The sequence below is a fragment of the Sediminibacillus sp. JSM 1682029 genome, assembly GCF_041366435.1.
In the GTDB taxonomy this organism is placed as follows: Bacteria; Bacillota; Bacilli; order Bacillales; family Amphibacillaceae; genus Sediminibacillus; species Sediminibacillus terrae.
In genome coordinates this window covers 1-57,671 of sequence record NZ_JBEWYY010000003.1, presented here as the reverse complement: position 1 = coordinate 57,671, position 57,671 = coordinate 1, and the positions used below count along the sequence as shown (strand labels likewise).

General features: G+C 44.6%; 52 protein-coding genes, 2 tRNA genes, 1 rRNA gene, 1 other RNA gene and 1 other annotated feature (1 of these 57 running past the window's edge). Of the genes, 33 read left to right on the top strand and 23 right to left on the bottom strand.

The features are described 5' to 3' along the window. Nucleotides 1–239: the final stretch of a spore protease YyaC gene (gene yyaC / locus ABVF09_RS06625; protein ID WP_153461459.1), read on the top strand. The gene continues 352 nt to the left of window position 1, outside the view; only the last 239 of its 591 coding nucleotides appear in the window; its start codon lies beyond the left edge, outside the window; the stop codon is at nt 237–239. Nucleotides 240–368: 129 nt separating this feature from the next. Here yyaC and ABVF09_RS06620 read toward each other — a convergent pair whose 3' ends face one another. The 8 genes from ABVF09_RS06620 to mnmE form a co-directional block, all read right to left on the bottom strand. Further along, nucleotides 369–1,082 carry a DUF554 domain-containing protein gene (locus tag ABVF09_RS06620; RefSeq protein ID WP_371068809.1) on the bottom strand — a complete coding sequence of 238 codons (714 nt, stop codon included), beginning with the start codon at nt 1,080–1,082 and terminating at the stop codon, nt 369–371. A 123-nt stretch (nt 1,083–1,205) separates the two neighbouring features. Next, nucleotides 1,206–2,042 (bottom strand): ParB/RepB/Spo0J family partition protein, encoded by an 837-nt coding sequence (locus tag ABVF09_RS06615; protein ID WP_026568911.1) that lies wholly within the window; start codon nt 2,040–2,042, stop codon nt 1,206–1,208. Further along, nucleotides 2,014–2,796: a ParA family protein gene (locus ABVF09_RS06610; RefSeq protein WP_026568912.1), complete on the bottom strand. Its 783-nt coding sequence runs from the start codon at nt 2,794–2,796 to the stop codon at nt 2,014–2,016. Before ABVF09_RS06610 ends, ABVF09_RS06615 begins: the two co-directional genes overlap by 29 nt. Nucleotides 2,797–3,002: 206 nt before the next feature. Beyond that, nucleotides 3,003–3,866 carry a nucleoid occlusion protein gene (noc, locus tag ABVF09_RS06605; RefSeq protein ID WP_026568913.1) on the bottom strand — a complete coding sequence of 288 codons (864 nt, stop codon included), beginning with the start codon at nt 3,864–3,866 and terminating at the stop codon, nt 3,003–3,005. Nucleotides 3,867–4,449: 583 nt separating this feature from the next. After that, nucleotides 4,450–5,496, bottom strand: a complete 1,047-nt coding sequence (locus ABVF09_RS06600) for an ATP-grasp domain-containing protein (protein WP_153461464.1) — start codon at nt 5,494–5,496, stop codon at nt 4,450–4,452. Nucleotides 5,497–6,239: 743 nt separating this feature from the next. Continuing rightward, nucleotides 6,240–6,956, bottom strand: a complete 717-nt coding sequence (gene rsmG, locus ABVF09_RS06595; protein WP_371068808.1) for a 16S rRNA (guanine(527)-N(7))-methyltransferase RsmG — start codon at nt 6,954–6,956, stop codon at nt 6,240–6,242. 26 nt (nt 6,957–6,982) lie between these two features. Further along, entirely contained in the window at nt 6,983–8,872 is a 1,890-nt protein-coding gene (gene mnmG / locus ABVF09_RS06590; protein WP_371068807.1) for a tRNA uridine-5-carboxymethylaminomethyl(34) synthesis enzyme MnmG, read from the bottom strand. A gap of 51 nt (nt 8,873–8,923) precedes the next feature. Then, a complete protein-coding gene (mnmE, locus tag ABVF09_RS06585; RefSeq protein ID WP_371068806.1) occupies nt 8,924–10,300 on the bottom strand; it encodes a tRNA uridine-5-carboxymethylaminomethyl(34) synthesis GTPase MnmE in 1,377 nt (458 codons plus the stop codon). Between the two features lie 302 nt (nt 10,301–10,602). Here mnmE and ABVF09_RS06580 point away from each other — a divergent pair, with 302 nt between their 5' ends. Continuing rightward, nucleotides 10,603–10,770: a hypothetical protein gene (locus tag ABVF09_RS06580; protein WP_371068805.1), complete on the top strand. Its 168-nt coding sequence runs from the start codon at nt 10,603–10,605 to the stop codon at nt 10,768–10,770. On the opposite strand, the gene jag is transcribed toward ABVF09_RS06580, so the two are convergent. The 4 genes from jag to rpmH form a co-directional block, all read right to left on the bottom strand. Next, a complete protein-coding gene (gene jag / locus ABVF09_RS06575) occupies nt 10,759–11,382 on the bottom strand; it encodes an RNA-binding cell elongation regulator Jag/EloR (RefSeq protein ID WP_371068804.1) in 624 nt (207 codons plus the stop codon). The two genes, ABVF09_RS06580 and jag, sit on opposite strands and share 12 nt — an antisense overlap. Further along, on the bottom strand, nt 11,382–12,164 hold the full coding sequence (gene spoIIIJ / locus ABVF09_RS06570; protein WP_153461473.1) for a YidC family membrane integrase SpoIIIJ: 783 nt from the start codon (nt 12,162–12,164) through the stop codon (nt 11,382–11,384). Before spoIIIJ ends, jag begins: the two co-directional genes overlap by 1 nt. A gap of 96 nt (nt 12,165–12,260) precedes the next feature. After that, on the bottom strand, nt 12,261–12,602 hold the full coding sequence (gene rnpA, locus ABVF09_RS06565; protein ID WP_026568921.1) for a ribonuclease P protein component: 342 nt from the start codon (nt 12,600–12,602) through the stop codon (nt 12,261–12,263). 310 nt (nt 12,603–12,912) lie between these two features. Beyond that, a complete protein-coding gene (rpmH, locus tag ABVF09_RS06560) occupies nt 12,913–13,047 on the bottom strand; it encodes a 50S ribosomal protein L34 (RefSeq protein ID WP_019377820.1) in 135 nt (44 codons plus the stop codon). A 1,447-nt stretch (nt 13,048–14,494) separates the two neighbouring features. On the opposite strand from rpmH, the gene dnaA reads away from it, so the two are divergent. The 8 genes from dnaA to ABVF09_RS06520 all read left to right on the top strand — a co-directional run bounded on the left by dnaA (nt 14,495) and on the right by ABVF09_RS06520 (nt 24,913). Beyond that, nucleotides 14,495–15,847, top strand: coding sequence for a chromosomal replication initiator protein DnaA (gene dnaA / locus ABVF09_RS06555; protein ID WP_026772081.1), 1,353 nt, complete (start codon nt 14,495–14,497; stop codon nt 15,845–15,847). Nucleotides 15,848–16,076: 229 nt separating this feature from the next. Next, complete coding sequence (dnaN, locus tag ABVF09_RS06550) at nt 16,077–17,219, top strand: DNA polymerase III subunit beta (protein ID WP_026772082.1); 1,143 nt, start codon at nt 16,077–16,079, stop codon at nt 17,217–17,219. Nucleotides 17,220–17,417: 198 nt separating this feature from the next. After that, nucleotides 17,418–17,639, top strand: coding sequence for a S4 domain-containing protein YaaA (yaaA, locus tag ABVF09_RS06545; RefSeq protein WP_026568924.1), 222 nt, complete (start codon nt 17,418–17,420; stop codon nt 17,637–17,639). 40 nt (nt 17,640–17,679) lie between these two features. Continuing rightward, nucleotides 17,680–18,792 (top strand): DNA replication/repair protein RecF, encoded by a 1,113-nt coding sequence (gene recF, locus ABVF09_RS06540; RefSeq protein ID WP_026568925.1) that lies wholly within the window; start codon nt 17,680–17,682, stop codon nt 18,790–18,792. Nucleotides 18,793–18,807: 15 nt separating this feature from the next. Beyond that, a complete protein-coding gene (gene remB / locus ABVF09_RS06535; RefSeq protein WP_026568926.1) occupies nt 18,808–19,092 on the top strand; it encodes an extracellular matrix regulator RemB in 285 nt (94 codons plus the stop codon). A gap of 41 nt (nt 19,093–19,133) precedes the next feature. Further along, the gene (gene gyrB / locus ABVF09_RS06530; protein WP_026568927.1) at nt 19,134–21,050 is read left to right on the top strand and encodes a DNA topoisomerase (ATP-hydrolyzing) subunit B; all 1,917 of its coding nucleotides are present in this window, start codon (nt 19,134–19,136) and stop codon (nt 21,048–21,050) included. Between the two features lie 129 nt (nt 21,051–21,179). Continuing rightward, nucleotides 21,180–23,723, top strand: coding sequence for a DNA gyrase subunit A (gyrA, locus tag ABVF09_RS06525; RefSeq protein WP_035426417.1), 2,544 nt, complete (start codon nt 21,180–21,182; stop codon nt 23,721–23,723). Between the two features lie 104 nt (nt 23,724–23,827). After that, on the top strand, nt 23,828–24,913 hold the full coding sequence (locus ABVF09_RS06520; RefSeq protein WP_026568928.1) for an HD-GYP domain-containing protein: 1,086 nt from the start codon (nt 23,828–23,830) through the stop codon (nt 24,911–24,913). A 44-nt stretch (nt 24,914–24,957) separates the two neighbouring features. Here ABVF09_RS06520 and ABVF09_RS06515 read toward each other — a convergent pair whose 3' ends face one another. After that, complete coding sequence (locus tag ABVF09_RS06515; RefSeq protein ID WP_026568929.1) at nt 24,958–25,914, bottom strand: YaaC family protein; 957 nt, start codon at nt 25,912–25,914, stop codon at nt 24,958–24,960. A gap of 236 nt (nt 25,915–26,150) precedes the next feature. Here ABVF09_RS06515 and guaB point away from each other — a divergent pair, with 236 nt between their 5' ends. The 11 genes from guaB to proC all read left to right on the top strand — a co-directional run bounded on the left by guaB (nt 26,151) and on the right by proC (nt 39,487). Continuing rightward, entirely contained in the window at nt 26,151–27,620 is a 1,470-nt protein-coding gene (gene guaB, locus ABVF09_RS06510; RefSeq protein WP_026568930.1) for an IMP dehydrogenase, read from the top strand. A 423-nt stretch (nt 27,621–28,043) separates the two neighbouring features. Beyond that, the gene (locus ABVF09_RS06505) at nt 28,044–29,054 is read left to right on the top strand and encodes a TAXI family TRAP transporter solute-binding subunit (protein ID WP_026568931.1); all 1,011 of its coding nucleotides are present in this window, start codon (nt 28,044–28,046) and stop codon (nt 29,052–29,054) included. Nucleotides 29,055–29,210: 156 nt separating this feature from the next. Continuing rightward, nucleotides 29,211–29,735 (top strand): DUF1850 domain-containing protein, encoded by a 525-nt coding sequence (locus tag ABVF09_RS06500; protein WP_371068803.1) that lies wholly within the window; start codon nt 29,211–29,213, stop codon nt 29,733–29,735. Beyond that, the gene (locus tag ABVF09_RS06495) at nt 29,722–31,818 is read left to right on the top strand and encodes a TRAP transporter permease (protein WP_371068802.1); all 2,097 of its coding nucleotides are present in this window, start codon (nt 29,722–29,724) and stop codon (nt 31,816–31,818) included. Before ABVF09_RS06500 ends, ABVF09_RS06495 begins: the two co-directional genes overlap by 14 nt. Before the next feature lie 384 nt (nt 31,819–32,202). After that, a complete protein-coding gene (locus tag ABVF09_RS06490) occupies nt 32,203–32,886 on the top strand; it encodes a uracil-DNA glycosylase (protein ID WP_371068801.1) in 684 nt (227 codons plus the stop codon). A gap of 178 nt (nt 32,887–33,064) precedes the next feature. Beyond that, nucleotides 33,065–34,402 carry a serine hydrolase gene (locus tag ABVF09_RS06485; protein ID WP_026568935.1) on the top strand — a complete coding sequence of 446 codons (1,338 nt, stop codon included), beginning with the start codon at nt 33,065–33,067 and terminating at the stop codon, nt 34,400–34,402. Between the two features lie 108 nt (nt 34,403–34,510). Next, on the top strand, nt 34,511–35,395 hold the full coding sequence (gene pdxS / locus ABVF09_RS06480; RefSeq protein ID WP_026568936.1) for a pyridoxal 5'-phosphate synthase lyase subunit PdxS: 885 nt from the start codon (nt 34,511–34,513) through the stop codon (nt 35,393–35,395). A gap of 128 nt (nt 35,396–35,523) precedes the next feature. Further along, nucleotides 35,524–36,114, top strand: coding sequence for a pyridoxal 5'-phosphate synthase glutaminase subunit PdxT (gene pdxT, locus ABVF09_RS06475; RefSeq protein WP_026568937.1), 591 nt, complete (start codon nt 35,524–35,526; stop codon nt 36,112–36,114). A 30-nt stretch (nt 36,115–36,144) separates the two neighbouring features. Beyond that, nucleotides 36,145–36,353 (top strand) — a binding site (T-box leader). Between the two features lie 280 nt (nt 36,354–36,633). Then, the gene (serS, locus tag ABVF09_RS06470) at nt 36,634–37,908 is read left to right on the top strand and encodes a serine--tRNA ligase (protein WP_371068800.1); all 1,275 of its coding nucleotides are present in this window, start codon (nt 36,634–36,636) and stop codon (nt 37,906–37,908) included. Between the two features lie 117 nt (nt 37,909–38,025). Beyond that, a tRNA-Ser gene (locus tag ABVF09_RS06465) sits at nt 38,026–38,118 on the top strand. Nucleotides 38,119–38,644: 526 nt separating this feature from the next. Then, nucleotides 38,645–39,487 carry a pyrroline-5-carboxylate reductase gene (gene proC, locus ABVF09_RS06460; protein WP_371068799.1) on the top strand — a complete coding sequence of 281 codons (843 nt, stop codon included), beginning with the start codon at nt 38,645–38,647 and terminating at the stop codon, nt 39,485–39,487. Nucleotides 39,488–39,831: 344 nt separating this feature from the next. Here the strand turns inward: proC and ABVF09_RS06455 are convergent, their stop codons facing one another. Both ABVF09_RS06455 and ABVF09_RS06450 read right to left on the bottom strand, forming a co-directional pair. Further along, the gene (locus ABVF09_RS06455) at nt 39,832–40,512 is read right to left on the bottom strand and encodes a deoxynucleoside kinase (protein ID WP_026568940.1); all 681 of its coding nucleotides are present in this window, start codon (nt 40,510–40,512) and stop codon (nt 39,832–39,834) included. After that, nucleotides 40,509–41,150, bottom strand: a complete 642-nt coding sequence (locus ABVF09_RS06450; RefSeq protein ID WP_371068798.1) for a deoxynucleoside kinase — start codon at nt 41,148–41,150, stop codon at nt 40,509–40,511. The genes ABVF09_RS06455 and ABVF09_RS06450 overlap by 4 nt, the downstream gene beginning before the upstream one ends. A gap of 216 nt (nt 41,151–41,366) precedes the next feature. On the opposite strand from ABVF09_RS06450, the gene ABVF09_RS06445 reads away from it, so the two are divergent. Beyond that, nucleotides 41,367–41,439: transfer RNA gene (locus ABVF09_RS06445), tRNA-Arg, on the top strand. A 47-nt stretch (nt 41,440–41,486) separates the two neighbouring features. On the opposite strand, the gene ABVF09_RS06440 is transcribed toward ABVF09_RS06445, so the two are convergent. The 5 genes from ABVF09_RS06440 to ABVF09_RS06420 form a co-directional block, all read right to left on the bottom strand. Next, nucleotides 41,487–41,648 (bottom strand): hypothetical protein, encoded by a 162-nt coding sequence (locus ABVF09_RS06440; RefSeq protein ID WP_153461486.1) that lies wholly within the window; start codon nt 41,646–41,648, stop codon nt 41,487–41,489. Between the two features lies 1 nt (nt 41,649). After that, nucleotides 41,650–42,900, bottom strand: coding sequence for a Ger(x)C family spore germination protein (locus ABVF09_RS06435; RefSeq protein ID WP_153461487.1), 1,251 nt, complete (start codon nt 42,898–42,900; stop codon nt 41,650–41,652). Then, nucleotides 42,897–43,994, bottom strand: coding sequence for a GerAB/ArcD/ProY family transporter (locus ABVF09_RS06430; RefSeq protein ID WP_237648566.1), 1,098 nt, complete (start codon nt 43,992–43,994; stop codon nt 42,897–42,899). The genes ABVF09_RS06435 and ABVF09_RS06430 overlap by 4 nt, the downstream gene beginning before the upstream one ends. 8 nt (nt 43,995–44,002) lie before the next feature. Then, entirely contained in the window at nt 44,003–45,478 is a 1,476-nt protein-coding gene (locus ABVF09_RS06425; protein ID WP_371068797.1) for a spore germination protein, read from the bottom strand. 314 nt (nt 45,479–45,792) lie between these two features. After that, on the bottom strand, nt 45,793–46,326 hold the full coding sequence (locus ABVF09_RS06420) for a YceI family protein (protein WP_371068796.1): 534 nt from the start codon (nt 46,324–46,326) through the stop codon (nt 45,793–45,795). A 345-nt stretch (nt 46,327–46,671) separates the two neighbouring features. Here ABVF09_RS06420 and acsA point away from each other — a divergent pair, with 345 nt between their 5' ends. The 3 genes from acsA (at nt 46,672) to ABVF09_RS06405 (ending at nt 50,070) form a co-directional block, all read left to right on the top strand. After that, nucleotides 46,672–48,387: an acetate--CoA ligase gene (gene acsA / locus ABVF09_RS06415; protein WP_371068795.1), complete on the top strand. Its 1,716-nt coding sequence runs from the start codon at nt 46,672–46,674 to the stop codon at nt 48,385–48,387. A 330-nt stretch (nt 48,388–48,717) separates the two neighbouring features. Then, the gene (locus ABVF09_RS06410) at nt 48,718–49,230 is read left to right on the top strand and encodes a type 1 glutamine amidotransferase domain-containing protein (protein WP_026568946.1); all 513 of its coding nucleotides are present in this window, start codon (nt 48,718–48,720) and stop codon (nt 49,228–49,230) included. An 81-nt stretch (nt 49,231–49,311) separates the two neighbouring features. Continuing rightward, entirely contained in the window at nt 49,312–50,070 is a 759-nt protein-coding gene (locus tag ABVF09_RS06405) for a DUF3891 family protein (protein WP_051382166.1), read from the top strand. Nucleotide 50,071: 1 nt separating this feature from the next. Here the strand turns inward: ABVF09_RS06405 and ABVF09_RS06400 are convergent, their stop codons facing one another. From ABVF09_RS06400 to ABVF09_RS06390, 3 genes are all read right to left on the bottom strand, one after another. Continuing rightward, nucleotides 50,072–50,689, bottom strand: coding sequence for a DUF421 domain-containing protein (locus ABVF09_RS06400; RefSeq protein WP_371068794.1), 618 nt, complete (start codon nt 50,687–50,689; stop codon nt 50,072–50,074). A gap of 125 nt (nt 50,690–50,814) precedes the next feature. After that, entirely contained in the window at nt 50,815–52,104 is a 1,290-nt protein-coding gene (locus tag ABVF09_RS06395; protein WP_026772094.1) for a glycoside hydrolase family 18 protein, read from the bottom strand. 71 nt (nt 52,105–52,175) lie between these two features. After that, a complete protein-coding gene (locus ABVF09_RS06390; RefSeq protein WP_026772095.1) occupies nt 52,176–52,709 on the bottom strand; it encodes a cysteine hydrolase family protein in 534 nt (177 codons plus the stop codon). A 76-nt stretch (nt 52,710–52,785) separates the two neighbouring features. On the opposite strand from ABVF09_RS06390, the gene tadA reads away from it, so the two are divergent. The 8 genes from tadA to ABVF09_RS06350 all read left to right on the top strand — a co-directional run. Beyond that, on the top strand, nt 52,786–53,262 hold the full coding sequence (gene tadA, locus ABVF09_RS06385; protein ID WP_026568949.1) for a tRNA adenosine(34) deaminase TadA: 477 nt from the start codon (nt 52,786–52,788) through the stop codon (nt 53,260–53,262). A 94-nt stretch (nt 53,263–53,356) separates the two neighbouring features. Next, an RNA gene (gene ffs, locus ABVF09_RS06380) (signal recognition particle sRNA large type) lies at nt 53,357–53,622 on the top strand. 128 nt (nt 53,623–53,750) lie between these two features. Next, entirely contained in the window at nt 53,751–55,442 is a 1,692-nt protein-coding gene (dnaX, locus tag ABVF09_RS06375; protein ID WP_026568950.1) for a DNA polymerase III subunit gamma/tau, read from the top strand. Between the two features lie 15 nt (nt 55,443–55,457). Continuing rightward, the gene (locus ABVF09_RS06370) at nt 55,458–55,781 is read left to right on the top strand and encodes a YbaB/EbfC family nucleoid-associated protein (protein WP_026568951.1); all 324 of its coding nucleotides are present in this window, start codon (nt 55,458–55,460) and stop codon (nt 55,779–55,781) included. Between the two features lie 12 nt (nt 55,782–55,793). Further along, nucleotides 55,794–56,390 carry a recombination mediator RecR gene (recR, locus tag ABVF09_RS06365; protein WP_026568952.1) on the top strand — a complete coding sequence of 199 codons (597 nt, stop codon included), beginning with the start codon at nt 55,794–55,796 and terminating at the stop codon, nt 56,388–56,390. A 53-nt stretch (nt 56,391–56,443) separates the two neighbouring features. Continuing rightward, nucleotides 56,444–56,668: a YaaL family protein gene (locus tag ABVF09_RS06360; RefSeq protein WP_321172120.1), complete on the top strand. Its 225-nt coding sequence runs from the start codon at nt 56,444–56,446 to the stop codon at nt 56,666–56,668. Nucleotides 56,669–56,737: 69 nt separating this feature from the next. After that, nucleotides 56,738–57,001, top strand: coding sequence for a pro-sigmaK processing inhibitor BofA family protein (locus tag ABVF09_RS06355; RefSeq protein WP_026568954.1), 264 nt, complete (start codon nt 56,738–56,740; stop codon nt 56,999–57,001). Between the two features lie 330 nt (nt 57,002–57,331). Then, a 16S ribosomal RNA gene (locus ABVF09_RS06350) occupies nt 57,332–57,671 on the top strand; the annotation flags it as partial.

Genomic DNA, 57,671 nt, shown 5'->3' with positions numbered 1-57,671 from the left:
CGGTAACCCTATCCCCTGGACCGTTAAAACCGGGAGCGGCTTTAAAAAAGCCCCTGCCGGATGTTGGAGATATACATCTGACAGGAGTAGTCAATATCAGCGGTTACATGGAGTTTTTAGTTTTGCAAAACACGAGACTGAACATTGTAATGCAAATGGCAAGAAAAATAACCGATTCCCTTCATCTTTTAGATTTGGAACTGTCAAAGCAGCAGGCTGTGCCCTTCCGAGTTAAGTAAGAACGATACTTAACATAGGGAAAAGCAAAGAAACCCGTCCTTCATAAACCGTGGACGGGTTTCTTTGCGATTCAATTGTCATTCAAAAAATAAATCTCACAACCGCTTGACTGTATCGAGTGCGTCCATTCATCCTGCAATCAATCCATAAATGTAATATACAACGCCTACAGTCACCAGGGCAGGCAGCAGGTTGGCGACACGGATTTTTGTTAGTTTAAGCAGGTTCAAACCAATAGCAACAATCATCAGTCCTCCCACTGCCGTCATTTCAATGATAAATCCATCGAAAAACGATTGAGGGAACCAGCTGTCGATTTGTGTTGCCAAAAGCGCAATTCCTCCTTCATAAAACAAAACAGGTAAAACGGAAAATATGACACCCAACCCCATTGTAGTGGTCAGCACTAATGCGACAAATCCATCAATGAATGCTTTCGTGATCAATACGCCATGATCACCGCGTATGCCACTGTCCAATGCCCCGATGACAGACATGGCTCCGATGACAAATATCAAGGATGCGGTGATGAAGCCTTGTGCTACACTAGTCTTCCCCTTACCTTTTCCAGCAAACTTCCTTTCAATCCAGTAACCGGCATTGTTCAATTTTTCCTCAAGGTGCAGGGCTTCCCCTGCAATGGCCCCAGTAAGGAGTCCCAACAGGACCACGACAATGTTTTCGGAAGTCAAGGCCATTTGCATCCCGATTAACAGGACCGCCAAGCCGATTCCATGCATGACGGTTTCTTTATATCTTTCAGGTATGTTCGCGAAAAACAAACCGATAAGTGATCCTATGATAATACAAATTACGTTTATCATCGTTCCAAGCAAAACCATATGTCCATCTCCACTCTTTTCCCTTGCGCTTCTTCTTTTTACCTTGTTTCACGTGAAACAAGATAAAAAATAAGCCCGGCCGTCAGGATGGGTATCCTGCTGGACCAGGCCTTGTTGGCACTGTTATTGAAATTTGCCAAGAATTCGATCTAAATCCTCATTCGAGAAAAATTCGATTTCTATTTTCCCTTTCCGCTTGCCACGGTGTATGGTGACACCTGTTCCCAAGTGGTCACGCAATTGGCTCTCCCTCTCCGAAATAAATATATCCTTTTTCGGCTTTTCCTTTTTCTTCTGGGGTGCCTTTTCGTTCAACTGGATAATCAGTTGTTCCACCTGCCGGACGTTTAAGCCTTCTTTTCGGATTTTATCAACCAGTGGATTCAGTTTTTGTTTATCCTTCAGGCCTAGTAAAGCACGTCCATGCCCCATTGTCAGTTCTCCATTGTTGATCAATGCGCTGATCTGGTCTGGCAAGCTTAACAGGCGGACCAAATTCGCAATGTGTGGCCTGCTTTTACCCAGCCTCCGAGCCAACTCTTCTTGGGTAATGTTTAATTCTTTCATCAAATTTGCATAAGCTGAAGCTTCTTCAATCGGAGATAAATCTTCCCGCTGCAGGTTTTCCAGAAGTGCCAGCTCCATCATTTTATCATCTGTCAACTCTTTGATGATGACAGGGATTGTTTTCAAGCCTGCTTCTTTGGCAGCCCGGAATCTCCTTTCGCCAACCACAATTTCATAGCCTTTGATGCTTTTTCTAACAATTAATGGCTGGAGAATACCATACTCCAAAATGGAATCCTTCAATTCTTCAATCGCATCTGCATGGAATGTTTTCCTTGGCTGATATGGATTCGGCCTGCATTCTTTCACCGAAATTTCCTGAACAGATTCCTCTTCCTTTGTTTCCAACTCAGGAAAAAAAGCATTAATACCTTTCCCCAACCCTCTCGCCATTAGCGATCACTTCCTTTGCTAAGTCTAGATAAACATCTGCGCCTCTAGATTTGGGATCATAAATGATAATCGGTTGTCCATGGCTGGGCGCTTCTCCAAGCCTGATATTTCTTGGAATGATGGATTGATAAACTTTATCCTGAAAGTACTTTTTGACTTCTTCGATTACCTGGATACCTAAATTTGTTCTGGCATCAAGCATCGTCAACAATACACCTTCGATCATCAGTTCCTTGTTCAAATGTTTTTGTACAAGTCTGATGGTGTTTAACAGCTGACTTAAACCTTCCAAGGCATAATACTCACACTGTACAGGAATAAGGACAGTATCTGCTGCTGTCAGTGAGTTAATCGTCAATAATCCTAGAGATGGCGGGCAATCGATAATCACGTAATCATATTCATCCTTGACACTGTCGATTGCCTTTTTCAATCTGACTTCCCTGGATATAGTCGGTACCAGCTCTATTTCAGCGCCGGCAAGTTGTATGGTCGCGGGTATGATATCTAAATTTTCTACGGTTGTAGGAACACATACTTTTTCAGCTTCTAAATCTTCCACCAGCACATTATAGATGCACTGCTCCATATCCGCTTTATTTATTCCTACGCCACTCGTTGCGTTTCCTTGCGGGTCAATATCGACAAGCAGGACTTTATGGTTTAAGTATGCGAGACATGCACTAAGATTCACTGCTGATGTAGTTTTTCCTACGCCACCCTTCTGATTAGCAATGGCGATTACTTTTCCCATGGTGTCACCTACCTACTCTAAAACTTCTAACTCTTTTATTTTATCACTTATTTTACTCTATGAATGCGAAAAAAAGATAGTTTTTTAAAATGTTAGCTTTTTGTAATCATCTTATGAATCGCCGCATCAACGATTCAACCGCCTGCGGTGTTCCACATGGAACAAAAGAGTGCTAAAAAACACCCATCTTTATTAAAAAGATGGGACTAGCCTTGATTATTCTTTTTCGGAATTTTAATCGTGATTTGATAGTAATTCTCATGGTCTTCTTCATCGGTTTCTAAATCGATTCCGGTATCTGAAACCATGGTCAGTGATTGGCGAATCGTATTCATTGCAATTCGCATATCTTTATTCACGCCTTTTAATTTTGCTTTCTTTTGCTTCGGTTTGTCGGCAGATAGTTTGGCGATCCGCTCTTCTGTTTGCTTGACATTCAAATCCTTTTCCAGGATTTCAGCGAGGATTTTTTCCTGTTTTTCAGGATCCTTTAAAACGATTAAGGCGCGTGCATGCCTTTCGGTGATATGTTTTTCAAGTAATGCCTGCTGAACGGATTCAGGCAGTTTCAACAGACGCATTTTGTTGGCTACAGTCGATTGGCTTTTCCCCAGGCGTTGGGCAAGCGCTTCCTGGGTAAGTCCATGCAACTCCAATAAGCGCTGATAAGCCATCGCTTCCTCGATGACAGTCAGCTCTTCTCTTTGTAAATTTTCTATTAAAGCAACAGAGGCTGTTTCTGTATCGTTCATTTCTCTAATGATGGCAGGAACATTTTCCCATTGTAAGTACTGTACCGCCCGCCATCTTCTTTCTCCCGCAATTAGCTCGTACCCTTCCTCTTCCTTGTCCAGTTTACGGACGACGATTGGTTGAATCATCCCGTGTGTATGTATCGTTTGGGCTAATTCTTCAATCTTTTCCTGTGTGAAAATGGATCTCGGCTGATAGCGGTTCGGTTCTATCTGATTGACAGGAATCTGGATTACTTCATCCGGATGATATTCCTCTTGGACTTCTGAGTCTGATTTCTCACCTAGGCCAAATATACGGCTGAACGGGTGTAACATAGTCAGACACACCACCTTTACTAAACGGTCATTGGCTATATCGTATCGATTCTATTTGCGATGTTCCACGTGAAACAGAGAAAAATAGAAAACAGAAAATGCGCTGCAGTGAGAAGCTGCTGCGCATTGATAGCCATTTCAGTTTCCAATTATTATTTTATCATAGATTTGGCAAGAAAAGTATCGTTCTGGATTGTTTATTTTATAAAAATTGTCTATTTGCCGGCTTATCGTCATAAACACGGGGCCGAGACAAAAGCATGGCCATCAAAACAAAAACCGAGCGAATTTGACTGATCAATCAAATTCGCTCGGTTTTTAATAGTTGTGTTTCTTAGAAAGACTTCTTATTACCCTGTTGTTTGATGCGTACTTGTATGTTACGGCAAGGTAAGCAGACTCCAGCGGTATTTAGCTGAAGCCATGCCCGCGGAAAGCGAAGTACCTTGCCGGAGTGGAGTGTGCTCTTTAGACAAGTGAATGTTAGAACGGTTTACTTTTTTAAACCAAAAAAACCGAACGAATGATGGAATCGTTCGGTTCTTGTGTTGACCACGATACGTTTGTCCCAACCACGCTTCCTTTACTCTGCCTGGTTATGCAGTTTTTCTTCATTGATTTTGGTGACCAAGTCATAACGTGCCAGTTCCATTTCCGGAGTCGATGTCAACCACTCAAAGTCAACCGGCTTTCCTGCTGCCAGAGCGATAAAGGCCGCCGGAATGTCGGCTCCCGCAGCGTGTGAAAAAGCATAACCGCCGCCGAACCGCGGGTTGATGTCAATGATATAATAATCCTTTCCATCATAAAACACATCGGTATTCAAATAGCCTTTATGCTTAAAGTGGTCTCCGATCTTTTTACCGATTTCCACCAAAGGCTTATCATGGCTGGTAATCGTACGATCGACATCTCCCCCACGCATAGCCAGCTGTTTTCTTGCCAGTGAAGTAAGGAATTTTCCTTCTAAATCGTTGACAATATCCAGACTGTATTTTTCTCCTTCAATGACTTCCTGGATGATGACATTGTCTTCCGGATCCTTTTCTGTATCGAAACGAAGCGGTGATTGCTCTATTTTATGGACTGCCAATTGGTATGCTGACTTCAACTCCTCCATATTGTTGACGATCTCTATCCCGATAGACGCAGAGCCATTGCGTGGTTTTACAATAAATGGAAAGTAGCTTTCCCCGTTATTTACACCTGCTTGGACGTCTTCAATCGTAAAGTATGAAACCGGGGCTTTTAAACCGATTTCGCCCAGCAGTTCTTGATATCTTCCTTTGTCCCTTACCTTGGTCACTACTTCAAGATCCGGGATGAACAACTTCACTCCTAGTTCATCAAAAGCAGCCTTGTTCTCAGCTAATTTCGGAACCTCCCAGTCATTCAAAGGAATCAACATTTCAATTTTATCTTCCTTGCAAATTTCCAGTATTTTTTCGGCATATTTATCATCGGTCTGATGCGGAATGATATAGGAACGGTCCGCTACCTGCAGCGATGGTGCGTTATAGTCCGGGTCTGCAACAATCACATTCCCCAGAATCCCCGCTTCTTTCAGTGCTTCTTGAAAAAAACCGATAAAATCTATTCTTCTCGCACCGGATGTCAGTAAAATATTCATATTTGCTCCTCCAAATCGCTGTATTTTTCTGCTTTCCATGGTGAGTAGTTGTTATATGCCCAGATAAGCCGCAGGACAAACCTATGTAACGTAATAGTTAATAAATTGTATTACTTTGGGATTGCCACCAAAACAAAAAAACCGAACGGATTCCAAAATCATTCGGTATGCTTGCCCCCTTGCCTTTGTCACAGCTACTGCATTATCCGTTGCTACTTTTCTTTTTATCCTTTTTATCAAACCACCAAAAGAGCAACGCAAAAACAAGGGCTATAATGCTGGTATAGGTGGTCAACTCCTCTCCTCCTGTAACTGTAAAGCAAAGCATTAGTATAGCGAAAAAAATCACTGTGAATTGGAAAATCCGTGTTGTAGTTGAAATGAAAATCACCTTCTTTTTTCTTTTGAGGGAGAGAGATAATTCATTTTGGTAGACGTTACTACAATGAATTTCTTCACATTTTCGTATTCTTCATTAGGTGATATTTCTCCTTTTTAAGAGTCAATCATTTTTCCCGGATTACGTTTCCTCTACTTTTTTAAGATGAAGAAAGACCGAGCGTTTAGACACAAAAAAGCTGTCCACAGCAAAGGGACAGCTTTTTTCAACAGAATGGAAACTATAAATTTCTGTGAGAGTCTGATTACAATGCCCTCCCCCTTGAGGTCTAAAGCAAAGCCTCTGTGGGGCAAAGACAGCCATCACGAGGTTTTGCTTAAAGCTTGGAGGGGCACCCTATTTTTCAGGAAATAGGAGTTCTGTTCGGAACCCCTGGCTTCCTCGGGTATTTGTTCGGCGTTTTTCTTTTCTTTTGAATAATGGCGATATTCCGTTCGCCATTGTCACCAGGTAATGCAAATGTATGCGTATCGACCGGTTCCCCGCCAAGTACCGTAATGGCCGTTCCCGCATCCGACATTTCCTCGGTCAGCTGAGGCCCCTTCATGGCAAGGAACGTACCACCCGTTTTGCAAAGCGGGAGGCACAACTCTGCCAATACCGACATACGTGCCACTGCCCTTGCTGTTACGACATCATACTGACCGCGGAACTTATCGTTTTTCCCGAATGTTTCCGCCCGCTCATGATAAAATGCCACATCGTTTAAACCGAGTTGGCTTGCCAAGTGGTTCAAAAAAGTTATCCGCTTTTTCAACGAGTCGACGATGGTCACTTTCAATTCCGGAAAACATATTTTTAACGGCAGGCTCGGGAAACCTGCGCCGGCCCCGACATCACAAACGTGGAGCGGGCCAGTAAAGTCGTGGTAGAAAGCGGCGGAAATGGAATCAAAAAAGTGCTTTGCATATACCTCTTCCCGGTCTGTAATGGCCGTCAGGTTCATTTTTTCATTCCATTCCACCAGCATTTTAAAATACGTGTCAAATTGATCGATTTGACGATCGTTTAGCGTTATTCCATGTTTTTTTAATTCTGTTAGAAAGGTTTCCTGATTCATCGATAAATCCTTTCTTTTCCTATATTTTATTGATTGGCAACGCGGGAAACATTTCCTTGCTCGATATAGACTAGCAAGATGGAAACGTCAGCTGGGTTGACTCCGGAAATACGGGAAGCCTGACCGACAGACAATGGTTTGACGCGCTTCAGTTTTTCTCTCGCTTCCGTCGCTATACCGCTGATCGCATCATAATCGATATTTTCCGGTATTTTTTTATTTTCCATTTTTCTCATCCGCTCAACTTGTTGATTGGATTTGTCAATATAGCCTTGATACTTGGTCTGGATTTCGACTTGTTCTTTCACACCAGCCGGCAATTCTATGGCTGCAGGCGTTATTTTTTCCAACAGTTCGTACTTCATTTCCGGGCGTTTCAACAGATCAGCAGCTTTGACTGCCTCTTTTAAAGCAGTACCGCCCGCTTCCTCGATAATCTCCTGTACTTCTGCTTCTGGTTTTAAAATAACTTTGGACAGGCGTTTTCTTTCCTGTTCGATCAACTGCTTTTTCTCTGTGAATCGGTCATAGCGCTCCTGCTTGATGGTCCCTAGCTTATAGCCGATTTCCGTCAACCGCAAATCAGCGTTGTCATGACGGAGCAGAAGTCGATACTCTGCCCGGGAAGTCAACAGGCGGTAAGGCTCGTTTGTACCTTTTGTCACCAAATCATCGATCATGACACCGATATAAGCTTGTGACCGATCGAGAATCAATGAATCGATATCAAGTGCTTTGGCTGCCGCATTGATACCAGCCATGATTCCTTGCCCGGAAGCTTCTTCATAACCGGACGTACCATTGATTTGCCCAGCGGTGAACAATCCTGGAACAGCTTTGAGTTCCAGTGTCGGCCACAACTGTGTCGGTACGACTGCATCGTATTCAATGGCATAACCGGCCCGCATGATTTCCGCATTTTCCAAACCAGGAATGGTTTGCAGCATTTCTTTTTGAACGTATTCTGGAAGGGAAGTCGACAGTCCTTGGACATACACTTCTTCGGTGCTTCTTCCTTCCGGCTCCAGGAAAATCTGATGGCGCGGTTTGTCGTGGAAACGCACGACCTTGTCTTCAATGGACGGACAGTAGCGCGGACCTGTACCTTTGATCATTCCTGAGTACATGGCCGACAGACTTAAATTATCATCGATGACCTTATGGGTGAACTCATTCGTATAAGTCAACCAGCATGGAATTTGGTCGGTAATGATTTCTGTCGTTTCATAAGAAAAGCTTTGCGGGTTCTCATCCCCTGGCTGAATTTCCGTTTTCGAGTAATCGATCGAATGGCTGTTCACCCTTGGAGGGGTTCCTGTTTTGAAACGTACCAGTTCGATCCCGAGTTCTTCTAAATGCTCGGACAAAGATACAGAGGCACGCTGGTTGTTCGGTCCGCTTTCATAGGATAAATCCCCGATAATCACTCTTCCGCGCATGAACGTACCTGTCGTGATAACGACCGATTTCGCATAATAAGCTGCCTTGGTTTCGGTGATGACTCCCTTGCACTCGCCATCTTCGATGATCACTTTTTCGACCATGCCTTGGCGCATCGTCAGGTTTTCCTCATTTTCCAACATCCATTTCATTTCCTGAATATACAGCGGTTTATCCGCTTGAGCACGTAGAGCCCGTACTGCCGGTCCTTTTCCAGTATTCAACATACGCATTTGAATATATGTTTTATCGATGACCTGTCCCATTACACCTCCGAGGGCGTCGACTTCTCTCACCACTACACCTTTGGCAGGTCCGCCGACCGAAGGGTTGCAGGGCATGAAGGCAACCATGTCCAGGTTCATCGAAAGCATCAGGGTCTTTGCTCCCCGTCTCGCCGAAGCAATCGCAGCTTCACATCCCGCATGGCCGGCTCCTACAACGATCACATCATAATGTCCAGCATCATATGTCATTTGCTGTCTCTCCTTTTATAAAAAGCTGTCAGTACCAGCTATCTTTTATCATTATTTACCTAAGCAGAATTGGGAAAACAATTGGTCGATCAAGCTGTCATGGACAGTATCCCCGATTATCTCTCCAAGAATCTCCCACGTCCTCGTAACATCAATCTGGACCAAATCTATCGGCATTTGATCTTCCATGCCGTCCATCGCATCGGACAATGCTTGCAACGCTTGTTTAAGCAGCTGAATATGCCTTACATTGGACACATAAGTCAAATCGCCTGCATCCAAATCGCCTTCAAAGAACGTATCCGAAATTGCTTTTTCCAGATCATCGATGCCTTTTTCTTCTATCAAGGCTGTCGTAATCACAGAATGATCCTTCGCCAATTCTTTTACTTTCTCTACATCGATTTTTTGCGGCAAGTCGGTTTTATTTACAATCACGACAACTTCCAGACCTTCTACGGCTTTGAATAAATTGAGATCCTCCTGGGTCAGTTCTTCCCCATTGTTTAGCACAAGCAGAATCAAATCCGATTCTTTTAAAACCTGCCTTGATTTTTCCACCCCGATCCGCTCGACGATATCTTCTGTTTCCCGGATTCCCGCTGTGTCGACCAGACGCAAAGGAACTCCGCGTACGTTGACATATTCCTCGATGACATCCCTGGTCGTACCGGGGATTTCGGTAACGATTGCCTTATTTTCGTGGACCAGCGCATTCATCAACGAGGATTTACCGACATTCGGCCGACCGATGATAGCAGTCGACAAACCCTCACGTAAAATTTTGCCCTGCTTGGCAACTTCCAGCAGGCGCTCGATTTCACGAAATACCTCTTTCGTTTTGCTGATCATCATTTGATGCGACATTTCTTCCACATCGTCATATTCAGGATAATCGATGTTCACTTCTACATGCGCCACCGTTTCCAGCAGTTCCTGGCGCAGTTTTTGAATCAGCTGGGACAGACGACCATCCATTTGTTTGAGGGCCACGTTCATCGCTCTGTCGGTTTTTGCTCTGATTAAGTCCATCACCGCTTCTGCCTGTGACAAATCGATCCGGCCATTCAAGAAGGCGCGTTTAGTAAACTCTCCCGGTTCAGCAAGGCGTGCACCTTGGGCCAGGACTATTTCTAGCAAGCGATTCACCGAAACCAAGCCACCATGACAGTTAATCTCCACGACATCTTCCCTGGTAAATGTTTTGGGTCCTTTCATGACAGTCACCATTACTTCTTCTGCAACTTCGTTGGTAGACGGTTCGATGATTTTCCCGTAATGGATCGTATGGGACTCCACTTCAGTGAGTGGTTTTCCATCGAACAATTTGTTCGCAATCCCTATCGCTTCCGGTCCGCTCAATCGGACGATAGCGATGGCACCTTCCCCGATCGGTGTCGATATCGCGGTAATCGTATCTGTTTCCATCCGTTTCACCTCCAACTATTCTAAATTCCATCTATATATAGTGCCCATTAAATTTATCACCAATTAGCGACCGATTATTGCTGTAGTCACTAACTTATTAGCATATCATAATCTGACACATTTGAAAATATCCACAAGCGTTTTTCTCCACTTCGGTTATCCACATGTGTATAATTTCATTTTCTTCCGGCGTTGTGTTTTCTATCCACAGCCTTTTCCGAAAGCTTATTTTAACACTTATTGGGGATAATACCTAGAAGAATGGCTGATTTTCCTCTTATACAATTTATAGATTCCCTTGATTGGCAGTACATCCTCATACGGACGACGGAATTATCGAAAAAGATGGAGTGGCGGCGGATAGAAGGGAACAAGCGGCAAAGAAAGGACGCCGCGTTTATTCCTGCAGGCAGCAAAAAATCCGGCTGTCGATGAAAGTTCCGACAGCCGGATTTGGATTAAGAGTATGATGGTTTGATGACTACGTGCCGGTTTGGTTCCACGCCGGCGGAAGTAGTGTTTACCTTTTTATGTTGTTGCAATGCTGTATGGATGATTTTCCTTTCATAAGATGGCATCGGTTCCAGCGTGACTTCTCTATGAGTATTGATCGCTTTGTCTGCCATTCTTTCAGCAAGATTGATCAACGTTTCTCTACGTCGGCCCCGATATCCTTCCGCATCCACTACAACGGTAAAACGCTTGTCTGCGTAGCGATTCAACACGAGTTGAACCAAATACTGCAATGCATTCAACGTTTGTCCCCGTTTGCCGATTAATATTGCAATCTTATCGCCGGAAAGATCGAAGGTTATCTGTTTGTCTGTGACAATCGTCTCGACTTCTACAGATACTCCTAATTCTGCGATTATCTCCTTTAAATACGCTTCTGTTTTTTGTATCGGATTTTGTGCAACGGATACTTTGACAATTGCCGGTTTAGAACCGAAAATTCCCAGGATTCCTTTTTTTCCTTCATCAATAATATCCAAGTCAACTTGGTCCCTCGAGGTGTTTAACTGCTTCAATGCTGATTGGACCGCATCTTCAACTGTTTGTCCAGTAGCAGTTACTTGTCTCACTATTTCGTTCCTCCTGTTTGAGCATCCTTATCCTTCATCATCGGCTTTCTGATGAAAACTGTCTGGGCTACCATGAAGATGTTACCCACTACCCAGTACAACGCCAGCGCCGACGGGAAGAAAATAGCTACAACCCCAATCATGATCGGCATCATGTAAAGCATCATCGTCATCTGCGGCATCATCGCATTTTGACTTGTATTCGTACCTGCCATCATCAACTTTTGTTGTAGGAAGGTCGCTCCGGCAGCTACGATTGGCAGGATGTAGAAAGGATCCGGTTCGCCTAATTGGAACCAAAGAAAGCTATGCTCTTTGATTTCCGCCGTTCTCATGATCGCCTGGTAAAAGGCAATCAAAATCGGCATTTGGACGATCAACGGCAAACAGCCTGCTAGCGGATTGACGCCGTTTTTCTGGAACAATTCCATAGTCTCCTGCTGCAGCTTCTGCTGCGTATTGGCATCTTTCGAACTGTATTTTTCCCGGATTTTTTGCAATTCCGGCTGGATATCCTGCATCGCTTTCGAGCTTTTCAGCTGCTTGATATTCAGCGGCAGTAAAACCAATCTAATTAAAATAGTAACTAGAACGATCGAAAGACCGTAATTTTCATTAAACATGTTCGCTACATAGGTGATCAGCTGTGACAAAGGCCATACAAACCAGTTATTCCAAAAGCCTTCGCTGTCTGCTGTAATATCCTGGTTTACCTGTGTACAACCAGAAAGCAAGCCTAGTACCAGTGTCAAGGCCATTAGCAATAAGACCTTTTTACGCAATATACTTCCTCCTTACTTCTCTACCATCATCGATGTTAGTTATCTAATTGTATTCTACCATGTATTTTACAGGTGTTCTATATAAAATAGAGCAACCTACCTGGCAAGCAGTCTTGACTTGGACAACACATGCATCAAGCTTTTCTTGATCTGGTGAAAGTCCATGTCCTTCGCAGGTTTGCGGGCAATGACGATGATATCGTAGGTATCCGCCACCTGCTCGTCCAACTCCAAAAATGCCTGCCTCAGATAGCGCTTTATCCGATTGCGAACCACTGCATTACCGATTTTCTTGCTGACAGACAAACCGATGCGGTAATGCTCCTGACCTGTTTTAGCCAGATAATAAATAACCAGCTGCCTATTGGCAAATGATTTTCCTTTTTTAAATACAAGTTGAAATTCTTCATTTTTCTTCAAACGATACGCTTTTTTCATGTGAAATCTCCTCCAACTGAAGGTAAGCACGGTGCAGACCTCAGAGGATCAGTGAAGTAATCGGTAATCTGCAGGCAAATAAAAACTGCTGCCCTTATATGGAAGTGCAGCCGATCCTGTCTCCTATCGTTTCCGGAAAGACGGCAGAAAAAACGTGCTCCACATCATTATTCAGTAAAAGGCCGTGTTTATGTATGGCTAAAAATATCAAAAACAGGTGGTAAAGCCTTTTTTATCTGATTCTATTATAGATAGAGCTACGAATTTTCGGCCAAAAGTGGAAAAAAGACCACTGAAAATCTTCAGTGGCCTATGCAGATAATACTTTTCTTCCTTTACGGCGACGACGAGCTAGAACTTTGCGTCCGTTTTTCGTGCTCATGCGTGTACGAAAGCCGTGAACTTTTTTACGTTTACGATTATTTGGTTGAAATGTACGTTTCATCTATAACACACCTCCCTGAGGATGAAAAAATTCTTCTAATCAAGACAGTCCCATTCATTATACGGAATAGTGGTTTCATCTGTCAACTTGTTTTCAGACAATCCGGCCATCCAACCATTGCCAATTTTTCAAGATCCCCTTCCCCCGCTTTCCTCTCGTTTGAACACCCGCGCATTTAATATAAACTGCGACATAGTTTGGATGCGACTTCCTGAACTTACTTTTGTTGAGTTGGAATTCGACGCTGCGAAAATACCCTGCGCTTTCCGCGGGCGGCTGGTGAGCTTCCTCGAGCTGGCGCTCTGCGGGATCTCACCGAGGCCTTTCCTCCCGCAGGACAGGTGTTTTCGGTGGGACGAGTAATCGCAGTCCCAAGGAAGGCTGCGGCAGCGATGCATCGCACGAAGAAAATGGTTTTGTATTTTCGAGGAGTCTCCAGGTATTTTCTTCGCTAGGAACAGCTTTCTGTTAAAAAATGCGTGTACTAGACATTTTTTATCCATGATACTCCAAGCATCGTATCATCAAAAGATTGCCGGGAAAACAAGTAGAAAGTCCAAGAACAGGATAATAAATGGAACTTCAACTATCTATTTATGAAAAGAAGTACACATTTCCTGACAAAAGCTTTTAAGATGGCTTGTTGGAACTCAAAGAAAAAGTCTCTAGGTTTGCGATAACACCATGCTTCTTAGCGTAGGTAGCATGCGTAGACTCCAGCGGGAACAGCGCGAGCTGAAGATCCACTAGGTAAAGCGGTTTACTTTACCTAGTTAGCTGAAGCCGTGCCCGCGGAAAGCGAAATATGCTACCGAAGCGTTGGTTAGCACGCTTTTTGAATAGAACATTACAGTTACTGCGCATTTTCTATCCACATCAAATTAAGAGCACTCTACTAATATCAACCTAACTGTTATATCACAAGCTGTTATACCACAGCCCTTCTCAACAAAAAACCTTCCGCTCGGTCCCTATCCGAAAACAGACTTTGACAGTTATCCACATAGCCTGTACACTCTTTTTTCATGAACAAATCTTTTTCCACATCGGTTATCGACAAATTAATCACAAAATATAGTGCTGTGGATAGTTTTTGTCTACAACCTGTAGTTTTTGTGGATAACTGTCGAAAAACCATTGCGCCATCCCGATTTATTTGATATTATATTTGTGTTTTAACAGTTGAAAACTGACCGCGCATATTATTTTTATCCACAGATTGTGGATAGCGTGTGGACATTTACACACATGCTTGTTTTTAAAGTTATCAACAACATTGTGGAATACTTCGATAATCGGATCTATCCCCTGCAATGACCGTATCTTTTTATCCACATTTACTTCGTTATAATTCTCATACCTTTCGATCTTTCTCTCGACATAGATCCAAGAAAGATTGCGAGAGGTTTTTTATTTCTCTTAACTTACTGAAAGGGGTGACGACGGGTTGGAGAACATCCAAGAGTTATGGACAAACACGCTGAAATCCATCGAACAAAAAATTAGCAAACCAAGCTATGATACATGGTTGAAAAACACCAAGGCAGACCAACTGGACGATGATACGTTAGTCATTTCGGCCCCTAACGAATTCGCACGGGATTGGCTGGAGAGCCGTTATACCAATTTGATTTCCGATGCTTTATTCGAAGTTACCGGTGCCGAATTAAAAACAAAGTTCATTATTCCAGAAACGGTTCACGAGCCGGACGACGTCAAACCGCCTGTTAAGAAAGTCCCTGATATCAAAAACAACGATAATGGGGAATCACCGAAGTCGATGCTGAATTCGAAATACACTTTCGATACCTTTGTAATCGGATCAGGCAACCGTTTCGCCCATGCTGCTTCCCTCGCTGTGGCGGAAGCACCGGCCAAGGCCTACAACCCGTTATTTATCTACGGTGGTGTCGGATTAGGAAAAACCCACTTGATGCATGCGATCGGCCATTATGTATTGGATCATAATCCAGCAGCCAAAGTGGTCTATTTGTCTTCCGAAAAATTCACGAATGAATTCATCAATTCCATTCGTGACAATAAGGCAGTGAATTTCCGGAACAAGTATCGGAATGTCGATGTGCTATTAATCGATGATATTCAATTCCTGGCCGGAAAAGAACAAACCCAGGAAGAATTTTTCCATACTTTTAATACCTTGCATGAGGAAAGCAAGCAAATTGTCATTTCCAGCGATCGGCCGCCGAAGGAAATCCCGACATTGGAGGATCGTCTTCGTTCCCGATTTGAATGGGGGTTGATCACAGACATTACCCCGCCGGACTTGGAAACCAGAATTGCCATTTTGCGTAAAAAAGCAAAGGCAGAAGGTTTGGATATTCCGAACGAAGTCATGCTTTATATTGCCAATCAAATCGACACCAACATCCGTGAACTGGAAGGTGCCCTAATCAGAGTGGTGGCCTATTCTTCATTGATCAACCAGGATATCGATGCTTCACTGGCTGCCGAGGCGCTGAAAGACATCATTCCGAGCTCGAAGCCCAAGGTCATTACGATTGACGGCATTCAGGAAATTGTAGGAGAACGTTATAACGTCAAGCTTGAAGATTTTGCGGCTAAAAAGCGGACAAAGTCGATTGCCTTTCCTAGACAAATTGCTATGTATTTAACAAGAGAATTGACCGACTATTCTTTGCCTAAAATCGGAGAAGAATTTGGCGGACGAGATCATACCACGGTTATCCATGCCCATGAAAAAATTTCAAAGATGATCAGCCAGGATAACCAGTTGCAAAAAGAAATCGAAGAAATAAAGGAACAGCTAAAATCCCTGTAAACAGCACTCTTCTCTTTTTATTTTCGGAAACGGGGGCTGTCCTTCTGTTTTTTCCACATGTGAATAACGTGAATAACCATACAAACTTACTAACACTCTATCCACAGCCAGATAAGCTTCACTTCCTGGGAAGAATTTGAGTTATCCACATAATCACATGCCCTATTACTATTACTACGATTTTTTATTAAAAAAAATATATAATATACTTCCCCTAGGAGGATTATTGATGAAATTTGTAATTCAGCGTGATGAATTGATGAATAGCGTACAACATGTCATGAAGGCTGTATCTTCCAGAACGACTATCCCGATATTGACAGGAATAAAGGTAGAAGCGGGAGAAGAAGGCATTAAATTGACGGGAAGTGATTCTGATATATCAATCGAATCCTTCATTCCCAAAGAAGAAGACGGAATTGTCTACGTGGAGCAAATAGAACAAGGCAGTGTTGTATTGCAGGCAAAATATTTTCCGGATATCGTCCGTAAACTTCCGGAAAAGACAGTGGAGATCGAAGCGGATGATCACTTGAAAGTCACCATCCGTTCTGGGGGATCGGAATTCCATTTGAACGGGCAAGATGCACAAGAATATCCACAACTGCCCCAACTTCATACGGAAGACAGCTTTGAGTTACCCACAGATTTATTGAAAAACTTGATCAAACAAACTGTTTTCGCAGTATCCACAGTGGAAACCCGTCCGATTTTGACAGGTGTGAACATGAAGGTGGAAGAAGGTCACTTGAATTTTATCGCTACAGACAGTCATCGACTTGCGTCAAGAAGAATACCGCTGGAAGAAGCCAATTCCCAAGTGAAATTTTCCAGTGTCGTCATCCCGGGTAAAAGTTTGATTGAATTGAATAAAATTCTTGAAGGCAGCGAGGACTCGATTCAAATCAGTGTAACGGAAAATCAAGTATTATTCCGGACGAAACATTTGTATTTCCTTTCCCGCCTGTTGGACGGAAATTATCCGGAGACATCCCGATTGATTCCAGAACAAAGCAAAACAGTTGTCCACAGCGCCACTAAAGAACTGCTTCAATCGATTGACCGTGCTTCGCTGTTGGCAAAAGAAAGCAAGAACAATGTGGTTCGGCTCATGACAAAAGAAAACAATCAAGTTGAAATAAGCAGTAACTCCCCTGAGGTAGGAAATGTGACAGAGGAGGTTGCCGCCCAATCCATCGACGGGGAAGAGTTAAAAATCTCCTTCAGTGCCAAATATATGATGGATGCATTAAAAGCAGTCGACAATGAGCAGGTAAGAATCGAGTTCACCGGTGCTATGCGGCCATTCATCATCCGGCCGATCGACGATGACCAGATTCTGCAATTGATTTTGCCTGTAAGAACTTACTAAACGTTGGGAAAACAAACTTTTTAAACTCTTGCCGGAGTGTCCTGGCAAGAGTTTTCCCTTTTATAACAGTTTTTTGGCAGGATATGCTCTGCAAGGAGAAGGAATACTAACTGACAACGCTCTAGCTTTTGGATGGCGCTTTTCATATTCCGAAATGTTTAGTAAAATAAAAAGAAGGCATAAAAGTCAGGTGATAACATGAACGAAGAAATTGAAATCAATACTGCGTATATCCAACTAGGTCAGTTTTTGAAACTGGCCAATATTTTGGAAACCGGCGGTATGGTAAAATTGTTTCTGGCCGAGTATCACGTTTTGGTGAACGGCGAGCCGGAAAATCGCAGGGGTAGAAAACTATATCCCGGCGATACGGTTGAAATAGAGGAAGTTGGTTCTTTTACTGTGGCTAAGCAAAAGTGACGGTTTTTCCTCATGAACCAGGAAAAGAAAGGGAATTCGGATGCATATTAACCAACTAGCCCTTAAGAATTACCGGAATTATGAGCAAATGCAATTAACCTTTGATGATAAAATCAACGTCATAATCGGCGAAAATGCCCAAGGCAAAACGAATTTGATGGAGGCTATCTATGTACTTGCCTTCGCGAAATCACACCGGACGCCGAGAGACAAAGAACTTGTCCAATGGGAGAAAGAATATGCTAAAATAGAGGGGAATGTCTCAAAAAGAAACAGAAGCTTCCCCCTGGAAATCATCATCTCTTCCAAAGGCAAGAAAGCCAAACTGAATCATCTTGAGCAGCGGCGCTTGAGTGACTATATCGGAGCAATGAATGTAGTCATGTTCGCACCTGAAGACTTGAACCTGGTAAAAGGCAGTCCACAGGTCCGCAGGCGCTTTATCGATATGGAAATCGGACAAATTCAGCCCACCTATATCTATCATCTAGTTCAATACCAAAAAATCGTCAAACAACGGAATCATTTGTTGAAAGGTTTACAAAGAAAACAGCAGGCCGACCGGACGATGCTCCAAGTATTGACAGAGCAGCTGATTGAGCATGCTGCCTTTATCATAGAAAAACGATTTACCTTCCTGGAATTGTTAAGGAAGTGGGCGGATCCCATTCACCAGGGAATCAGCCGCGGGATTGAACGACTCGAAATTAACTACCAGGGCACGATTGAGGTATCAGAAGACAGTAATAGGGAAAAAATAACAAGTATGTACCAGCAGCGTTTTGCGGAAGTGGAGAACAAGGAAATCGATAGAGGGACGACGCTTGTCGGACCCCACCGCGACGATCTGCTGTTTCTTGTCAATGGCAAAGATGTGCAGACATATGGATCACAAGGGCAGCAGCGCACCACCGCTCTTTCGTTGAAGCTGGCTGAAATAGAGCTGATTTACAATGAAGTCGGTGAGTATCCTATCCTGCTGCTTGATGATGTGCTTAGCGAACTGGACGATTACCGACAATCTCACTTGCTGAACACGATACAGGGAAAAGTACAAACATTTGTATCGACCACCAGTGTGGACGGCATAAAACACGAAACACTGGAAAAGGCAGAACTATTCCACATAGAAAATGGAAAACTCGTCACGTAGAAATGGGGGAAAACGTTGTTTATTCATATTGGAGATGATAACGTCATTCGTTCAGAGGAAGTGGTCGCTATTATCGATCATCAGCTAGTAGCTTCCTCTACGATCAATGAGCAGATGCTTTTCAATCAGCGCAAAAACAAAAACGTGCTGGACCCCTCGGAGGAAGGGACGAAATCAATAGTCATCACAACAAATCATATTTATTACAGTCCCTTGTCCGTATTGACATTGAAAAAGCGTGCGAGCATGATTTCGACGATTAGTAAATTAGAAGACTATTCGGAGTCTTTTGAAGAATAGAACCCAAAGGATCAAACCCTTGAGAAGTGTAGGTGAAAGAGTTGGCAGATAATATAGTAAATGAGCAAACGTATGACGAAAGCCAAATTCAGGTGTTGGAAGGTTTAGAGGCTGTCAGGAAAAGACCTGGCATGTACATTGGATCCACGAATGAACGCGGCTTGCACCACTTGGTGTGGGAAATCGTCGATAACAGTATCGACGAGGCTCTTGCCGGTTACTGTGATACCATCCAAGTCTTCATTGAGAAGGATAACAGTATTACAGTGACGGATAATGGACGCGGAATTCCAGTCGGGATTCAGGAAAAAACGGGTCGTCCGGCAGTCGAAGTAATCATGACCGTGTTGCATGCCGGAGGAAAATTCGGCGGGGGCGGTTATAAGGTATCGGGCGGTCTCCATGGTGTAGGGGCATCGGTCGTAAATGCCTTGTCGACGGAATTGAATGTGTATGTGCACCGGGACGGTAAAATCCACCATCAAAGTTTCCGTCGCGGCGTACCGAATGGCGACTTGGAAGTTATCGGGGAAACGGAAACAACTGGTACCCGCACCCATTTCAAACCCGATCCGGAAATTTTCGATACTGTCAGATATAACTATGATACGCTGGCTCAGCGCCTTCGTGAATTGGCCTTTTTGAACAAAGGGCTTACCATCACCATCCAGGACAAGCGCGAGGACAGTGAACCGGAAACCTTTTTCTATGAAGGCGGAATAAAATCATATGTAGAGCATTTGAATAGATCCAGAGAAGTATTGCACGAACCTTTCTTTGCGGAAAAAGAAGAAGAAGAAATAACAGTGGAAGTGGCATTGCAATACAACGACGGCTTTGCCAGCAATATTTATTCCTATGCCAATAATATCCACACCTATGAGGGCGGAACCCACGAGTCCGGGTTCAAAACTGGTCTGACACGGGTGATCAACGACTATGCCCGTAAAAACAGCATGTTCAAAGAAAATGATCCGAATTTATCGGGAGATGACGTCAGGGAAGGTCTGACTGCCATCATTTCCATCAAGCACCCCGACCCTCAATTTGAAGGGCAGACGAAAACAAAATTGGGCAATGGCGAGGCAAGGGCGATCACCGACCAGGCCTTCAGCGAAATGTTCTCTAAGTTTTTGTTTGAAAATCCTGATTCAGCAAAGGCGATTGTCGAGAAGGGGCTGATGGCTTCACGAGCCAGAATAGCAGCCAAAAAAGCGAGAGAGCTGACCAGACGTAAAGGGGCGTTGGAAATTTCCAATCTGCCCGGAAAGCTGGCCGACTGCTCTTCTAAGGATGCCTCCATCAGCGAATTATATATCGTAGAGGGGGACTCTGCCGGAGGGTCTGCAAAACAGGGAAGAGATCGTCATTTCCAGGCAATCCTGCCTTTGAGGGGAAAGATCCTCAACGTAGAAAAAGCGCGTCTGGATAAAATCTTATCCAATAATGAAATCCGTACGATCATAACAGCACTTGGAACGGGAATCGGCGAAGACTTCGACATTTCCAAAGCGCGTTATCACAAAATCGTGATCATGACAGATGCAGATGTCGACGGTGCCCATATCCGTACGTTATTATTGACGTTCTTTTATCGTTATATGCGTCCGTTGATTGAAAATGGATATGTTTATATTGCCCAGCCGCCTTTATATAAAATCCAGCAAGGTAAAGCTGCATATTATGCTTACAACGATAAAGAAATGGAGCGTATCCTCAGCGAAATTCCAAAGGCCCCGAAACCTGGATTGCAGCGTTATAAAGGGTTGGGTGAAATGAACGCAACCCAGCTATGGGAAACGACCATGGATCCAGACAGTAGAACATTGCTTCAAGTAGGCTTGGAAGATGCAATGGATGCCGATCAGATTTTTGATGTATTAATGGGGGACAAGGTCGAACCGAGACGGAATTTCATCCAGGACAATGCCCAATACGTCAAGAATCTCGATGTCTGATATTGAACACTTCAGGTAGCCAGATAGAGAAACAATTTGCAGAGACGGATTTGTATTGGAAAGCAGCAACGACTTTTTTGTCTTTCCATATCCAGTCTCTCTTCCTCATTTTGATTAGGAGGTAATCCCATGGTGGATCAACAACGTCCGCAAGTTCAAGAAGTAAATATTAGCCAGGAGATGAGAACCTCATTTTTGGATTATGCCATGAGTGTTATTGTCTCACGCGCCCTTCCCGATGTCCGGGACGGTTTGAAACCAGTACACAGACGTATTTTATATGCGATGAATGATTTAGGCATGCACTCCGACAAGGCTTATAAAAAGTCGGCGAGAATCGTCGGGGAAGTTATCGGTAAGTACCATCCGCATGGTGACTCTGCCGTGTACGAAGCAATGGTAAGAATGGCACAGGATTTCAGCTATCGTTACATGCTCGTAGACGGACACGGCAACTTCGGGTCTGTCGATGGAGACTCTGCAGCTGCCATGCGTTACACAGAAGCAAGGATGTCAAAGATATCGATGGAGTTACTGCGGGATATTAACAAGGATACCATCGACTACAACGACAACTATGATGGATCAGAAAGAGAGCCAGCTGTCTTTCCAGCCCGTTTCCCCAATTTATTGGTAAACGGTGCTTCAGGGATTGCGGTGGGAATGGCGACTAATATCCCTCCCCACCATTTGGGTGAAACAATCGATGCAGTCCTTGCTGTCAGCCAGGATCCCGACATCACAATCGAAGAACTGATGGAAAACCATATATATGGGCCTGATTTTCCGACAGCAGGCCAAATTTTAGGCCGAAGCGGAATCAGAAAAGCATTTGAAACGGGTAAAGGCTCGATCACCATCCGGGCAAAAGCGACAATTGAAGAACATGCAAACGGAAAGTCCGATATTATTGTGACGGAATTGCCATACCAGGTGAACAAAGCCAAGCTGGTCGAAAAAATCGCCGATTTAGTACGAGACAAGCGGTTGGAAGGTATCACCGACCTGCGCGATGAATCCGACCGGACAGGTATGCGTGTTGTCATAGAGCTGCGCCGGGACGCCAATCCGAACGTCATTTTAAACAATCTTTATAAACAGACGGCGCTGCAGACTTCTTTCGGCATCAACATGCTGGCTTTGGTGGATGGCCATCCAAAGGTTCTGAATCTGAAACAAACCCTTCAGCATTACCTGGAACATCAAAAGGTGGTTATCAAGCGCCGGACTGCTTATGAGCTGAAAAAGGCTGAAGCAAGAGCGCACATTTTGGAAGGTTTGCGGGTCGCACTTGATCATCTTGATGAAGTAATTACCCTGATCCGCCAATCTAAAACCACCGATATCGCAAGAGAAGGTTTGATGAATCAGTTCGAACTTACCGAAAAGCAAGCGCAAGCTATTTTGGATATGAGACTCCAGCGTTTGACCGGGCTGGAAAGAGAAAAAATCGAAGAAGAATACCAGGAACTGGTCAAGCTCATCGAAGAGCTGCGGGCAATCCTCGCCGATGATGAGAAAGTGCTGGAAATCATCCGGGAAGAGCTCACAGAAATCAAAGAACGTTTCAGCGATGAAAGACGGACCGAGATTGTTATTGGCGGAACGGATTTCATCGAGGATGAGGATCTCATTCCAGAAGAGAACATCGTCATCACCTTGACGCATCAAGGCTATGTCAAACGCTTGCCATCTTCCACTTACCGTGCACAAAAACGCGGAGGACGAGGCATCCAGGGCATGGGGACAAATGATGATGATTTCGTAGAGCATTTAGTTTCCGCCTCCACCCATAGCCGTATTCTCTTTTTCACGAACAAAGGGAAGGTCTACCGTTCCAAGGGCTATGAAGTCCCTGAATTCGGACGTACTGCCAAAGGAATACCGATCATCAACCTTTTGGAAATCGAAAAAGATGAATGGGTCAATGCTGTCATAACGGTGGATGAATTCAAAGACGATCATTACTTGTTCTTTACGACAAAACAAGGAATATCGAAACGGACCCAGCTGTCCCAATTCGCCAATATCCGGAAAGGCGGTCTGATCGCACTAAACCTACGTGAGGACGACGAATTGATTTCAGTGCGACTGACAGATGGAACGAAGCACATTATGATCGGTACTCAAAATGGATATTTGATCCGTTTTCCAGAAGATCAAATCCGTTCGATGGGCCGTACTGCCTCCGGGGTAAAAGGGATCTCTTTAAGAGGTGACGACAAGGTGGTTTCGATGGAAATCATCGAAGATGGCCTGCATGTCATGAACGTCACCAGCAAGGGATATGGCAAACGTACCCCTGCAGCCGAATACCGGATTACCAACCGGGGAGGAAAGGGTATCTTCACCTCCAACCTTACGGATAAGACCGGCAAGGTGGTAGCTGTCAAAGCGGTGACAGGCGAGGAAGATATTATGATCATCACCGAAGCAGGTGTGTTGATCAGGATGCCTGTCGAAGGAATTTCGATTACTGGACGTAATACACAAGGGGTACGCCTGATCAGAGTGCAGGAGGGCGAAGAAGTGGCGACGGTTGCCCGGATTGAAACAGAAGAAGAAATCGAAGAAGAATTGCCGCCGGAAACCGTCAATGAAAACGAACAAGTGCCGGTAGAGCCCGGTGAAATCGAAGAAGCTTTGGATGAAGCAGAGGAAGAAGAAGAGTAAGACAGGATAAATATAGGCGGAAACGGGCTGACTGATACATACAGATCAGCCCGTTCTGCCAATCAATAGAGTTATATACATACGGATAAAGAGGTGGAGAAAAGGTGAAAGTACACCCGTCTCAGTTGATTCCAGGCTGTGTGGTTGTCAAAGATCTCATCGGAAAAACCGGACGCCCGATCATGCATGGAAAAACTGTTTTAACTGATGATTTGATTGATATTTTACATCGTTTTCTTGTTGAAGAAGTCGAAGTGTTTTCCCGCCTGGAGGATGGAAAACCATATGTTCCCGGCAGGAAAGTAGTCGAGAAGGAACCAACCAGGGAAACTTCCGCTCCTTCTGATCTGCCTTTTACCGAATGTTACATGTGGACGGTCAAGCAATACAAGCAGATGTTCCTTGATTGGAAAAACGGAAAAAATATGCAAATAAACCAAGTAAGAAAGCTGATTGTTCCTCTTCTCGAAAGAGTCGATGAAATCGGTTTGAAGCTTTATAATTTGCACAAGCTTTCTACTGCGAAGGATTATTTTTTCCACCATGCTGTCATGGTGGCACTGCTTTCTGCCTTTTTGGCAAAAAAAAGCAACTATAAGCATGAATGGATTCAAATCGGCATTGCAGGTTTTCTCGCGGACTGCGGCATGGTGAAAATAGACGAACATATTCTTTTTAAAGCAGGTCCACTCAGTTCGGCTGAATACGAAGAAATCAAAAAACATCCAGTATATTCTTACCGCTTTGTAGAACCTGTCTCTTCCGTCTCCCAAGGAACGAAGTTGGCCATTTTGCAGCATCACGAAAGGTTGGACGGCAGTGGCTACCCACTAGGGGTGGGAGGAGAAAAAATCCATCCATATGCCAGGCTGATCGCCATCAGTGATATTTACCATGCAATGACCGCTGAGCGTGCTTACCAAAAGCCACAGTCTCCGTTCAAGGTTATCGAGGAAATGGTGTATGAACAATTCGGTAAATTGGACCATCCTCTCGTGGAGAACTTTGTCAGCAGTTTGACGAACTTCGGAACGGGTACCAAGGTGGTTTTGTCCAATAAGCAAAAGGCAGAAATCGTGTTTATCGAGTCACAGCATCCGACAAGGCCGATGGTACGGCTCCTATCCGGACAGCAGGTCATTTCCTTGAAAGATGACCGATCACTCTACATAGAAGAAATTTTATCCTGAATTTTGAAAGGTTTGAAAGGCTTTCCCGGCTTTTCGAGCCTTTTTTATTGTTGATCATATAAGTACCAGCCTAGCAAAAAAGGTACTTTATCGGCAGTGACTTGTAGAAAATGAACAATAAAAGGATGATCCTCATTTGGGAGAGTATGCAGTAAGTCCCCCCACCACTCCGTTTCATACCGACAAATCATGCTTAAGTTGTAAAGAAGTAAATAATGTGCCATGATTTCATGCCAATCCGTGAAGTGATCTCTGCCAGATGGAAAATAAATCGCCTCCTCTTCCAAATTGAAAAAAACCGGTCCTTGGGAATGTGGCGAAACGGGTCCTGGTAAGTCGACGACCAGGTGGTTTCCGGTCGCTTTTTTTTCGAGGAAAGGCGGAAAAAAGGCGGCCATCTTCGATAAAAAACCGGTTTCTGTCATATGGTACGTATCCAGACAAGAAAGAGGAAAGCGCAGCTGTCGCTTCTCATAATCGCCAATCTTCACCAGGGGGATGTTTCCATGATGATACCGGATCAGTCTGCTTACTTCCGGAATATGTGCGAACAGACGGTGCATGGCAATCTTTCCCGCCTTGAGAGGATCGATATGGAATAAAACCTGGGAAAAATAAGGGAACAACCCGTTATGTTGGATTTTCACCTCGTCGTTCCAAAAAGAATACTGTTGTTTTTTTCTTTTTCTCGTTGACACGCCATGGGCCAGCAAGGTGGTGTTTTCCGGATAGTCCGGTCTTTTGGTAAGCAGGCAGGCCTTTAATAGATGAACCATGCCGTAAAAAAGCAGGATCGGCTTCACCATAAGAGGGGCATTTCTGCTAGTCTCGTAAAAGGTCCGGCCGTGTTCCAAGTAATAAAGAAAACGATAGCAGTTCTGGTAGCTTTTCGCTTCTGCTTGTTCAAGTTGAATGGTTTGATAGCAACGTAGCAAATAGTTTTGAGATGTCTCTGCTGATTTCAGGTACGTAAGAAAGTCATTCACTTCTTTTTTCCACATGAGTAAGACCCTTTCCGACTGCTTTTTAAAAGACTGATTATTTAAACTTTTTCATTTGAAATCCCTTCCTTTTCCGTATCTGCGCTGTTAAGATTTTCCGCTGCCGGATTTTGTTCATAAATGCTTGAAAAAGCAGAAGGGTTGTCGTATTGTAAATAACAATAAGTTTTTGCTGTACGCTTATGATAACCAAATTTTCATAAACAATAAGATGATATCAAAGGGAGGATCCAGCAATGAGGGAGGACAAGTTTGCTAAGGAAGGACTAACGTTCGACGATGTATTGTTAGTGCCTGCCAAATCCGAAGTACTGCCAAGAGACGTATCTTTGGATACCGTATTATCATCCAATATCGAGTTGAAGATGCCGTTGATAAGCGCAGGGATGGATACAGTAACGGAAGCGGCCATGGCTATTTCCATGGCACGACAAGGCGGTTTGGGAGTCATCCATAAAAATATGTCGATCGAGGAACAAGCTGAAAATGTGGATATGGTAAAACGTTCGGAAAGCGGCGTAATCACCAATCCATTTTTCTTGCTTCCCGAGAACCAGGTGTTCGATGCTGAACACTTGATGGGCAAGTTCCGCATCTCCGGCGTTCCGATCGTCAACAACAAAGAGGAGCAAGTCCTTGTCGGTATCATCACGAACAGGGATCTTCGTTTCATCCAGGACTATTCCATCAAGATTTCAGAAGTAATGACGAGCGAGCATCTTGTAACAGCTCCTGTAGGTACGACCCTGACTGAAGCAGAAGAAATCTTGCAAAAGTACAAGATCGAGAAGCTGCCGCTTGTCGATGACCACGGTGTGCTGAAAGGATTGATCACCATCAAAGATATCGAAAAGGTGATCGAATTCCCTAATGCAGCCAAGGACAGCCAAGGCAGACTGCTGGTAGGAGCAGCTGTAGGCGTAACGGCAGACGCAATGACCAGGATAGCCAAGCTCGTCGAAGCGGGTGTCGATGTCCTTGTCATCGATACGGCGCACGGCCATTCAAAAGGTGTGATCGAGCAGGTGCGAAAGGTGAGGGAAAACTATCCGGGTATTGATATTATTGCTGGTAATGTAGCCACTCCTGATGCAACAAAAGAGCTGATTGATGCCGGGGCCAATATCATCAAAGTCGGTATCGGACCAGGTTCTATCTGTACGACTCGTGTCGTAGCCGGTGTCGGGGTTCCGCAAATCACCGCAATCAATGATTGTGCCGAGGAAGCCCATAAGCACGGGGTTCCGGTGATCGCAGATGGAGGAATCAAGTATTCAGGCGATATTGCCAAGGCAATGGCAGCCGGGGCACATGCAGTCATGATCGGCAGTTTGTTTGCCGGTGTCTCGGAAAGCCCGGGTGAAACGGAAATTTTCCAAGGCAGAAGGTATAAAGTTTACCGCGGCATGGGTTCTGTATCCGCCATGAAGTCCGGATCGAAGGATCGTTACTTCCAGGAGAGCGAGGAAACCAAAAAGTTGGTACCCGAAGGAATCGAGGGCCGGGTTGCTTATAAAGGACCGCTGGCCGATACGGTTCACCAGCTGCTCGGCGGATTGCGATCAGGCATGGGGTACTGTGGAGCCGGAAATCTAGAAGTGTTCCGGAACGAAGCCAGGTTCATCCGTATGACAGGTGCCGGTCTTCGGGAAAGCCACCCGCATGACGTGCAAATCACCAAAGAGTCTCCGAATTATTCCGTATAATATCAAAAAGAGGCTGTAAAAAGCATCGAGACCTAAACAAAAACCGAGCGAATTCGTTCGGTTTTTTTGATGAGCAAAAAACAAACTATTCGATGCTATGAAAAGTGCAACGCTCCACTCCGGCAAGGTACTTCGCTTTCCTCGGGCCCGGTAGTATCTTGCCGTAGCGGTTCGAAGCACCCATCAAACAACAGGATATAACAAGAATACGCAACTAAAAAAGAATAGAAAAAAGTAAACCGTTCTTCCCTTCTCTTACTGTGTTCTATCCAGCTGAGATTTTTGCTTCCCCTACTTTATGGAATCGAAGGAGTAGGAAAGGAACCGAGAATAACTTCGAAGTTTGTCGAGGAAACAAATAACATTTGAATTTAAAATATCCTGTTTGCTATAATGAAGTATATTTTATAAGGGGGGAAGACTATGGAAAAGAAAAAATGGTTGCCTATATTGATTTTAACGTTTGCTTTATCCATGCTGTTGGCCGCGTGTGGCGGCGGAGAAGCCGATCCGGATTCCGGCGGCGATAGTGGAGAAGGAGACAGCGCCGACAGTGGCGAAACTCAATTTCTCAGCATTTTGACAGGTGGTACAGAAGGTACATACTACCCGCTTGGCGGTACTTTTGCCCAAATTATCAATGATAATCTTGATAATGCCGAGGCAAACGCACAATCAACGGGTGCTTCTGTCGAGAACATGAAGACAATGAGAGACGGAGATGCCGAGCTTGCCTTCACTCAAACCGACATTGCTGCTTACGCGGCAGAAGGTTCTGTCATGTTCGAGGGTGATCAGATTGATAATATCCAGGCAATTGGAACCCTTTATCCAGAAACGATTCAAATTGTCACCACAGCAGACTCCGGCATTGAAACCGTTGCCGACCTGGAAGGGAAAGTTGTTTCTGTAGGTGCTCCTGGTTCCGGAACGAATGCCAGTGCAACCGATATCTTGGAAGTTTACGGCCTTTCCATGGATGATATCGAAGCACGTGATTTAGACTTTGGTGATTCCACCTCAGGCATTCAGGACGGCACCATCGATGCTGCTTTCATCACTTCCGGTACTCCGACTGGAGCGGTCGAGAGCCTGGCTGCTACGACCGACGTCAACATCGTGCGTTTCGATGAGGAAAAAATCCAGGAATTGATCGATGCGCATCCTTATTATGCAGAGGACACAATCAAAGAAGGGACTTACAGTCTCGAAGAAGATGTGAAAACAGTTGCCGTCCAGGCCATGCTGGTGACCTCTGCCGATTTAAGCGAAGATCTTGTTTATAATGTTACCAAAGCCATTTTTGAAAACACCGATCAAATCAGCCATCCTAAAGGGGAATTTATTTCTGCGGAATCTGCACTTGACGGAGTAGGCATTGATTTGCATCCAGGTGCTAAAAAGTATTTTGATGAAAAAGGAATCGAACAGTAAAACAAGACGATGACGAGTAATGATGAGGATGTCCCGCTCCACAGGCCTGCTTTTTTCTGCAGCGGCCCCAGGCTTTCTGGAAGGCTTGCTGCCCAAGGGGAGAGAAAGCCGGCCTGCGTGGACTCCCTCATCTTTTTATGTTAGAAGGGATAATGTATGCTATTGAAAAAAAGATGGCTATTCACAGGTGGGATTTTCCTGCTTGCCGCAGCTGCCATATTATTGTTTTATCCTTATCGATACGTCCTGGCAATGCAAGATCCATTTACCGATGAAATATTGGCTTATTTCCCTATCAAAGACACCGACCATTTTCAAATAAAGTTTACCCACTCTGTCCATCTTTCCGATGTCATCGAAGAGTATGAAATCAACCATGAAATGATTTATCCCTATCAACTGGTATATGAAGACACTGCCATTGGCATGCCCTCCAATGCAGGCGAAGGGGAAACGTTCGAGATGAAGGATGGGAAATACTATATTTCCGATTTGCAGGGGTCTTTTTCGGAGATCAACCTTGCAGTCGGCCAGGTACGGGCAAATCATACCATCATCTATCAAAACCAAAGCTATTTACTTAAAGACTACGTAGGGGAAGGTACCTCCATTACCATAACCCCCACTCATGAAAGTAACTGGCATCTTTTAAAAGGGGTGAATATTCATGAGCGCCAATAATGAAACGCTTACAGAACAACAACAACAAGAATTGATGCAGCAATATGATCAGGAATCATCTTATCGGTTCCTGACCGGAACGATGGCCAAAGTGGTCTTTTTCGGTCTGTTGGCCTTTTCTTTATATCAAATCTTTGCCACTACTATTTATCCTCTACCTGCGCAAATGCATCGTTCCATCCATATCGGATTCGGCTTAGTGCTCATCTTCCTGTTATTCCCGGCAACAAAAAAAGGAAGAACAAGCGGAAAAGTCGCCTGGTATGATTACATCCTTGCTCTGCTTGGATTTGGAGTAGGGGCCTACTGGCCATTGATGTACGAGGAGATTGTAAGAAGAGCAGGCGATATCAACCAAATGGATATGATTGTCGGAGCGATCGCCGTGATCCTGGTTTTGGAAGCAACCCGACGTTCTGTCGGTCTACCGATCACCATCATTGCGATAGCCTTTTTGGCTTATGCTTACTGGGGACGCCAAATGCCCGGGTTTCTTATCCACCGCGGTGTCAACGTAGATAATCTGGTTCAATCGATGTTTTTCACAACAGAAGGCATTCTCGGTACGCCGATTGCTGTTTCTTCTACGTTCATCTTCCTGTTCCTGTTATTTGGCTCTTTCTTGGTGAAAACGGGGGTCGGCCAATACTTCAACGATCTGGCCGTATCTCTTGCCGGGAAAAGAACCGGCGGGCCTGCTAAAGTGGCGATTTTTTCCAGTGCTTTGCAAGGTACCATCAGTGGAAGTTCGGTTGCCAATGTGGTGACCTCAGGTTCCTTCACCATTCCCATGATGAAGAGACTGGGCTACCGCCGTGAGTTTGCGGGGGGCGTAGAAGCGGCCGCTTCGACAGGCGGTCAGTTGATGCCGCCTATAATGGGTGCTGCGGCCTTCTTGATGATAGAGTTTATCGGAATTGATTACTGGACGATTGCAAAAGCGGCTGCCATCCCAGCCCTGCTTTATTTTACCGGTGTTTGGATCATGACTCATTTTGAAGCGAAGCGGACGGGATTGAAAGGCTTGTCTGATGAAGAAATCCCTGATCGCAAGGAAGTGTTGAAGAAGATCTACCTTCTGCTTCCTATCGTAGCGATTGTCTTTTTCTTAAGCAGCGGTTTAAGTGTCATGCGGGCAGCTATTTATGGAATTTTGACGACGATTTTGGTCGGCGTACTGCGCGAAGACCGTTTTCGTAAAATTTATCCGATCGTATTCGGATCAGTGTTCGTGTTATATCTGATATATGGCTTCATCACAGCCGGACCGTCTGTTGTCCAAAGTCTGATAGCAGCTGCTATCGCCACCATCATCGTGAGCTACTTCTTTGACGGTAATTTCAAAGAGTCAGTCGATGCATTGGTTGACGGGGCACGGACGGCATTGGCTGTAGTGGCAGCAACGGCTGCGGCCGGTATAATCGTCGGTGTCGTGACCAAGACAGGCTTAGGACTGAAGCTTGCCAACAGTCTTGTTTCGTTGGCAAATGAGCAAATTTTGCTGACCCTTTTCTTCACGATGGTGGCGGCAATCATTCTCGGGATGGGGTCGCCTACTACAGCCAACTATGTCATCACATCAACGATCGCTGCACCTGCGATTATTTTGTTAGGGATTGCAGATTTGCCTGCTCATCTGTTTGTGTTTTACTTCGGAATCGTAGCGGACATCACGCCACCCGTGGCGCTGGCAGCTTTTGCCGCGGCGGGGATTGCTTCAGGAGAACCGATACGGACAGGACTCAATGCAGCGAAAATTGCGATTGCTGCTTTCATCATTCCCTATATGTTTGTCTTGCAGCCGGAATTGTTGATGATCGATACAAACATCCTGGAGCTTATCTGGATTCTGTTTACTGCTGTGGCAGGAATGATTGCCATAGGAGCCGGATTGATCGGGTACTGGTATCGGAAAGTTTACTGGCCTGAACGATTGTTTGCTGTAGCAGGCGGGCTGACATTGATTTATCCGGGAACTTATTCCGATGTCATCGGTTTGTCGGTGTTCGGCATCCTGCTGGCATTACAATTTTTCATGAAACGCAACCAGGTAGGTGTACCGGAAACAAAAGCAAAAGCATAAATCAGAAAAACTGTCCCGCCACTTAAGCGGGGCAGTTTTTTTATCGATTGAGGGAAATATCGTCAAATAGGGCAGGACTCACTTCTCAAGTGGCTGGAAATCAGATGGAATTAGAAAGAAGCCGGAGCAGTGAAAAGGAAAAAGAACGTGAAGAACGGACAAATAACCTTCACGGAATTCAAACAGAGGCAAAAGACTGCTAAAATATATTAATCTGCTAGTTCTTCCCGCTTGCTTGGCAAGACTTTTTGCCAAGGGATGTGAACGGGACACTTGCTATCCTTTGTTACACTAAAATAGAATTTTCATAGAGAAAAGTTTGATCCACGTTTTCAAAAAACATGGAGAGGTAATCGTATCACTAAAACATAGAGGAGGAGAAAAATGGCCAAACAAATACTGAAAAATGATTGGAATGAAAAACTACAGGAAGAGTTTGAAAAGGATTATTACCTGGAGCTTCGAGAGTTTTTGAAACAGGAATATGACCAAACAACGGTATACCCTGCCATGGATCACATATACGAAGCACTCCAGTTGACTTCTTATGCGAATACAAAAGTAGTCATCCTCGGACAAGATCCTTATCATGGGCCGAACCAGGCACATGGATTGAGTTTTTCTGTGCAGCCGGGCGTCACGCCTCCCCCTTCCTTGAAAAATATCTTCAAAGAATTGAATGATGACATGGGCTGTCCCATTCCGGAGCATGGTCATTTGAAAAAGTGGGCAGAACAGGGCGTCCTTATGCTGAATACGGTATTGACGGTACGGAAAGGCCAGGCAGCTTCCCATCGTGGAAAAGGGTGGGAACATTTCACCAACAGGGTGATCGAGGTATTGAATGAGCGGGAAAGACCGGTCGTTTTCCTGTTATGGGGTCGTCATGCCCAAGAAAAACAAGCTCTTTTGGATACGGATAAACACCGGGTGATCACCTCTCCCCATCCGAGCCCGTTTTCCGCCAATAAAGGTTTTTTTGGAAGCAAACCGTTTTCTCGGGCCAATTCCTACTTGAAAGAATTGGGTGAAGCGCCAATAGACTGGTGTTTACCGGAGAAGGAGTAAAGACTATCTATCACTTGCAGTAATCGATAGAGAAAAATGGGATAGTCAACCATGTTCATAGGTACATTTGCGCATCTGCCCCATGATTGCCAAAAGGCTTTGGAAAAGCAGTTTCGCTTTCCTTCCACCTGTGATAAAATGTGAAAGATGCATACTATTTTCGTGGAGGTAGAGAAAGTTGAAACATAATTTAAAAGCATCCTTTTTTCTATTAATGGCGGTGCTGCTCGCATGTACTTCGCTGATCGCCAAGCCTGGAAAGGCAAATGCCGCTGAGTCGCTTGATTTGAAAGCAGAGTCTGCGATTCTGGTAGATGCTGAAACGGGGAAGATTTTATATGCGAAACAGCCTGATATAAAATTACCTCCAGCTAGTATGACCAAAATGATGACAGAATATCTTGTATTGGAAGCCATCGACGAAGGTCAAATCAGCTGGGACACGACAACACAGATTAGTGATTACCCTTATGAAATTTCTGCAAGCAGTATATCTTCAGGGGTGGGTCTGACGCAGGATAAAGATTATACAGTGCGAGAGCTGTACGAAGCGATGGCAATCATTTCCGATAATGGAACGACCATTGCGCTCGCAGAGTTGATTGCCGGATCTGAAGGCGAATTCGTAAAAATGATGAATGAAAAAGCAGAGGAAATGGGCTTGCCGGATTATCAGTTCGTGAATGCTACCGGTCTTTCCAACTCCGACTTGGGTGAGAACCATCCGGAAGGTACGGAGCCAGATGCCAATGACTTGCTCTCGGCGGAGTCAACGGCCCTGCTCGCTTACCACTTAGTGAATGACTATCCGGAAGCATTGGATATATCGAGTAAAATGACAACGGAATTTGAAGGAAAGACGCTGGAAAACTTGAACTGGATGCTGCCTTGGGACAATGTCAACTTCAAACAGTTCGGTTTTGAAGGTGTCGATGGATTGAAAACAGGCTGGACAGATCTTGCTGGCTATTGTTTTACAGGTACAGCAGAACGTGACGGCAGAAGGCTTATCTCTGTTGTCATGAAAACAGAAAGCAAGGAAGCCCGTTTTGAAGAAACGGCAAAACTGCTTGATTACGGCTTCTCTAAATTTGAAAACAAAGAAGTATTCGCGGAAGGATATCAGAAGGAAGACCAAAAAAGCCTGCCCGTTACAAAAGGAAAGCAGGATGAGGTAGGAATCGCTTCTAGTGCAGCGATTCAAGCCCCTGTGAAAAATGGGGAAGAAGAGAGCTATGATGTCACCTTGAATGTAGATGAAGACAAGCTGAATGAGGATGGCGAACTGGTTGCTCCGCTTGAAAAAGGTGAAAAAGTAGGGACAATGGAGCTTACTTACAAAGGAGAAGCAGATTATGGTTATATCACCGGAGAAAAACAAGCACAAACCGTTGATGTAGTCACAACCGCTGCTGTTGAAAAAGCCAACTGGTTTTCCTTATCGATGAGTGCTGTCGGCAATTTCTTCAGTAATATTTTTTCTTCTGTATCAGATACTGTGAAGGGTTGGTTCTAATTCTTACCGGTACATTCTGGTTGGGGTTTTCGGGAAAATAAGGTAGAATATTGGATAACCAATGAAAGAAAATAACAAATGAGAGCTTATATATGGGAGGAATACTGAATGTCTAATTTGGGTACTGATCGGGTTAAACGTGGAATGGCAGAAATGCAAAAAGGCGGCGTCATCATGGATGTTGTCAACGCAGAGCAGGCAAAACTTGCGGAAGAAGCCGGTGCTGTAGCAGTCATGGCTTTGGAAAGAGTTCCATCCGACATCCGTGCAGCCGGTGGTGTTGCAAGAATGGCTGACCCTACAATAGTAGAAGAAGTGATGAATGCTGTTTCCATTCCGGTTATGGCAAAAGCAAGAATCGGCCATATCGTCGAAGCACGGGTACTGGAAGCAATGGGAGTAGACTACATCGATGAGAGCGAAGTATTGACTCCAGCAGATGAAGTATTCCACATCAACAAATCAGACTACACAGTTCCTTTCGTTTGTGGCTGCCGTGATTTGGGAGAAGCTACCCGCCGTATCGGGGAAGGTGCTTCCATGCTGCGTACCAAAGGAGAGCCTGGCACTGGCAACATAGTCGAAGCAGTTCGTCATATGCGTGAAGTTCAATCCCAAATTCGTAAACTGATCGGCATGTCGGACGATGAGGTCATGACTTTTGCAAAAGAGCTCGGTGCTCCATACAATGTCTTGCTTGAAATCAAAGAAAAGGGCCGTTTGCCGGTCGTGAACTTTGCAGCCGGCGGTGTCGCCACTCCAGCCGATGCAGCATTGATGATGCAATTGGGAGCGGATGGCGTGTTTGTCGGTTCCGGTATTTTCAAGTCAGATAATCCAGAAAAATATGCCCGTGCCATTGTAGAAGCTACAACACATTACCAGGATTACGAAATGATCGGGAAGATTTCCAAAGGTCTTGGAACTGCCATGAAAGGTATCGAAATTGGAACGCTTGCTCCGGAAAACCGCATGCAGGAGCGCGGCTGGTAAGCAGCAAAATCAAATGTTATGGAGGAGATAGACTGCCGATAGGTGCTTCTACTCCTTTATATTGCCTAAAGGCATGTCAGCAGGCACGGTAACAATAGATAATCAGCCTCTAAAAGGAGAAATGCAGCATGATAAAAATAGGGGTATTAGGCCTTCAAGGTGCAGTAAGGGAACATATTGATTCCATTCAAGCATCTGGAGCCGAAGGCATCATTATCAAGAAAAAAGAACAGCTGGAAGAAATCGATGGCTTGGTTCTACCGGGCGGCGAGAGTACGACAATGCGCCGTCTCATTGATAAATATGACTTTTTTGACGCTTTAGTCGCCTTTGGAAAACAAGGCAAGCCCATTTTTGGCACGTGTGCTGGACTGATTTTATTGGCCGGGGAAGTTGTCGGCCAGGAAAAAGCCCATTTACAGTTGATGGATATGAAGGTAGAACGAAATGCTTTCGGACGACAGAAGGAAAGCTTCGAGGCTGAACTCCCGATTAAAGGGGTAGCAGAGGATTTCAATGCCGTCTTCATCCGCGCGCCGTTCATCCGTGAAGTGGGGGAAGATGTCGAAGTGCTGGCTGTCTATAACGAGGCCATTGTGGCTGCGAGACAGGGACATTTCCTTTGCAGTGCTTTCCATCCTGAACTGACCGATGACCATCGCATGGCGGCTTATTTTGTCACCATGGTGGAAGAATCGATGAAAGAACTTGCATCTTAACGAGTTTTTCGCTATTCTAAACTATAATATTGCAATGTAATGACAGGAAATAGTAACAAGATGTCCTTTCTTCAGAGAGCCGGTGGCTGGTGAAAACCGGTGTGGGTCCTTGTGAATCCATCCTTGAACAGGTATGCCGCAATGCATACCCGGTAAACGCCGTTATCGTAAGTGAGCCGGAAGAAATGTATGTTTCTTCAATAAGGGTGGTATCGCGGGATCAAACTCCCGTCCCTGTAACAAAGCAGGGACGGGAGTTTTTTAATGTTCCGGTTTTTAAAATCATGAACCATTTAACACCTTGTTAAGTGAATGTATGCTAATCGAGCGCTGCGTAAACACCCTGCGCTTTCCGCGGGCGGCTGGTGAGCTTCCTCGAGCTAATGCTCTGCGGGATCTCACATTAGGCCTTTCCTCCCACAGGACCAGGAAGGCTGTGGCAGCGATGCATCTTTGCACAAAAACACAAATCTTTTAACAACACCCATAGCAAATGACTATATGAAGGAGGATTAACTTATGTTGGACATGAAATACTTACGAAACAATTTTGCAGAGGTAAAGGATAAACTGAAACACCGGGGAGAGGATTTATCGGAGTTAGATAAATTCGGTGACCTGGATGCCAGGAGAAGAGAACTGATCGCTGGCACAGAAGAACTGAAAGCAAAGCGGAATGATGTATCGAAGCAAATTGCCGAGCTGAAAAAACAAAAGCAGGATGCAGATCCCTACATCAAAGAAATGCGGGAAGTGGGCGACAAGATCAAAGCCTACGATACAGAACTGAAAGAAGTCGAGGAAAAATTACAATCCTTGTTGCTGTCGATTCCGAACATCCCGCATGAAAGCGTCCCTGTCGGCGAAGATGAAGAAGACAATGTCGAAGACAGAAAGTGGGGCGAGGTACCTTCCTTTGCATTTGACGCAAAGGCGCACTGGGATATTGCCACCGATTTGGACATCCTTGATTTCGAACGGGCGGCAAAGGTGACGGGAAGCCGCTTTGTTTTCTATAAAGGCCTCGGTGCCCGTCTAGAACGTGCGTTGATTAACTTCATGATGGATTTGCATGCAGAAGAGCATGGCTACGAGGAAATGCTTCCTCCATACATGGCCAACCGTACCAGCATGACAGGAACTGGTCAGCTGCCGAAATTCGAAGAAGATGCTTTTAAAGTGGCTGATACCGACTATTTCTTAATCCCGACAGCGGAAGTACCGGTAACGAATTACCATCGGGACGATATTTTGTCGATGGAAGACTTGCCAAGGAAATATGTAGCTTACAGTGCGTCTTTCCGTTCTGAAGCCGGATCTGCCGGAAGGGATACAAGAGGGCTGATCCGTCAACACCAGTTCAACAAGGTGGAATTGGTACAGTTCGTAAAACCGGAAGATTCTTATCAAGTACTGGAAGAACTGACGGGAAATGCTGAAAAAGTGCTGCAGCTGTTGAAGCTTCCATACCGGGTGATGAGCATGTGTACAGGTGACCTCGGTTTTACTGCTGCCAAAAAGTATGACATCGAAGTATGGCTGCCAAGTTATGACGATTACAAAGAAATTTCGTCTTGTTCTAATTTTGAGGACTTTCAAGCAAGAAGAGCCGGCATCCGTTTCAGGAGAGAGGAAAAAGCAAAACCGGAATTCGTCCATACGTTGAACGGATCTGGTCTTGCAATTGGCAGAACCGTTTCAGCCATCCTGGAAAATTACCAGCAGGAAGATGGGACGGTAGTGATTCCGGAAGTATTGCGGCCTTATATGGGCGGAAAAGAAGTAATCCAGTAAGCAGACAATAAGATGCCGGGAAACCGATGGTCAGAAAGGTTTCCCGGCTATAAGCAAAATTCTGTTTTGATGGTTGACATCAATTTAGTCAGATGGTATATTAATTGATGTCGACACGGAGGATTACCCAAGTCTGGCTGAAGGGAGCGGTCTTGAAAACCGCCAGGGGCTTCATCGCCCGCGGGGGTTCGAATCCCTCATCCTCCTCCATAATTACACGCAAACAAATTGGAGATTATACAGAAAAAGTCGTTACAACATGTAACGACTTTTTTATTTTGACCATTTAACAGCAGCGTCGATTGGCATTTTTTTCGGTATGGGTTTGCTCTCTTCTGGGAAGAATACCATTCAGAACAGACCACTTCTCGGCAATCCAAATTTTTGGTTGTAATATACCTTGACAGAAAGCGTTTTTCCAATCATAATACATAAAAATAAACCATTGCGAAGAACAGGCCAGTAAATAGTGACAGGCGTCAGAGATTGGAATCCACCGGCTGAAAGATTCCATCGCTAAGGCATTATTGAAACCTACCTGGGAGCAGTCAGGCTAGAAAACTGACCGTAGCCGGCGTTAACGGTCCGAGCGGGCATTCTGTTTCACATGGAACAATGCCAACCAAGGTGGTACCGCGGATGACAACCCTCATTCCGTCCTTATGATACAGAGGACGGGGCGGGGGTTTTATTATTGGTTAAAATAAAATGGCATTTACTCAAGGAGGAGATAGGCATGTTCAATAAAATTGCGTTCATCGGGGCAGGTTCGATGGCCGAGGCAATCATGACCGGTATATTGGCCAAAGGATTTTTACAAGCGGATCAAATCTGGGTGACCAATAAAGAAAACAAGGAGCGTTTGGAACGGCTGAAAAACGTCTACCATGTCCGTTGTTCCAATGATAAGGAGGAGGTTGTCCAGGGAGCGGATGTCATCATTCTGTCTATGAAACCGAAGGATATCACGGAAGCGCTGGAAGGCATCAAAAAATATGTGACGGATGAACAGATAGTGGTATCTGTGCTGGCAGGTGTTTCGACGGGTTACATCGCGGAACAGTTGGAAAAGAATTGTCCGGTAGTGCGGGCGATGCCGAATACGTCTGCCACCATCGGCTATTCCGCAACAGCCATAGCAGGAGGAGAGCAGGCCGGACAGGAGCACATTCGTTTGGTGAAAACCTTGTTTCAAACAATCGGCACAACGACCGTTGTCGAGGAGGAAGACGATCTCCATACGATAACGGGATTATCCGGAAGCGGCCCGGCATATATTTATTATTTTGTCGAGGCGATGGAGGATGCAGCCGCTGAAGCGGGACTGAAGCCTGAAATTGCCAAGGAATTGATTATCCAGACGCTTGTCGGTGCTGCAGAAATGCTGAAGAATTCAGATGAACAGCCGTCCGCGCTGCGCGAAAAAATCACCAGTCCTGGTGGAACGACACAAGCCGGGCTGGAGACATTGGAAAAGTATAAATATCAAGAAGCATTGATGGCTTGTATCAAACAGGCGGCAGCCCGTTCAATCGAGCTGGGGAGCCCGTATCAGGCAAAAAATGATGCGAATAAATGAAAGTAAAGGGGCTTGCCTTAAAAGAATATAAAATAAAAAGGAGCCTGGGACAAAAGTATCGTGACCAAAATGACGAACGACCCATCACTCGTTCGGTTTTTATGATGAGCAAAAAGCAAAACATTCGATGCTATGAAAAGTGCAACGTTCCACTCCGGCAAGGTACTTCGCTTTCCGCGGGGACGGTAGTAGCTTGCCGTAGCGATCGAGCACGCATCAAACACCTGGATAACAAGAATGCTATCTAAGGAAAACAAAAATTAAAAACCGAACGGATTTGATTTATATATCAAATCCGTTCGGTTATTTGCGGGCATGATTTTTTCCCGGCTACTTTCTTCCATTTAGGTCAATTGCCCTGACTTCCACTTGCGGGACTGCTGGATGAAGTGGCCGATTTTCTCCAGCACAGGTTCGATCGAGCTTTCATCATTCATCAAGTCGTAATCCGCAATGTTGATCCTCAGAATCGGACAGGAATTGAAGTTGTTGATCCAATTTTCATAGCGCTTGAACATTTCTTCCCAATAAGCGATTGGAGTTTGCTGTTCCATCGGGCGACCGCGCTCTTTGATTCTTCCAAGTATGTCATCGAAGGACCCCTCTAGATAGATCAGTAAATCAGGATGCGGGAAGTAAGGCGTCATGACCATCGCGTCAAACAAACTTTTATAGGTCTCATAGTCAACCTGCGACATGGTACCTTTATCATAATGCATCTTTGCAAAAATACCGGTATCTTCATAAATGGAACGGTCTTGGATGAAGCCGCCTCCGTATTCAAATATCCGTTTCTGTTCCTTGAAGCGTTCGGCCAGAAAATAGATTTGTAAATGGAAGCTCCAGCGCTCAAAATCGGCATAAAACTTATCCAGGTATGGGTTGGTATCCACTTTTTCCAAAGACGTCCGGAAATTCAGGGCGTCCGCCAAAGCGTTGGTCATCGTCGATTTTCCCACTCCAACCGTCCCGGCTATCGTAATGACACTGTCATTCGGAATGTTATAACGTTCTCTTAAGTTCATTTGACTACTTCCCCTTTTCTCAAGTGCTCTTCAACTGTATGGATAATCCGGTCCAGATCATGCTGGTATTTTACAAAATCGAGATGGTCCCCATTCAATCGGATGACCGGGATGGACGGATTCATTTTTTCAAACTGATCCATGAAGTCATTGTAATCCTGTGAAAGCTGCTCCAGGTATGCCGGTTGAATATTCTGCTCTACTTCCCGTCCGCGCATTCTTATCCGCTCCAACAAGGTGTCCAGGCTGGCGTCCAGGTAAACCATCATATTTGGCTGCGGCATATCCGCCGTCAAGATATCATAAATTTTCGCATACTTATCAAATTGCTTCTCTTTCAACGTCCGCTTGGCAAAAATCATATTCTTGGAAATATGATAATCAGCGATCACGGGCTTATCCTGGTTTAAGTATTTGGTTTCAATATCCTCCAGTTGTTTGTACCGATTGCATAAGAAAAACATTTCTGTCTGGAAGCTCCATTCTTCTATGTCATCATAAAATTTACCCAGGAATGGATTTTCTTCCACTATTTCTTTCAACAAATGCAACTCGAAATGCGCAGCAAGTTTTTTAGTAAGCGATGTTTTGCCCACCCCGATGGGTCCTTCTACCGCAATAAAAGGAAGTTGTCCCATTTCTCCTCCTCCAATCATCAAGCAAGATGCTCATCTATATTCAGTATAAAAAAGTACACTTTTCATTATCATTCGACAGACAGATACCATTTTATCATATCAGCCACAGTCTGGAATAGTCTTCAGTAAAATTGTCATGTTTTTCCCTTTTCAAGTGGAGAAGTATTTTGTATAATAAGTAGTGCTTTCCTTTTTGGAGAAGCAAATTGAACTTCTGGCTCCATAGCTCAGGGGATAGAGCAATGGTTTCCTAAACCATGTGTCGCAGGTTCGAATCCTGCTGGGGCCATCATACAAAAAAGACAAAGGAGTATTTCCTTTGTCTTTTTATATCTCTTACTGAAAAAGCAGGCTGAAAGGCGCTGCCAGACATAAAATGCTGAAGACGACCAGTGCGATGCCGCCAGGTTTGTTGTCTTCTTTAAAGGTCCGTTTTGCGTAAGAAGCAATGTAGCCGGAAATGAAGATCCCAAGCCCAATAATAATGACATTTTCCATATCAATCCCTCACTGCATCCAAATCGGAATCATTTAGCATTTTCCCGAACTCTATCTGGGTAAGCTGGAAGTCGAGTTTGACGTCGGCATTAGGAAAAATATCGTGATTCCAATCTGCTTTTTCGTATTCTTTGATGGTCCGAAAGTATTTTCGGACGTAGATCGACCAATAAAAAGGATCGCTGCGATACTCTTGCTGAGCTTTTTTGACCAATTGTTCGGCTCGCTTGTTGATGTCATCGGTAATGGTTTTACGCAGGATTTTTTGGTTTTCACTATTCTCTGCGTAATCCACCAGACTGGGAATGGCCAGTATCTCTAGGGAAAAAGGTACCGTAACGGTGATTTTAGACGGCTGGTTTTTTTTATAATCGATATCGACCTTGGTTTTTTCTTTTTTGATGAAGCTGGCTGCAATCCGGTAACCTTTTTTTATAGGGTCCGGATAGGTTGCCAATAAATCATCCATATCGATGGTATTATCGAAAATCAAACACAGCCTTGTCTCTTGTCCTGTGAGTACGTCGATCATCTTCCCTTCTTTGAACACGGCTGAACCCATGAATTGCGTGGCATTGCTCCCGATTTGCGGGATTTGGCCGGCGATGTATTGATCTTCATACCCCTGACTCTTTTCTTCGATTTTTTCCGTAGTGGCATAAATTGCCAGGAACAGGTCTGCGTCTCCTTCAGTAATTTGAAAAAAACGATGGACGTCCGCGTCTGGAATGATGCCTGTTTCGGTCGCGCGGTTAAGCATGAATTGATAATATTTGTGGGGGCGCGTTTCCAATGTCGGCTTGTTGTTGTTTAAAAAGTCACTGGCATCTTCCCTGGAAACGACAATCTGAACACCGCGACGCAACTGGGTGGTCCGGGATGCAGATTGAACGACTCGGAGAAAATCACCAGATCGGGCCAATTCCTCGGAAATTACCAACACCTTGGTATGATCAAGCACAATTTCTTTGGTGACAATCGAGTTGGCGGTATTGGTGGCGGTAATAAAATCCGATCCTTCCACGGTGATGGTTTGTTGGGGGTCTTCATCACTTCCCCCGCTGCTGATGGAAGAGCCCACTTCGGGATTTGCTATTTGAAATGTGATTTTAAACAAGCCTTTCTCGTCATTGTCTGCTTTATCAATCCCGATACCGATGACATAGGACTGTTCCTCCAATTCAATACGATCATAGCATCCGCTCAGCAGGAACAGAAGACCGACAGCCAAGAAAAAAAATACTGGTCTCATTTTTTAAATTCCCCCCGTAATTTCGCGGTAGTCCATAGAAGAAACGGCAAAATCAAAAAGAATGGTGTAATCATATCGAGATAGTTTTCCCGGAAGAGCAATTCATTTTGAATGGCGTTTTTCGGCATCAGCCCCAAAATCACGACGAAATATCCAAAAGGTAATAGCAATGGCTCAAACTCCTTGATATTGAATACCGCGCCGAAAATCCATGCAGTGAAGTACAAGTACAGGATAAAACGGATAAAAGCCGCCAAAAGCCAGAAAATCATAAAGAAGGTTTCAATGTTGGTAAAAAAACTGCCGATATTCACATACTGTGTAATTTCATGGAAAGGGAACGCCACTTTCTCAATAGAGTTATAATCGAACATGGTGCAGTACAGTAAAAAAAAGAAAGTGATTTCCACTATCACGATCAAAGCGCCGAAGAGGGCGCCTTTGTGAAACATGCTGGTTTTGCGAAGGGATGTGTAAGCCATTGTCAAAATGATCAGCTGGGAAAAAATCGATGATTTTTTCATCCCTTCCATCACGATTTGACCTAGACCTGTACCCCAAATGGGGAAAACACGCTGCCAGACCACTTCTTCCAAAATAAGAATCACCAGGAGAATGAAAGTGATTTTAATATAGGGAAATAGAACCCAAGCGGTGGAGCCTATCGTTTCGAACCCCTTCTTTGCACCAAAAAAACATACACCCATGAAGATGATAAAAACAAGACTGGTAGTCGCTTCTGGAAAATATAATAGCTTGATTTCTTCCACGTAATTCCGTGTATCGATGGTCATGGAAAAAAAAGTGATCAAGAACAGGGCCAACCCGACCAACTTCCCTGCTCTTTTTCCAAGGATATGCTCAATCAGTTCCACCAAGTTTTTATCCTTATATTTTTTTAACAAATGCATCAAGAGCAAATAGGACGGCAGAATGGTGAAAAACGCGATGGGGGCCATCAGCCAAAACGCGTTTTTACCATGCTGTGCAAGTAAGGAAGGGGTCGTGTCGCCGATTTTGACAGCTATCATCAATACGGTGATCGCAAATAGTTCTTTTGCTGTCAGTCTCTCTTTTCCTTGCAAAGTCGTCACCTACTTCCTTACTTTTTTTTCATGTCTTGTGGCTTGACGAACCCGGGGCGCAACATCTCTTTAATAGCTGTTTTACGGAATATCGTATCTCGGGCAGACGGATATCTCGGGCTTAAAGGTGCAAAGAAAGGTGTCCCGAATGATTTCAGTGACGCCAGATACATCAGCCATAACAGAAAGGCCCCCATAAGAGAGAACATTCCGAAGAAACTTGCGGCCATGATAAAGATAAAGCGGGTGATCCGGATGGTATAGTTTAAGCTGATATTGGCCATTGCAAAAGATGAAAGGCCCGACAAGGCGACAATGATGACAATGATCGGACTCACGATATTTGCTTCCACCGCTGCCTGTCCCAAAATCAAAGCACCGACAATCCCGATTGTCGGCCCCAAAGGATTCGGGATACGAAGGCCTGCTTCCCGGATTAACTCAAAAGAAATTTCCATCAGCAACACTTCAAAAACGCCTGGGAACGGAACACGTTCTCTGGCACTGGTAATGGCCAGCAATAAATCCGGCGGGATCATTTCACTATGATAATTGGTGATCGCTACATAGACAGCAGAGATGAATAATGTGATAATCAACGCCAGAAAGCGGATGATTCTGGAGAAATTCCCGAATAAAAATCGTAGGTACCGGTCTTCCGGTGTATGAAAAAAAGACCAAAACGTCACCGGGAGAATTAAACAGGCAGAAGAGTTATTCATCATTAACACGATAAAACCTTCTTCTAAAAAAGATGCAGCCCTGTCAGATCGTTCTGTGTACAAAAGGGTAGGAATGATGGAATAAGGGCGCTCTTCAATATGTTGTTCCAGTATTTCAATATTACGGACATTATCAACCGAGATGGCATTCAGCCGCTCGCGGACATTTTTCAGTGTATCCTGATTGACTAAATCGCTGACATACATGACTGTCACTGCCTGTTTGGCCCGCTCGCCGATTTCTACTGTTTCCGCTATAAGCTGTTTGTCATGGATTTTTTTCCTGATCAATGAAAGATTGACACTGACCGATTCCGTAAAGGCTTCCTGAGGTCCCTTGACGACACTTTCATTCTCAGGCTTTTCCACTGCGCGATGTTGGAATTCGGCTACATCGACAGCATAGGCCCTGTCCCTGTTTTCTTCGAAAATGACGGCTTTTCCGCTATTGATGTCACTTTCTACCTGGTCGAAATCATAGGATTCAGCTAAATCTTCAAGGATAATCACCGAACGTAGATTTTCCTTTTCCGACTCAAATAACGGTTTGATGATTCCATCGTAGATTTTCTGGCTATTGACAATGGATGCATAGAAAAAAATACTTACTTCCTTGTTAGTGTTGGATGTCACTTTGCGGTAGACAAAGTCAGAGTTAACACCATGGCTGAACATCTTTTTAACTTCTTCCGTATTCTTTTTCAAGTCCTTATATAGAGGACGTTTCGATTCTTCTTTGGTGGAATTTTCCCGTTTAAAAAGACCGAACATGCTGCATGACTCCTTCCTTATCTATTTGCCTAGCTTCTGCAAAAACCTCCTATTTTATGTCCGTAAAATGGGATAAGGGAAATTAGAAGGGAAGAATTATGAAAGGTGGTAATCGGTATTTCCGGAAAAGAAAGGAAAACAAGGAACACAGTTTCGAACTTTTCTCAAGTATGGCTACCGAGCAAGAAAGATAAAAAAGGCAGGCAGGAGGGATGGAAGTTGATATGGAGAAAGTCGGAAGGGTCGGACTAGACAAAAAGAAACTCACCAGCACGATGCTGATGAGTTCTTTTGGTTGAAGAGATATCTTTTGTTTATGCTTGAGTAGTCGCTTCTAATTCGATGGAAACTTTGATTTCGTCGCCGATTAAAACGCCGCCGGTTTCAAGGGTTGCATTGTAAGTCAAGCCATAGTTGCTGCGATTTATTTTTCCTTCACCGCTGAAACCATATACTTGGTTGCCCCATGGGTCTTTGCCGCTGCCTTCGAATTCCACTTTGAACGTTTCTTGACGAGTCGTACCGCGGATTGTCATATCGCCAGTGACTTCATATTCATCCTCTCCGACTTTTTTCACGTCTGTAGACTTAAATGTAATCTTCGGATTGTTTTCGATATCGAAAAAGTCCCCTGACCGCAAGTGCGTGTCACGCTGTTCGTTGCGGGTGTCGACACTGTTTACATCAATGAAAAATTCGACATCGGCAGTAGTCAAGTCCTCTGGATCAGCAGCAATTGTTGCTTCAAAGTCATGAAAAGTACCTTTCACTTTTGATACCATCATATGTTTTACCGAAAAATCAATGCTTGTGTGGGTTGGATCCACATTAAAAGTTTGTTTTGCCATTTTCCTATTCCCTCCGTTTTTAAATTTAAAGCTTTTTGTTCGTTATTTTTAATGATTAACTTACTTTATGTAAGTAAGTATATATTAGTAAATCATAAACGTCAACCTATTTTATTTCGAAACTAGGATAATTTTATCGAATGGGTTGACCTTGCTTAAGCGGCACGGTTGAAAACAGGTTGGAGGTTTTCTCTTTAAATTATTCACCAAATCGTCTAAAATAGGTAGTAATTAAAGGAATTTTTCAAAAATTTAATAAACAAAACAGAAGCGACATAAGGTGTAGGAGTAGTAGTAGAAGTATTTTTGAAATCGTTTGCAAAAAATTTCGGATGAGGTGATCTAATGGATATGCAACCTATTGCAGCTCGGGAAGGGAATCACAATTTAAAGGATTACGAGAAAACAAGACAGTCGTTCGACTGGGAAGACGTGAAAAAAGAATTTAGCTGGAATGAAACCGGCAAAGTGAATGCCGCCTATGAAACGATCGACCGACATGCTGAAAATCCTGCGAAGAAAGACCAGACTGCTTTGATATACTCCTCACCAGACAGGGAAGAGACATTGACTTTCCATGAATTAAAAACAATGAGTAACAAATTCGCCAACGTACTTAAAAAGCATGACGTGCAAAAGGGGGACAGAGTCTTTTTGTTTATGCCGAGAAGCCCGGAATTTTATGCGAGCTTTTTCGGTATTCTGAAGGTTGGAGCCATTGCAGGTCCTTTATTTGAAGCCTTTATGGAACAAGCGGTTCGTGACAGACTCGATGACAGCGGCGCTTCGATGTTGATCACGACCCCGGAATTGCTCGAACGGGTTCCTCAGGATGAACTCCCGGAGCTCAAGAAAATTGTGCTTGTCGGGTACCATGAGGAATCGGATGATAAGTACATCGATTACTTCCATGAGATGGAGCAAGCTTCCGAGGAGTTTGACATTGAATGGGTAGACCTCGAAGATGGCATGCTGCTGCATTATACTTCCGGATCAACCGGAAAACCGAAAGGGGTCTACCATGTTCACAATGCGATGATCCAACATTATGCGACAGGGCACTGGGTGCTTGATTTGAAGGAAGACGATGTTTATTGGTGTACGGCGGATCCCGGCTGGGTCACCGGAACAAGCTATGGAATTTTTGCTCCATGGCTGAACGGGGTGACGAACGTGATACGGGGCGGCCGTTTCACGGCGGATTCTTGGTATGAAACAATTGCTAAAAACAACGTTACCGTTTGGTACACGGCTCCGACTGCGCTCCGGAAGCTGGTAAGCGCTGGAGAACAGACAGCGAAAAAATACGATCTTTCTTCGCTGCGGCATGTCCTGAGTGTTGGCGAACCGTTGAATCCGGAAGTGATCACCTGGGGCGTGAAGGCGTTTGATTTGAGAATCCATGATACCTGGTGGATGACGGAGACTGGTGCGATGTTGATCGTCAACCTTCCAGATATGGATATTCGCCCTGGATCAATGGGTAAACCGATTCCAGGAATTGACGCAGCGATCATCGATAATGAAGGAAACGAACTTCCGCCCAATCAAATGGGAAATCTGGCAATAAGGCAGGGATGGCCATCCATGATGCGTGCGATATGGCAAAACCCTGGAAAATATGAAAGTTATTTCATCAATGGCTGGTATGTGTCAGGGGACAGTGCCTATAAGGATGAAGACGGTTATTTTTGGTTCCAGGGAAGACTGGACGATGTCATCAATACATCCGGAGAACGGGTTGGACCGTTCGAAGTGGAAAGCAAGCTGATTGAACATCCAGCTGTTTCGGAAGCCGGTGTCATCGGGAAACCGGATCCGGAACGAGGAGAAATCATCAAAGCTTTCATCACCCTGAATGATGGCTATCAGTCAAGCGATGAATTGGTCGAAGATATCCGGAAGTTTGTAAAAACCGGCTTGAGCGCCCATGCTGCACCACGGGAAATTGAAGTCAAGGATACGATTCCAAAGACAAGGAGCGGGAAAATCATGCGCCGGCTTTTGAAATCCTGGGAATTGGGACTGCCGACCGGAGATACCTCTACATTAGAAGAGTAGGCTAAGGAAGTTTGAACAAAAGCATAGCGGCCAACATAAAAACCGAACGATAATTCGTTCGGTTTTTATATCCTTAATAACTTGACTTCACGCCAAAGCAAAATCGTTTCAATGTGAATAGTGCTAATCTCCACTTTCGCTGGCACCGGCTTCACGCTCTTTCACTGGATTCTGCATTGGATGGAGATACTTCCTCCTTCTTGCTAGTACGTGTGGAGGGGAAACTTCAATATATTTAAATCTTCCATATTATGTTTAAACTCCAAAGGCGAGGGTACATTATCGATGTAACCGTAAAACCCTATAGTTTTTCAAAGGAGTGTTGTTACGATGAGTAAGATTGCTTGTGTATTGACAGATATGTTTGAAGATGTGGAATATACAGATCCTGCCAAAGCATTTAAGGATGAAGGACACGAAGTGGTAACCATTGAAAAGGAAGCTGGTAAACAAGTCACTGGAAAACAAGGTGAAGCGAAAGTGACGATTGATAAAGGCATCGATGATGTCAATCCTTCTGACTTCGATGCTCTGTTTATCCCTGGCGGATTTTCACCAGACCAATTGCGCGCAGATGAACGGTTTGTTTCTTTTGCAAAACACTTTATGGACGAGAAAAAACCAGTAATGGCCATTTGTCATGGGCCGCAGCTGTTGATTACGGCTAAAAAACTGGAAGGACGCCAGGCAACTGGGTTCAAATCGATTCAAGTGGATATGGAGTACGCCGGCGCCGACTTAAAAGACCAAGAAGTCGTCGTTTGCCAAAATCAGCTGGTAACCAGCCGTCAACCAGATGATATTCCAGCTTTCAACCGTGAATCATTAAAAGTATTGGCATAAACCAATGAAAAAGAGGTTGTCCACATAAGGGCAGCCTCTTCTTTAGCTTGCAACGATCCTGACAAAAGGGGGAAAAGATTAATGATAGTTAGAAAAAACGGTGATCGATGGGAAATCATTAAACAGCATGATCATGCATACTTATCCTTTCAACTTGCATGCCATTGGAGACGTGATGCTTTTCCCTATCCAGCATTAAAACAGGATGTTTTATATGCAATCCGTCATCATGATCGGGCCTGGATTCCGCTTGATCAACAGATTGTTTGGAATGTTGCTGAGCAGAAGCCATATGATTTTATTGACTACCCCTTACAGGAAAAACTTCAAGCATACAGTCGCGGTATTGATCAGGTTGAGGAACAAACTTCTTATGGTGCTATCCTTTGCAGCATGCATTATGTTTCTTTTTTCTCGTCTGACAAAGGTAATGATCCCGACATTTCGTCATTCTTGCTTCATGAACAAGAGCGAAGACGCCGGCTGATCTCTTCTTTAACGATAGATTCGCTGGAGGATGCTATGACCTGTCATTATCGCATCCTGCAATTTTGTGATGATTTATCCTTATATGCGACATTGAATCCTCCCGGTGTGAAGAAATCGGAAGAAATAGACTGGTTCAAGGATGGATTTCGTCAGGAATTTTGCTTTGCACCAAGAGGAATGACAGCGGAGTGGCTGACAGACACGGACATACAGGTTAAACCATTTCCTTTCTCTACGGAATTTGAAGTAGAGATACAGGTCTTGCGTGTTGCTCCTGAATCCTCACAATCAGCGGTTGAATGGGAAAGCGTCTCAAATAAAAACCGGATTTTCCGTTTCGCTCCAGGTTAAGTCACTTAAGTTTTTTTGAATGGTCTGTTTGATGGTTGGCAGTGATTTCTTCAAAAAGATTTTGCTGTTGTTGAGATGTCTGTTTTGGTTGCTGTGTATTATCCATCACTGCCGGGTTCAGCATGCTTGGATGAATCATTTTTTTAAATTCCCCTACGGTGAGTGGACGGGCATCCTCCGTCAATTCATATCCAAGCTGCCCATTCGGTTCGATTGTTGCCGTTTTGAGATCGGAAAGCTTGGAAATCCCTTGCTGCCGGAGAAACATTTCGAGTTGGTCGACAGTAAGCCGGTTCTTGTTAAAGTTTTTCGTTTCCAGCTGTCCGTTTTGAATGAGGATTTTTGATTTACCAGTAATAAACTTTTCCACAACGTTGAATTTAAGTTGAAGCCACTCGATAACGATCAGGGTGAAAACAAAAATGGCGGCAACGATAATCGTTCGGATTACGCTCCTTTCCACGATTGGTTGAATGATAACCGAACCAATCGAAATCATCACTACGGTCTGTGCCAATGTCATTTGTGAAATGGATTTTCTTCCGGAAATACGCAAAAGTAATATTCCCGATAGCACCAAAATCACCGATTTAAATACAAACTGGAAGTCCAGATTCACGTCATCACCTTCTCTTTCTACCTTCTATTTTCTTTTAGTTTGAGCAGCTTCCAGCCAATTTAACAATGGTATCAAAAGGTAAATCAATCGGAACGGTTATATAAACAAAAAAACCAGGATGCAGATTATCCTGGTTTTACTATGTCAAAGTTTGCGTCAAGCAGCTGCCAGTTTTGAGGAAAGGCCAATCCCAGTTTCCAATAGCTAATCCCCCGAAGTCCTAATTCTTTAATCAAGTCGAACTTGGCTTGGATGGAGCGAGCGTCTTCAAACCATACTTCATGCCGGTTTCCTTCGTCGTCCGTATAATGAAAAAATGGAGCTTGGTCGGTCTCATCGTACTCAATGGCAACATTTTCGTTTCGGGCCAGGGTGATTGCCTGTTGAGGGCTTAGCGCCTGGGCATAATCTCCGCCTGGTTCGAATGGCAGCGTCCAGTCATATCCGTAGAGGTTTTGACCAAGCAAAATTTTTTCAGCTGGCATTTCGGTCAATGCATATTCTACCACTTCCCGCACCGGCCCGATCGGTGAAACAGCCATAGGCGGACCGCCGCTATATCCCCATTCATAGGTCATCAACACAACAAAATCTGCGATTTCCCCGTGGGCAGCATAGTCATGGGCCTCATACCACGCTCCGGTTTGTTCGGCACTTGTTTTCGGAGCGAGAGCGGTGGACATCAATAATCCTGCTTCACTCAAGCGTTGCTTGGCTCTTCTTAGAAAATTGTTGTAGTCTTCACGAGTATCCGGTGGAAGAAATTCAAAATCGAAATGGACGTCTCGATAACCGCCGGCTTCGGCTGTGCTTACAATTTCATTCAAAAGCGTGTTTTCTACTTGCCGGTTCGTTATGATTTCCCTGCCTAATTCTGCGCTAAATGCTCCCTCTTCCAAATTGGTAACTACCAGGACCAGACCGGCATTGTTGTTTGCGGCAATTTGCCGGAAGTTATCTAACGGTGGAGGAATCAAGGTGCCGTCACGATTTATCCGATAACTGAAAGGGGACAAGTAAGTAAGATACTGTGTATTCTTCTCCGCCGAATTGATCAAGGTCTCGGAGACTGTTTCGCCGTACGGTTCGATATAGGCATTAACTTCCGTCCTGGTCTTGGGCTGCTGGGGGATAAATAGAGGAAATCCAACTTGAAGTTCAAGATTGGGGGAAATATTGTTGGCATTGGCAAGTTGTTGTACAGACACTCCGAATCGCTGGCCGATCGAATATAAACTGTCCCCGGGCTGGACACGGTAAATATTCCCCTGGAGCGGAACAACCAACGTCTGTCCGACAACTAAATTGCCGGGAGCATCCAGTTCATTTACGGCCTGCAATGACGCCACGGTGGTGCCGTACATCATCGCTATCGCATATAAGGACTCTCCCGGCGCAACTACATGGATTTGCACATTCCTTCCTCCTCTGAAAATAACATTTTTCTCCGTTATCATCTTATGTGCAGAGGAAGGAACATATGCTTTTAAACAGGATCAATATCTGCGCCAAGTTTTTCAGCCATCAGCGCGAGGGCCCGGTCGTTCTGTTGCTCCTCGTTGGAGGCGATACAGTTTTTTGGTACACTGATACTATACTCACGCATATGAGCATCGTTGGCCGTGAACAGTACACAAAAGTCACCAGCGATACCGGCGATGATGATATGGTTTACGTTTAATTCTTTCAATAAAGATTCGAGCGCTGTACCATAGAATCCAGAATGTTTTGGTTTTATCAGGAAATAATCATCGGATGCAGGCTGCATTTGATCGATGATTTGTTTGTTTTGTTCATTGCGGCAGTAATCACTGACTTTTTGAAAGTCCGATTGCCAGATGCCATAATGGTCATTTACATAAATAATAGGAATAGACTGCTGATACGCAAACTCTTTCAATTTTTTCAGGTTGGGGAGGATTTTCTTGGTGTTTTCCAACAACTGTGGACCCTCCGGAAAATCAAAGTCATTGATGATGTCTACAATGACCACGGCCGCATCATTTCTGTCTGTTTCCATGACTTCACTCCTCTCTTCCTTATTATTTATCTTTTTCCTGATGTTTGAAACCTTCGAATGAAAAGTGGGATGATTAATGAACGATCAATATTATATGGAACTGGCCATTATGGAAGCAAAAAAAGCAGGACAACTGGGAGAAGTGCCGATCGGGGCGGTCATTGTCCACGAAGAGCAAGTGATCGCCGCATCCTTCAATTTACGGGAGTCGCTTCAAACAACCGCCTCTCATGCTGAGCTGATTGCGATTGACAAAGCAAATGAATCAATAGGAAGCTGGCGGCTCGAAAATTGTACCCTTTATGTTACGTTGGAGCCTTGCCCGATGTGTGCGGGAGCAATCATTCAATCCAGAATCCCCCGGGTCGTTTTCGGGGCCTACGATCCCAAAGCAGGTTGTGCAGGCACCTTGATGAATCTTCTCGAAGACAGCCGGTTCAATCATGTGGCGGAAGTCCGTGGAGGAGTATTGGAAGAAGCATGCGGACAACTGTTGACTGATTTTTTCCGTACTCTCAGGCAGCAAAGGAAGAGAAAGCCCGGAGACAAATGAGGCTTCCAGTCTCTACCTATTGCATTTTTGGATGAAAGTCGTTATACTATGAATTGCGCTATTAAAGCGCCACAAATAATTGTTAGCAAATTTGTCGTGCTAGGCGGGGAGGTAGCGGTGCCCTGTACTCGCAATCCGCTATAGCGAGGCTGAATCCCCATCCGAGGTAGTATGACATTAAGGTCTGCCTCAAGGGATTGGTGCTGACACCCGGGTCCTGCGCAACGGGAACCCGTGAACCCTGTCAGGTCCGGAAGGAAGCAGCAGTAAGCGGTCCTTCTTGTGTGCCGCGGGGAAGCCCGGGTCGAGCCATGAACTTGAGTAACGCTTAGGGTCGTACTATCGACGATGGGTGCACGGCTTTACTTATTGAATACATGCTAGTGAACCTCTTGTCTCAGGGCAAGAGGTTTTTCGTATAGAAGGTTTCCAACCGCAACATAATTCAGTTATAATTAAGAGAGCAATCAAAAAGGGGCAAGTATTGAATGAGCTATCAGGCACTGTATCGAGTCTGGCGTCCAAGGAGCTTTTCTGATGTCGTCGGACAAACCCATATTACCCGTACATTGCAAAATGCCATCGTCCAGCAGAAGTTTTCGCATGCCTATTTGTTTTCAGGGCCGCGGGGTACAGGCAAGACCAGTGCTGCCAAGATATTTGCGAAAACCGTAAACTGTGAACATGCGCCAGTGAAGGAACCGTGTAACGAATGCGCGGCATGTCTGGGAATACAGGATGGCTCCATTTCCGATGTAATCGAAATCGATGCCGCATCCAACAATGGAGTGGAACAGATCCGGGATATCCGGGACAAAGTGAAGTATGCACCAAGTGCGGTCGCTTACAAAGTTTATATTATCGATGAAGTCCATATGCTGTCGATGGGCGCTTTTAATGCCTTGTTGAAAACATTGGAGGAGCCGCCCAAGCATGTCATTTTTATTCTGGCGACCACGGAACCGCATAAAATACCATTAACGATCATTTCCCGCTGTCAGCGATTTGACTTTAAACGGATCACCCCTTCCTCGATCGTCGAGCGTATGCAGACAATCGTCGAAGCAGAAGGTATCAAGACAACCAGGGAAGCTCTTGAATCTGTGGCACTTTCTGCTGAAGGAGGGATGCGGGATGCGCTCAGCTTGTTGGATCAGGCGATATCTTACAGTGAAGATGAGGTAAGTCTGGAGGATGTCCTGGCCGTTACCGGGTCGGTCTCACAGGAAAAACTGACGCTTGTGACCGAGGCGATGTATCGACAGGAAATTCAACAGGCGTTGCGTTATGTGGATGATTTGATCCAGGAAGGAAAGGATCCGGGACGCTTTGTATTTGACTTGATTTACTATTTGCGTGATTTACTGCTATACCAAAGTGCGCCAGATCTGGAGAATATTTTGGAACGTGCTTTGCTGACTGACAGTTTCAAACAGCTTGCCGCGGAAGTCAATGCTGACTGGATCCAGGAAGCAATTAGGCAGCTGAATGAATGTCAACAGGAAATAAAGTGGACAAATAGTCCCAAGGTATTCATTGAAATAGCCGTATTAAATATCTCTGATCAGCAAAAAGCTTCCAGTGGAACGTCCGCTGAAGCCGTTGACAAGTTGACAAGAAAATTGGCCCAACTGGAAAAAGAAATGCAGGAAGTAAAGAAAAATGGTGTGGCGGTCCAGCATGCTGATGCTCCTTCGCCAGCACAACCGCGTCCGCAGCAACGGGCAACAAAAAACAGTTATAAAATTCCGTTTGAACGAATACGTCAAGTATTGAAGGAAGCCTCTAAGACAGAGTTGAAGAATGTGCAGTCTCAGTGGGCGAATTTCATGAATATGCTGAAGAAACAAAGTGCCCCTGCCCATGCGACAATCCAGAACAGTAAGCCCCGGGCTGCATCGAGCCAGGCTCTAGTTGTAGCATTTAAGTACGAAATCCATTGTTCACTTGCTTTAGACCATAAACAAGCGATAGAATCGTTATTAGCGGAGGTCATCGGTAAATCACTGACGGTGATTCCGATACCGGAAGCGAATTGGCAAGAACTCAGAGAAGAATATATCAGCAAGCAAAAACAGCAGGAAACGGAAGAGCAAGGGGAATCCTCCCAGGAGGAAGATCCGTTGGTTGCCGAAGCAAGAAAGCTCGCTGGTGATGATTTATTAGAAATTCATGATTAATAAGGAGGGTTTTCCATGCGTGGTGGTGGAAATATGAATAAAATGATGAAGCAAATGCAGAAAATGCAAAAAGATATGATGAAAGCTCAGGAAGAACTTCAAGAAATGAGTTTTGAAGGTGCTGCCGGCGGGGGTATGGTAAAAGTAACAGCAAACGGGAAAAAGGAAATTACCGACATTCAAATAAACGAAGAAGTGGTGGACCCGGATGATCTGGATATGCTCCAGGATTTGATTCTGGCCGCAACGAACGACGTATTGAAACAGGTTGAAGACAAAACAAATGATACTATGGGACAGTTCACGAAAGGTTTAAACATGCCTGGAGGAATGTTCTAGGAGGTATGCTTCATGTATTACCCAGAACCGATTTCAAAGCTGATTGACAGCTTTACAAAATTGCCGGGGATCGGACCGAAAACGGCTGTCCGCCTGGCCTTTTTTGTGTTGAATATGAAAGAAGATGACGTTTTGGATTTTGCGAAGGCTTTGGTCAATGCAAAGAGAGAGCTGACCCACTGCTCGATATGCGGGCATATCACCGACCAGGATCCATGTTCGATTTGTCAGGACGAGACAAGGGATAATTCGGTGATTTGTGTCGTGCAGGATCCAAAGGATGTCATTGCCATGGAAAAAATGAAGGAATTTGGCGGAAAATATCATGTCCTGCATGGAGCTATCTCTCCGATGGATGGGATTGGGCCTGAGGACATCAATGTTCCGAGTTTGCTGAACCGGCTTAAAGATGAAGAAGTAAATGAACTCATCCTTGCTACCAATCCGAATATCGAAGGCGAAGCAACTGCGATGTATATCTCCCGTCTGGTTAAACCTTCCGGGATAAGAATCACCAGAATCGCCCACGGACTTCCAATGGGAGGCGACCTCGAGTATGCGGATGAAGTAACATTGTCTAAAGCGATGGAAGGACGAAGGGAATTATAATTTCCGGCTCTGTAGCGTGCAACTCTTGTGTTGAATGTAGAGAAAGAGGATAGGTGATCAAAGTGATTGGCGGTAAAAAGATTAAAAAGAGCCAGGTGGATGAGCAGTTATTGGATGATATTTTTAAATCAAAGGAAGAATGGAAAAGTATCAAATCAATCATTGAACGAAGCGTCGAACCCACTGAGCGTGGAATATACGAACTTAAGGTTGCTGAAGCTAAATACCTTTACCTGTTGCGGGAAGCGAGAGTTCGAAAGGTAAGTGCGATGAGATAATTCAGTTCTTTTTCCTTTTGCCTTTTCATACCTATAAATAGAAAAGGACAAGCAAAAGGAGAGGAGAAAATGAATCCAGCGGTCATCATAACAAGTATGGTGGTGGTAATAGCCTTACTACTTGTTCTCGGAGCACCGATCAAGCCTTTGCGCTTTGTTGCTCAGGGATCGGTAAAATTAGTGATTGGTGTATTGTTTTTGTTTTTCTTCAATGTATTCGGTGCTTCTATTGGCCTCCATCTGCCGATAAATATATACACCGCCCTAATCACCGGTTTTTTAGGAATTCCTGGCTTGGCTTCGTTGGCGGCCATTCACCTATTTATCTTCTGAAAACAGTTTCCGATAGTTGGAAACTGTTTTTCTATTGCATCACATTCTGTGACATGTTATATTATGAAAGTTGCATCGGACAACAAGCAACCACGAAAAAACATATTGACTTCTTACAAGTCCAAATGTTATATTGATTAAGTTGCTGTTTTGAAGGAAGTAATAGTTGATTTAAAAAAGTTATTGACTTCATTCTAGTAATCTGATATAATTATTAAGCTGTCGTTGAGGCGGCGAGCGACAATTTGATCTTTGAAAACTGAACAAAACAACCAGTATGTCAAGCAAGATATACAAGCTAGTTTTTTGAACGAGCAAGCAAGCTCAACTATTATGGAGAGTTTGATCTTGGCTCAGGACGAACGCTGGCGGCGTGCCTAATACATGCAAGTCGAGCGCGGGAAGCAGGCAGATCCCTTCGGGGTGAAACCTGTGGAACGAGCGGCGGACGGGTGAGTAACACGTGGGCAACCTGCCTGTAAGATCGGGATAACTCCGGGAAACCGGGGCTAATACCGGGTAATACCTTTCTCCGCATGGATAAAGGTTGAAAGGCGGCCTTTTGGCTGTCACTTACAGATGGGCCCGCGGCGCATTAGCTAGTTGGTGGGGTAACGGCCTACCAAGGCAACGATGCGTAGCCGACCTGAGAGGGTGATCGGCCACACTG

Bases quoted from the DNA above. Each gene is read 5' to 3' on its own strand.
- yaaA (WP_026568924.1), top strand. From the start codon at position 17,418: ATGAACGAAGAAATTGAAATCAATACTGCGTATATCCAACTAGGTCAG.
- guaB (WP_026568930.1), top strand. From the start codon at position 26,151: ATGAGGGAGGACAAGTTTGCTAAGGAAGGACTAACGTTCGACGATGTA.
- ABVF09_RS06390 (WP_026772095.1), bottom strand. From the start codon at position 52,709: ATGGAAACAGACAGAAATGATGCGGCCGTGGTCATTGTAGACATCATC.
- ABVF09_RS06355 (WP_026568954.1), top strand. From the start codon at position 56,738: ATGAATCCAGCGGTCATCATAACAAGTATGGTGGTGGTAATAGCCTTA.
- rsmG (WP_371068808.1), bottom strand. From the start codon at position 6,956: ATGAATCAGGAAACCTTTCTAACAGAATTAAAAAAACATGGAATAACG.
- ABVF09_RS06615 (WP_026568911.1), bottom strand. From the start codon at position 2,042: ATGGCGAGAGGGTTGGGGAAAGGTATTAATGCTTTTTTTCCTGAGTTG.
- acsA (WP_371068795.1), top strand. From the start codon at position 46,672: ATGGATATGCAACCTATTGCAGCTCGGGAAGGGAATCACAATTTAAAG.
- ABVF09_RS06450 (WP_371068798.1), bottom strand. From the start codon at position 41,150: ATGGGACAACTTCCTTTTATTGCGGTAGAAGGACCCATCGGGGTGGGC.
- ABVF09_RS06610 (WP_026568912.1), bottom strand. From the start codon at position 2,796: ATGGGAAAAGTAATCGCCATTGCTAATCAGAAGGGTGGCGTAGGAAAA.
- recR (WP_026568952.1), top strand. From the start codon at position 55,794: ATGTATTACCCAGAACCGATTTCAAAGCTGATTGACAGCTTTACAAAA.
- ABVF09_RS06405 (WP_051382166.1), top strand. From the start codon at position 49,312: ATGATAGTTAGAAAAAACGGTGATCGATGGGAAATCATTAAACAGCAT.
- ABVF09_RS06420 (WP_371068796.1), bottom strand. From the start codon at position 46,326: ATGGCAAAACAAACTTTTAATGTGGATCCAACCCACACAAGCATTGAT.
- proC (WP_371068799.1), top strand. From the start codon at position 38,645: ATGTTCAATAAAATTGCGTTCATCGGGGCAGGTTCGATGGCCGAGGCA.
- recF (WP_026568925.1), top strand. From the start codon at position 17,680: ATGCATATTAACCAACTAGCCCTTAAGAATTACCGGAATTATGAGCAA.
- rpmH (WP_019377820.1), bottom strand. From the start codon at position 13,047: ATGAAACGTACATTTCAACCAAATAATCGTAAACGTAAAAAAGTTCAC.
- rnpA (WP_026568921.1), bottom strand. From the start codon at position 12,602: ATGAAAAAAGCGTATCGTTTGAAGAAAAATGAAGAATTTCAACTTGTA.
- serS (WP_371068800.1), top strand. From the start codon at position 36,634: ATGTTGGACATGAAATACTTACGAAACAATTTTGCAGAGGTAAAGGAT.
- ABVF09_RS06495 (WP_371068802.1), top strand. From the start codon at position 29,722: ATGAGCGCCAATAATGAAACGCTTACAGAACAACAACAACAAGAATTG.
- ABVF09_RS06620 (WP_371068809.1), bottom strand. From the start codon at position 1,082: ATGGTTTTGCTTGGAACGATGATAAACGTAATTTGTATTATCATAGGA.
- ABVF09_RS06440 (WP_153461486.1), bottom strand. From the start codon at position 41,648: ATGGAAAATGTCATTATTATTGGGCTTGGGATCTTCATTTCCGGCTAC.
- ABVF09_RS06370 (WP_026568951.1), top strand. From the start codon at position 55,458: ATGCGTGGTGGTGGAAATATGAATAAAATGATGAAGCAAATGCAGAAA.
- ABVF09_RS06505 (WP_026568931.1), top strand. From the start codon at position 28,044: ATGGAAAAGAAAAAATGGTTGCCTATATTGATTTTAACGTTTGCTTTA.
- gyrA (WP_035426417.1), top strand. From the start codon at position 21,180: ATGGTGGATCAACAACGTCCGCAAGTTCAAGAAGTAAATATTAGCCAG.
- pdxT (WP_026568937.1), top strand. From the start codon at position 35,524: ATGATAAAAATAGGGGTATTAGGCCTTCAAGGTGCAGTAAGGGAACAT.
- ABVF09_RS06500 (WP_371068803.1), top strand. From the start codon at position 29,211: ATGCTATTGAAAAAAAGATGGCTATTCACAGGTGGGATTTTCCTGCTT.
- dnaN (WP_026772082.1), top strand. From the start codon at position 16,077: ATGAAATTTGTAATTCAGCGTGATGAATTGATGAATAGCGTACAACAT.
- ABVF09_RS06425 (WP_371068797.1), bottom strand. From the start codon at position 45,478: ATGTTCGGTCTTTTTAAACGGGAAAATTCCACCAAAGAAGAATCGAAA.
- noc (WP_026568913.1), bottom strand. From the start codon at position 3,866: ATGTTACACCCGTTCAGCCGTATATTTGGCCTAGGTGAGAAATCAGAC.
- ABVF09_RS06515 (WP_026568929.1), bottom strand. From the start codon at position 25,914: ATGTGGAAAAAAGAAGTGAATGACTTTCTTACGTACCTGAAATCAGCA.
- mnmG (WP_371068807.1), bottom strand. From the start codon at position 8,872: ATGACATATGATGCTGGACATTATGATGTGATCGTTGTAGGAGCCGGC.
- mnmE (WP_371068806.1), bottom strand. From the start codon at position 10,300: ATGGAAACAGATACGATTACCGCGATATCGACACCGATCGGGGAAGGT.
- ABVF09_RS06410 (WP_026568946.1), top strand. From the start codon at position 48,718: ATGAGTAAGATTGCTTGTGTATTGACAGATATGTTTGAAGATGTGGAA.
- ABVF09_RS06600 (WP_153461464.1), bottom strand. From the start codon at position 5,496: ATGAATATTTTACTGACATCCGGTGCGAGAAGAATAGATTTTATCGGT.
- tadA (WP_026568949.1), top strand. From the start codon at position 52,786: ATGAACGATCAATATTATATGGAACTGGCCATTATGGAAGCAAAAAAA.
- dnaX (WP_026568950.1), top strand. From the start codon at position 53,751: ATGAGCTATCAGGCACTGTATCGAGTCTGGCGTCCAAGGAGCTTTTCT.
- pdxS (WP_026568936.1), top strand. From the start codon at position 34,511: ATGTCTAATTTGGGTACTGATCGGGTTAAACGTGGAATGGCAGAAATG.
- ABVF09_RS06455 (WP_026568940.1), bottom strand. From the start codon at position 40,512: ATGAACTTAAGAGAACGTTATAACATTCCGAATGACAGTGTCATTACG.
- ABVF09_RS06435 (WP_153461487.1), bottom strand. From the start codon at position 42,900: ATGAGACCAGTATTTTTTTTCTTGGCTGTCGGTCTTCTGTTCCTGCTG.
- ABVF09_RS06490 (WP_371068801.1), top strand. From the start codon at position 32,203: ATGGCCAAACAAATACTGAAAAATGATTGGAATGAAAAACTACAGGAA.